52 protein-coding genes, 6 pseudogenes and 1 riboswitch (2 of these 59 running past the window's edge) are annotated in these 57671 nt (G+C 44.5%); of the genes and pseudogenes, 29 read left to right on the top strand and 29 right to left on the bottom strand.

What is annotated here, in order from left to right; all coding sequences use genetic code 11:
- From bioA to BUQ89_RS02240, 7 genes are all read right to left on the bottom strand, one after another.
- Positions 1–786, bottom strand: the 5' portion of a protein-coding gene (gene bioA, locus BUQ89_RS02275) for an adenosylmethionine--8-amino-7-oxononanoate transaminase (RefSeq protein ID WP_028462022.1). 507 nt of this gene lie to the left of the window's left edge; only the first 786 of its 1293 coding nucleotides appear in the window; it begins with the start codon at positions 784–786; the stop codon falls past the left edge of the window.
- A gap of 216 nt (positions 787–1002) precedes the next feature.
- Positions 1003–1887 carry a DMT family transporter gene (locus tag BUQ89_RS02270; RefSeq protein WP_245812873.1) on the bottom strand — a complete coding sequence of 295 codons (885 nt, stop codon included), beginning with the start codon at positions 1885–1887 and terminating at the stop codon, positions 1003–1005.
- A 223-nt stretch (positions 1888–2110) separates the two neighbouring features.
- Complete coding sequence (gene uca / locus BUQ89_RS02260) at positions 2111–5737, bottom strand: urea carboxylase (RefSeq protein ID WP_028462019.1); 3627 nt, start codon at positions 5735–5737, stop codon at positions 2111–2113.
- Positions 5738–5794: 57 nt separating this feature from the next.
- Positions 5795–6454 carry an urea amidolyase associated protein UAAP2 gene (locus tag BUQ89_RS02255; protein ID WP_028462018.1) on the bottom strand — a complete coding sequence of 220 codons (660 nt, stop codon included), beginning with the start codon at positions 6452–6454 and terminating at the stop codon, positions 5795–5797.
- Positions 6451–7182: an urea amidolyase associated protein UAAP1 gene (locus BUQ89_RS02250; protein ID WP_028462017.1), complete on the bottom strand. Its 732-nt coding sequence runs from the start codon at positions 7180–7182 to the stop codon at positions 6451–6453. The genes BUQ89_RS02255 and BUQ89_RS02250 overlap by 4 nt, the downstream gene beginning before the upstream one ends.
- A 12-nt stretch (positions 7183–7194) precedes the next feature.
- Positions 7195–8646 carry an APC family permease gene (locus BUQ89_RS02245; protein WP_028462016.1) on the bottom strand — a complete coding sequence of 484 codons (1452 nt, stop codon included), beginning with the start codon at positions 8644–8646 and terminating at the stop codon, positions 7195–7197.
- A 61-nt stretch (positions 8647–8707) separates the two neighbouring features.
- Positions 8708–8813: riboswitch (guanidine-I (ykkC/yxkD leader) on the bottom strand.
- A gap of 292 nt (positions 8814–9105) precedes the next feature.
- Complete coding sequence (locus BUQ89_RS02240; RefSeq protein WP_028462015.1) at positions 9106–9990, bottom strand: ParA family protein; 885 nt, start codon at positions 9988–9990, stop codon at positions 9106–9108.
- Between the two features lie 364 nt (positions 9991–10354).
- Here BUQ89_RS02240 and BUQ89_RS02235 point away from each other — a divergent pair, with 364 nt between their 5' ends.
- Complete coding sequence (locus tag BUQ89_RS02235) at positions 10355–10642, top strand: hypothetical protein (RefSeq protein WP_143071289.1); 288 nt, start codon at positions 10355–10357, stop codon at positions 10640–10642.
- Between the two features lie 164 nt (positions 10643–10806).
- Here BUQ89_RS02235 and BUQ89_RS02230 read toward each other — a convergent pair whose 3' ends face one another.
- From BUQ89_RS02230 to BUQ89_RS13410, 4 genes are all read right to left on the bottom strand, one after another.
- Positions 10807–11775, bottom strand: a complete 969-nt coding sequence (locus tag BUQ89_RS02230) for an ImmA/IrrE family metallo-endopeptidase (RefSeq protein ID WP_028462014.1) — start codon at positions 11773–11775, stop codon at positions 10807–10809.
- On the bottom strand, positions 11775–12083 hold the full coding sequence (locus BUQ89_RS02225) for a hypothetical protein (protein ID WP_028462013.1): 309 nt from the start codon (positions 12081–12083) through the stop codon (positions 11775–11777). Before BUQ89_RS02225 ends, BUQ89_RS02230 begins: the two co-directional genes overlap by 1 nt.
- Positions 12084–12092: 9 nt before the next feature.
- Positions 12093–12332, bottom strand: a complete 240-nt coding sequence (locus BUQ89_RS14515) for a colicin E3/pyocin S6 family cytotoxin (protein WP_074202478.1) — start codon at positions 12330–12332, stop codon at positions 12093–12095.
- 481 nt (positions 12333–12813) lie between these two features.
- The gene (locus tag BUQ89_RS13410) at positions 12814–13062 is read right to left on the bottom strand and encodes a hypothetical protein (protein ID WP_143071290.1); all 249 of its coding nucleotides are present in this window, start codon (positions 13060–13062) and stop codon (positions 12814–12816) included.
- A 54-nt stretch (positions 13063–13116) separates the two neighbouring features.
- Between BUQ89_RS13410 and BUQ89_RS02215 the strand changes: the two genes are divergently transcribed.
- The 5 genes from BUQ89_RS02215 to BUQ89_RS14510 all read left to right on the top strand — a co-directional run bounded on the left by BUQ89_RS02215 (position 13117) and on the right by BUQ89_RS14510 (position 17091).
- Positions 13117–13836, top strand: a complete 720-nt coding sequence (locus tag BUQ89_RS02215) for a class I SAM-dependent methyltransferase (protein WP_028462012.1) — start codon at positions 13117–13119, stop codon at positions 13834–13836.
- 18 nt (positions 13837–13854) lie between these two features.
- Complete coding sequence (locus BUQ89_RS02210) at positions 13855–14790, top strand: bile acid:sodium symporter family protein (RefSeq protein WP_028462011.1); 936 nt, start codon at positions 13855–13857, stop codon at positions 14788–14790.
- 328 nt (positions 14791–15118) lie between these two features.
- Entirely contained in the window at positions 15119–15958 is an 840-nt protein-coding gene (locus BUQ89_RS02205; protein ID WP_028462010.1) for an REP-associated tyrosine transposase, read from the top strand.
- Between the two features lie 101 nt (positions 15959–16059).
- Positions 16060–16890, top strand: a complete 831-nt coding sequence (locus tag BUQ89_RS02200; protein WP_028462009.1) for a hypothetical protein — start codon at positions 16060–16062, stop codon at positions 16888–16890.
- 36 nt (positions 16891–16926) lie between these two features.
- Entirely contained in the window at positions 16927–17091 is a 165-nt protein-coding gene (locus BUQ89_RS14510) for a helix-turn-helix domain-containing protein (RefSeq protein ID WP_083399583.1), read from the top strand.
- Positions 17092–17271: 180 nt separating this feature from the next.
- Here BUQ89_RS14510 and BUQ89_RS02190 read toward each other — a convergent pair whose 3' ends face one another.
- Positions 17272–17721, bottom strand: coding sequence for a hypothetical protein (locus tag BUQ89_RS02190; protein WP_143071300.1), 450 nt, complete (start codon positions 17719–17721; stop codon positions 17272–17274).
- Between the two features lie 593 nt (positions 17722–18314).
- Between BUQ89_RS02190 and BUQ89_RS02185 the strand changes: the two genes are divergently transcribed.
- The 6 genes from BUQ89_RS02185 to BUQ89_RS02160 all read left to right on the top strand — a co-directional run bounded on the left by BUQ89_RS02185 (position 18315) and on the right by BUQ89_RS02160 (position 25474).
- On the top strand, positions 18315–18971 hold the full coding sequence (locus BUQ89_RS02185; RefSeq protein ID WP_245812872.1) for a class I SAM-dependent methyltransferase: 657 nt from the start codon (positions 18315–18317) through the stop codon (positions 18969–18971).
- Positions 18972–18989: 18 nt separating this feature from the next.
- Positions 18990–19925, top strand: a complete 936-nt coding sequence (locus BUQ89_RS02180; RefSeq protein ID WP_028462006.1) for a bile acid:sodium symporter family protein — start codon at positions 18990–18992, stop codon at positions 19923–19925.
- Between the two features lie 510 nt (positions 19926–20435).
- Positions 20436–21719 carry a glycerophosphodiester phosphodiesterase family protein gene (locus BUQ89_RS02175; RefSeq protein WP_036573503.1) on the top strand — a complete coding sequence of 428 codons (1284 nt, stop codon included), beginning with the start codon at positions 20436–20438 and terminating at the stop codon, positions 21717–21719.
- A gap of 256 nt (positions 21720–21975) precedes the next feature.
- The gene (locus tag BUQ89_RS02170; RefSeq protein WP_051537649.1) at positions 21976–22728 is read left to right on the top strand and encodes an esterase/lipase family protein; all 753 of its coding nucleotides are present in this window, start codon (positions 21976–21978) and stop codon (positions 22726–22728) included.
- Positions 22729–22776: 48 nt separating this feature from the next.
- Entirely contained in the window at positions 22777–24138 is a 1362-nt protein-coding gene (locus BUQ89_RS02165) for a helix-hairpin-helix domain-containing protein (RefSeq protein ID WP_028462004.1), read from the top strand.
- Positions 24139–24775: 637 nt separating this feature from the next.
- The gene (locus tag BUQ89_RS02160) at positions 24776–25474 is read left to right on the top strand and encodes a glutaredoxin (protein WP_028462003.1); all 699 of its coding nucleotides are present in this window, start codon (positions 24776–24778) and stop codon (positions 25472–25474) included.
- 103 nt (positions 25475–25577) lie between these two features.
- Here the strand turns inward: BUQ89_RS02160 and BUQ89_RS02155 are convergent, their stop codons facing one another.
- Positions 25578–27173, bottom strand: coding sequence for an asparaginase domain-containing protein (locus BUQ89_RS02155; RefSeq protein WP_177183633.1), 1596 nt, complete (start codon positions 27171–27173; stop codon positions 25578–25580).
- A 257-nt stretch (positions 27174–27430) separates the two neighbouring features.
- Positions 27431–27637 carry a transposase gene (locus BUQ89_RS02150; RefSeq protein WP_305728834.1) on the bottom strand — a complete coding sequence of 69 codons (207 nt, stop codon included), beginning with the start codon at positions 27635–27637 and terminating at the stop codon, positions 27431–27433.
- 345 nt (positions 27638–27982) lie between these two features.
- On the opposite strand from BUQ89_RS02150, the gene BUQ89_RS13660 reads away from it, so the two are divergent.
- The 4 genes and pseudogenes from BUQ89_RS13660 to BUQ89_RS14505 form a co-directional block, all read left to right on the top strand.
- A complete protein-coding gene (locus tag BUQ89_RS13660; protein ID WP_177183632.1) occupies positions 27983–28132 on the top strand; it encodes a hypothetical protein in 150 nt (49 codons plus the stop codon).
- A 462-nt stretch (positions 28133–28594) separates the two neighbouring features.
- Complete coding sequence (locus tag BUQ89_RS13655) at positions 28595–28735, top strand: hypothetical protein (protein ID WP_177183631.1); 141 nt, start codon at positions 28595–28597, stop codon at positions 28733–28735.
- A gap of 81 nt (positions 28736–28816) precedes the next feature.
- Positions 28817–29407, top strand: a pseudogene (locus BUQ89_RS02140) (IS3 family transposase); the annotation flags it as partial.
- Positions 29408–29419: 12 nt separating this feature from the next.
- Positions 29420–29584, top strand: a pseudogene (locus BUQ89_RS14505) (integrase core domain-containing protein); the annotation flags it as partial.
- A 302-nt stretch (positions 29585–29886) separates the two neighbouring features.
- Here the strand turns inward: BUQ89_RS14505 and BUQ89_RS02135 are convergent.
- Entirely contained in the window at positions 29887–30831 is a 945-nt protein-coding gene (locus BUQ89_RS02135) for an EDSAP-1 family PEP-CTERM protein (protein ID WP_281250617.1), read from the bottom strand.
- Here BUQ89_RS02135 and BUQ89_RS13405 point away from each other — a divergent pair.
- Positions 30776–30955, top strand: coding sequence for a hypothetical protein (locus BUQ89_RS13405; RefSeq protein WP_143071306.1), 180 nt, complete (start codon positions 30776–30778; stop codon positions 30953–30955). The genes BUQ89_RS02135 and BUQ89_RS13405 overlap by 56 nt on opposite strands.
- Positions 30956–31470: 515 nt before the next feature.
- Here BUQ89_RS13405 and BUQ89_RS02130 read toward each other — a convergent pair.
- The 5 genes from BUQ89_RS02130 to BUQ89_RS02110 form a co-directional block, all read right to left on the bottom strand.
- Positions 31471–32298, bottom strand: a complete 828-nt coding sequence (locus BUQ89_RS02130) for an IS3 family transposase (RefSeq protein WP_074202476.1) — start codon at positions 32296–32298, stop codon at positions 31471–31473.
- Between the two features lie 20 nt (positions 32299–32318).
- Entirely contained in the window at positions 32319–32600 is a 282-nt protein-coding gene (locus tag BUQ89_RS02125; RefSeq protein WP_074202475.1) for an IS3 family transposase, read from the bottom strand.
- Positions 32601–33409: 809 nt separating this feature from the next.
- A complete protein-coding gene (locus BUQ89_RS02120) occupies positions 33410–34222 on the bottom strand; it encodes a hypothetical protein (protein ID WP_051537772.1) in 813 nt (270 codons plus the stop codon).
- 566 nt (positions 34223–34788) lie between these two features.
- Positions 34789–35850 carry an SMP-30/gluconolactonase/LRE family protein gene (locus BUQ89_RS02115; protein ID WP_028462517.1) on the bottom strand — a complete coding sequence of 354 codons (1062 nt, stop codon included), beginning with the start codon at positions 35848–35850 and terminating at the stop codon, positions 34789–34791.
- An 803-nt stretch (positions 35851–36653) separates the two neighbouring features.
- Positions 36654–37886, bottom strand: a complete 1233-nt coding sequence (locus tag BUQ89_RS02110; RefSeq protein ID WP_074202474.1) for an RNA-guided endonuclease InsQ/TnpB family protein — start codon at positions 37884–37886, stop codon at positions 36654–36656.
- 30 nt (positions 37887–37916) lie between these two features.
- Here BUQ89_RS02110 and tnpA (BUQ89_RS02105) point away from each other — a divergent pair, with 30 nt between their 5' ends.
- Positions 37917–38333: an IS200/IS605 family transposase gene (gene tnpA / locus BUQ89_RS02105; RefSeq protein ID WP_074202473.1), complete on the top strand. Its 417-nt coding sequence runs from the start codon at positions 37917–37919 to the stop codon at positions 38331–38333.
- 85 nt (positions 38334–38418) lie between these two features.
- Here the strand turns inward: tnpA (BUQ89_RS02105) and BUQ89_RS02100 are convergent, their stop codons facing one another.
- A complete protein-coding gene (locus tag BUQ89_RS02100) occupies positions 38419–39282 on the bottom strand; it encodes a universal stress protein (RefSeq protein ID WP_028462529.1) in 864 nt (287 codons plus the stop codon).
- A gap of 12 nt (positions 39283–39294) precedes the next feature.
- Positions 39295–40770, bottom strand: a complete 1476-nt coding sequence (locus tag BUQ89_RS02095; protein ID WP_028462528.1) for a SulP family inorganic anion transporter — start codon at positions 40768–40770, stop codon at positions 39295–39297.
- 351 nt (positions 40771–41121) lie between these two features.
- Between BUQ89_RS02095 and BUQ89_RS02090 the strand changes: the two genes are divergently transcribed.
- Positions 41122–42195 carry an IS5 family transposase gene (locus BUQ89_RS02090; protein ID WP_083605143.1) on the top strand — a complete coding sequence of 358 codons (1074 nt, stop codon included), beginning with the start codon at positions 41122–41124 and terminating at the stop codon, positions 42193–42195.
- Positions 42196–43262: 1067 nt separating this feature from the next.
- Here BUQ89_RS02090 and BUQ89_RS02085 read toward each other — a convergent pair.
- From BUQ89_RS02085 to BUQ89_RS13400, 3 genes and pseudogenes are all read right to left on the bottom strand, one after another.
- Positions 43263–43775: an ankyrin repeat domain-containing protein gene (locus BUQ89_RS02085; protein WP_218612751.1), complete on the bottom strand. Its 513-nt coding sequence runs from the start codon at positions 43773–43775 to the stop codon at positions 43263–43265.
- Between the two features lie 95 nt (positions 43776–43870).
- The gene (locus BUQ89_RS02080) at positions 43871–45001 is read right to left on the bottom strand and encodes an HNH endonuclease (protein ID WP_051537759.1); all 1131 of its coding nucleotides are present in this window, start codon (positions 44999–45001) and stop codon (positions 43871–43873) included.
- 409 nt (positions 45002–45410) lie between these two features.
- A pseudogene (locus BUQ89_RS13400) lies at positions 45411–45596 on the bottom strand (IS256 family transposase); the annotation flags it as partial.
- A 150-nt stretch (positions 45597–45746) separates the two neighbouring features.
- Here BUQ89_RS13400 and BUQ89_RS02070 point away from each other — a divergent pair.
- From BUQ89_RS02070 to BUQ89_RS02050, 5 genes are all read left to right on the top strand, one after another.
- Complete coding sequence (locus tag BUQ89_RS02070) at positions 45747–47240, top strand: amidohydrolase family protein (protein WP_036574057.1); 1494 nt, start codon at positions 45747–45749, stop codon at positions 47238–47240.
- A 760-nt stretch (positions 47241–48000) separates the two neighbouring features.
- Positions 48001–48654 (top strand): DUF938 domain-containing protein, encoded by a 654-nt coding sequence (locus tag BUQ89_RS02065; protein ID WP_028462461.1) that lies wholly within the window; start codon positions 48001–48003, stop codon positions 48652–48654.
- Between the two features lie 2 nt (positions 48655–48656).
- Complete coding sequence (locus BUQ89_RS02060; protein WP_028462460.1) at positions 48657–49391, top strand: SDR family NAD(P)-dependent oxidoreductase; 735 nt, start codon at positions 48657–48659, stop codon at positions 49389–49391.
- 19 nt (positions 49392–49410) lie between these two features.
- Positions 49411–50019: a DUF1326 domain-containing protein gene (locus BUQ89_RS02055; protein WP_028462459.1), complete on the top strand. Its 609-nt coding sequence runs from the start codon at positions 49411–49413 to the stop codon at positions 50017–50019.
- A 90-nt stretch (positions 50020–50109) separates the two neighbouring features.
- Complete coding sequence (locus tag BUQ89_RS02050) at positions 50110–50871, top strand: DUF2182 domain-containing protein (RefSeq protein ID WP_051537757.1); 762 nt, start codon at positions 50110–50112, stop codon at positions 50869–50871.
- 309 nt (positions 50872–51180) lie between these two features.
- Here BUQ89_RS02050 and BUQ89_RS02045 read toward each other — a convergent pair whose 3' ends face one another.
- Positions 51181–52413, bottom strand: a complete 1233-nt coding sequence (locus tag BUQ89_RS02045; RefSeq protein ID WP_074202472.1) for an RNA-guided endonuclease InsQ/TnpB family protein — start codon at positions 52411–52413, stop codon at positions 51181–51183.
- 30 nt (positions 52414–52443) lie between these two features.
- Between BUQ89_RS02045 and tnpA (BUQ89_RS02040) the strand changes: the two are divergent.
- Positions 52444–52734, top strand: a pseudogene (tnpA, locus tag BUQ89_RS02040) (IS200/IS605 family transposase); the annotation flags it as partial.
- Positions 52735–52914: 180 nt separating this feature from the next.
- On the opposite strand, the gene BUQ89_RS02035 reads toward tnpA (BUQ89_RS02040), so the two are convergent.
- On the bottom strand, positions 52915–54291 hold the full coding sequence (locus BUQ89_RS02035) for a hypothetical protein (protein WP_028462475.1): 1377 nt from the start codon (positions 54289–54291) through the stop codon (positions 52915–52917).
- A 260-nt stretch (positions 54292–54551) separates the two neighbouring features.
- On the opposite strand from BUQ89_RS02035, the pseudogene BUQ89_RS14500 reads away from it, so the two are divergent.
- Positions 54552–54716 (top strand): annotated as a pseudogene (locus tag BUQ89_RS14500) (hypothetical protein); the annotation flags it as partial.
- Positions 54717–55394: 678 nt separating this feature from the next.
- On the opposite strand, the gene BUQ89_RS02030 reads toward BUQ89_RS14500, so the two are convergent.
- Complete coding sequence (locus tag BUQ89_RS02030) at positions 55395–55607, bottom strand: cold-shock protein (protein ID WP_028462474.1); 213 nt, start codon at positions 55605–55607, stop codon at positions 55395–55397.
- 1099 nt (positions 55608–56706) lie between these two features.
- On the opposite strand from BUQ89_RS02030, the pseudogene BUQ89_RS14085 reads away from it, so the two are divergent.
- Positions 56707–56784, top strand: a pseudogene (locus BUQ89_RS14085) (IS66 family insertion sequence element accessory protein TnpB); the annotation flags it as partial.
- Between the two features lie 28 nt (positions 56785–56812).
- On the opposite strand, the gene BUQ89_RS14080 reads toward BUQ89_RS14085, so the two are convergent.
- Entirely contained in the window at positions 56813–56974 is a 162-nt protein-coding gene (locus tag BUQ89_RS14080; protein ID WP_245813059.1) for a hypothetical protein, read from the bottom strand.
- A gap of 35 nt (positions 56975–57009) precedes the next feature.
- Here BUQ89_RS14080 and BUQ89_RS14075 point away from each other — a divergent pair, with 35 nt between their 5' ends.
- Together BUQ89_RS14075 and BUQ89_RS02015 are read left to right on the top strand one after the other, a co-directional pair.
- The gene (locus tag BUQ89_RS14075; RefSeq protein WP_028462473.1) at positions 57010–57432 is read left to right on the top strand and encodes an IS66 family transposase; all 423 of its coding nucleotides are present in this window, start codon (positions 57010–57012) and stop codon (positions 57430–57432) included.
- A 52-nt stretch (positions 57433–57484) separates the two neighbouring features.
- Positions 57485–57671, top strand: the 5' portion of a protein-coding gene (locus tag BUQ89_RS02015) for an AAA family ATPase (RefSeq protein WP_245812871.1). Its footprint extends 1157 nt past the window's final position; 187 of the gene's 1344 nt are visible here — the first part of the coding sequence; the start codon lies at positions 57485–57487; its stop codon lies off the right edge, out of view.

Genomic DNA, 57671 nt, shown 5'->3' with positions numbered 1-57671 from the left:
GATCCCGGCATGTTCACAAGCGAATAGCTGCCCGGTGCGGCCAAACCCGGTCGCAATTTCATCTAAAATCAATAAAACGCCATATTCATCGCATAGCTGACGGACACCCTTTAGAAATTCCGGGTGATAAATCCGCATTCCACCAGCGCCTTGCACAATGGGCTCGAGAATAACCGCCGCAATTTGCCGGTGATTATCTAGAAGCTTTTGTTTAAAATCTGTCAGATCGGCTTCGTCCCAAGTCTGCCAAAAACCAATTTGCGGCGAGTTGGCAAAAATATGCTGGGGTAAGAAGCCTTTATACAAGCTGTGCATCGAGTTATCTGGATCGGTTACTGACATCGCCCCAAACGTATCGCCATGGTAACCCTGTTTTAAGGCGAGAAACCTGGATCGCGGCTCCCCTTTGGCTTGCCAATATTGCAAGGCCATTTTCAAACTGACCTCAACCGCAACAGAGCCGGAATCGGCCAGGAAAACATGCTCCAGATTATCAGGCACCAGTGCGAGTAATTTTTTACTTAGTTCGATAGCCGGGCTGTGTGTGAGCCCCCCAAACATCACATGAGACATCTGGTCAATTTGTTGCTTAGCCGCTTGATTGAGCACATGATGATTATAGCCGTGAATGGCCGACCACCATGATGACATGCCATCAATCAATTGTTGCCCGTCATTTAATTCAATCAATACGCCCTGCGCTTTCTTAACCGGATAGCATGTCAGCGGGGAAAGCGTGGAAGTATAAGGATGCCAGATATGTTGGCGATCAAAAGCTAAATCCATCTGTTAATCCTGAATAGTTCTAGTCATAGTAGTTGTCATCTCTGGAAAAAATTTCACCGGGAATGATGAGGAATGTTCAAATTGGTTAAGATCCAGGTATCGCTCAGATCACAGTCACGAAAAAATACCGGGGTAACCCTTCTTTTCTATACTCTCCGCAATAGCCCGCATCGAATTTTTTATTTCTGTTCTAATCCGAACGATCTCTAATCGTTATCACGCACGATTTATTCTGGTAGAAAACAGGCCTGCTGAAACAATCATTGCACCTCCAACCCACTCCATCGGTGACAAAACCTCATTCACCAGGAAATAGGCTGCCAGCGCCGCTACAATCAATTCAAACAATAAAATCACAATCGCCTGATTTGCGGGCATACGTGTTAGCCCGTATTGCAATACAATACTCAGTACAAATAACACTAATCCAATACCCGCTAAAAACAACCACGGATTAAAAGAATCATAAGGCAGTGTCAACGGCGATCCAATAGCTAAGCTGCAAACTAACCCTATTACGGTCACACCCAGCCATATTGCCATTGATTTCAGTTGAACGTTATGAAATTGATTCTTTCTCGTCAGGACATTCATTAACGCAAACATAAAACCACCCACCATTCCCAGCCATTCGCCATAGGATATGGGCATTAGCAAATCGCTGCCAGGCTGCCAAAGCATCGTGACAACACCGGCAAACGAAAGCATGATTACAAAATAGCCATGTATGCTGAGCTGTTCGCTTAAAAGTATCCGTGAAAATAAAATAGTCCATATCGGTGCCAAATAAAACAGCAAAAGGACACGCATGACTTCCCCGTTAAGCATACCCAGAATATAAGCGAGATTCGACCAACCCGCACAAAAACCTATCCAGAATAGCAGATGCGCTTTACCATTAAAAATAGAAGAAAACTGTATCTCCTTTCGGAAGAAAATGATTCCCAGCAGCAAGGCAATACAAAACGTGATCGTGGTTGCTATTTCCCCACTCATACCATAGCCTTCTAACAGGCGATAGGGATACCACAGAACCCCCCAGATCGCAGCACCTAAAAGTAACGCAGCAATGGGAAGTGTTTTTTGATTACTTTCATTCATTATCATCACTACGCTTTGAAATATCAGCTATAACAATTGCAATCCCGGTCTTTTGATTAAAGCCGGATCACTGTCCGCCTCAGGATTGTCAATCGCAAATAGCCTGTCATCATAAAATATTGGATAAGCGCCCGCTAAAAAACAGAGCGTCTGCACCATGCTCTGACAGGCCTTGCCTACCGGTGGATAAACGCACTCAAATAACCGCCATCCGCGTGTTTTTTTAATCATCCGCCTGTATGATCAGCAGCATTTGTCCAGTGGACACATAGCCACCTTCTTTGCAAGCAATCTGTTGAACCGTGCCGTTCACGGTGGCGTCAACTGAAAATTCCATTTTCATGGATTCGATCACGACCAATGAATCACCGGCTGTTACAGACTGTCCTTCTTTGACCAGCAGCTTCCAAACCGTACCCGTAATATGCGAGCCAATCGCACAAGCGCCTGCGGGCATATCCAGTTCACTCTGGGTATCAGACTCTTCCAGACTGTCTTCACTGACATAGTCTTCTGCCTGGCCACTCAGCTTCCAACGTTCCCGTTCGGCCTCAAATGCGGCTTGTTGTCTGGTTTTAAATGCTTTAATCGAGGCACTGTTCTGTTGTAAAAATCGATGATGCTCTTTTAAACTAAACGTGGTTTCCTCTACACGCAATTTAAACTGTCCCGTAATGAAATCCTTACGCAGCGCAAGTAACTCACTTTCACTCACGGGATAAAAACGGATTTGATCAAAAAAACGGAGTAACCAGGGCTTCCCATCTTTGAAGTCGGACGTTTGGCGATACCGGTTCCACATTTGTACTGTGCGACCAACAAATTGATAACCGCCCGGACCTTCCATTCCATACACGCATAAATAGGCACCGCCGATACCCACCGCATTTTCCGGCGTCCAGGTTCTCGCGGGATTATATTTAGTTGTCACCAGGCGATGACGGGGATCGACTGGTGTGGCAACCGGAGCGCCCAGATAGACATCACCCAGACCCATGACCAGATAACTCGCTTCGAACAAAATCCGCTTCACTTCTTCAACACTATCCAATCCGTTAATACGGCGAATAAATTCAATATTACTCGGGCACCAGGGCGCATCCTTGCGGACAGATTGTGTGTATTTCTCAATGGCCAGCCGTGTTGCCACATCGTCCCAGGATAATGGCAGATGTACGATTCGGGTTGACACTGTCATCTCTTCAATCGACGGCAACTGCGACTCGACAGCAATCAGAAAATCCAATAATTGCCGCCGTGCTAACACTTGTGAATCAAAGTGAATTTGTAATGAACGAATGCCGGGTGTTAGATCCAAGATACCGTTCAAATCACCCGAATCAAGCGCCTTCTGTATCCAATTCATCAATGCATGGGCACGAAATCGTAAATTCAAGTCGAGTATCAGTGGCCCATATTCAACCAGCAGATAATTGTCGCCAGACTGACGATAAATCACTTGCACCGACTGCGCGCTTTCCGGAATTGTATACAGAACAGGACTACCCAGTGGCAAGTTATCTGTTCCAGATTGCGCTGGCGTCGCCTTTGCGGGACGCAAATACAAAATGGACTCGTTTTGACGTTTTTCCAGTGCCATGGCCTGTTCCATGGACAACGGGCGAAAACGCACAGCATCGCCCGGTTTTAATTGCCCCAGTTTCCATAATTCAGCCTGTACAATCGTTGCCGGACAAACAAAACCACCCAGACTGGGGCCATCCGGTCCTAAAATAACCGGCATATCACCGGTAAAATCCACGGTACCGACGGCATAGGCATTATCGTGAATATTCGATGGATGTAACCCCGCTTCACCGCCATCACTACGCGCCCACTGCGGCTTGGGTCCCAGCAGCCTGACACCGGTACGGCTAGAGTTATGATGTACATTCCAGGCGGTAGTAAAGAAATGATGAATATCTTCGTCCGTAAAAAAATCCGGCGCACCATGCGGGCCGTATAGAACACCAATCTCCCAGCTATCGGTATAATCCGGGATCAATTCCTGCTGCAGCAAGCTATGCGTATGACCTTGCTTTGCCTGCATATGCAATACATCACCGCTGCGCAAAACGCGCCCGGCATGCCCACCAAACTGGCCCAACGTAAAAGTGGATTTACTTCCCAGGTAATCAGCCACTTGAAAACCACCCTGAATCGCAAGATAAGCCCGGCAACCATGATGGCTGATCTTTCCAAACTGAAGTAATGAGCCCGCTTTAATATCATGCGATTGCCATAGCGACAATGATTCGCCATCCAGACGCACATCGATCGGCGCGCCCGTAATTGCGATAATGCTGTCATTATTAAATTTTAGCGTCGGACCAACAAAAGTAATTTCAAGTCCCGCTTTATCCTCGGCGTTGTCGACCAAGCGGTTAGCCAAACGAAAGGCATATGAATCCATTGGCCCGGACGGCGGCACACCGATATGCCAGTACCCCAGCCGTCCGGGATAATCCTGTATCGTGGTCTGTACACCTGGACTCAGGACATCAATCGTTTGTGCCGCATAATGAAAACCATTTAAGAAATTTGTGTTGTATTGACTCTCACGAAAAGCCGTACAACATAAAACCTGTTTAAGATAGTCCAGATTGGTTTCTATCCCATATAGCATCGTCGTATCGAGTGCATTGAGCAGACTGGTAATGGCCTGCGCGCGTTTGGGTTCATGCACAATAATTTTTGCCAACATCGGATCATAGAATGGAGAAACTGCCACCCCGCGTTCTACCCAAGTTTCGATACGGGCTGCAGAAGAAAACGTGGCAGCAGTCAGTGTGCCGCTGGAAGGCTGGAAATCTTTGGCCGGATTTTCAGCATATATACGTACTTGAATAGAAGAACCAGAGGCCTCTATTTTAAATGAATTCAGCGGTGGCAAATCTCCGGCGGCTTGTTGCACCATCCATTCCACCAGATCGATACCCGTCACTTCTTCAGTGACGCCATGCTCCACTTGTAACCGCGTATTGACCTCCAGAAAATAAAATTCGCCGCTGGAAGCGTCAAAAATATATTCCACAGTACCCGCTGATTGATAATTAACTGACTTGCCAAGACGCACGGCCGCATCTAGCAACGCCTGCCGCAAACCTGGAGTCAGACCGGGCGCAGGCGTTTCCTCTATCACTTTCTGATTGCGACGCTGCATCGAACAATCACGTTCACCTAACGCGATCACTTCGCCTTGGCCATCACCAAAAATCTGCACCTCTATATGACGCCCATTCTCAACAAATTTTTCCAGGAACAGGCCCGCATCCTTGAAGTTATTTTGTGCTAAATATTTGACCGTGTCGTAGGCATCAATCAACTCATCTTTGTTCCAGCACAGACGGATACCAATGCCGCCGCCGCCAGCAGTGCTTTTCAGCATTATCGGATAGCCAACATGCGCTGCCGCGTGCAGGGCTTCATCCAGACTGTCCAGAAGATCTGTGCCAGGCAGCAGCGGCACCTGATTTTGCTTCGCCAGTGCACGCGCGGTGTGTTTTAAACCAAAAGTACGCATTTGCTGCGGACTGGGGCCAATAAAACAAATATTATTTGCCGCGCATTGCTCAGCAAAATCTGCATTTTCACTCAGAAATCCATAGCCGGGATGAATCGCCTGCACACCCGCCTGCTGAGCGATTTCCAGTATCTTATCGACACGCAGATAACTATCCGCTGCCACACCACTGCCGATACAAAAAGCTTCATCCGCCTCCACTACATGACGCGACAATGCATCAGCATCGGTATAAACAGCCACACTTTTCACACCGATACGACGCAATGTACGCATAATACGGCAGGCAATCGCGCCACGATTGGCAATCAGCACTTTCTCAAACATCTCCAGCTCCCCTTTTTATGGATACCAGTGAATTAGCTATCAGCACCTGCAATTCGATTAATCCCAAATCAGCAAGCGAATCGGCGTAGGGTTATAGGCATTACAAGGGTTGTTCAGCTGCGGACAGTTTGAAATCAACACCAGCACATCCATTTCAGCTTGCATCTCAACATATTTTCCTGGCGCCGAAATACCATCAACAAACTCAAGTTCACCATTTTCAGTAACCGGTACATTCATGAAAAAATTAATATTACTGGGCAAATCCCGTTTGCTCATACCCAATTGCTCACAGTGTGGATCATGTGCCAGCGCATGCAAAAAATTGTCGCGACAACTGTGCATGGGGTATTTCTCCAGCGCATAACGTACCGTGTTGCTTTCTGCAGCACAGGCACCGCCTAATGTATCGTGACGCCCGCAGCTATCGGCGATAATAGTCAGCATCACATTGCCAAAGTTCGAATAAAGTTTGCTGCCTGTGGTCAGATAGAGAGCGTTCTGCCGACATACCGTATCGGTTGCACTATAACGTTCCAATGCATCATCGGCATTAAAAAACAAGGTATCGACCGCCTGATTACCTTCCAGATCAACAATGCGAAAAGTTTGCCCTTTATTCACCCGTTTCACCCATGATTCACCAGCTGCACAAATCTCATCCATCATTGCAAGCTTAGGATCAAGCCTGCTTTCAACTAAATGCGGGCTATTCATGCTTCACCTCCCTGAGACATATAAAACCGTTGCGTATTTTTAAAACCACGCATGTTTTCAGCAATACGGGTACATTCCGTGATTGCGTCGGGTGGGGTAGCAAATAACGCCAGATTAACATCGCCCGGCTGATAGGATTCAGCCGTATCCAGCGGATGAGGCGCTGCTGACAGCACCATTAACGTATCCATTTGAAAACTTAAATCGACATAGTCACCGGCTTGAGTGTTATTCGCATGAAAGGTTAATTTACCATTCGCATCAGCGGTAACCTTGCTGAAAAAATTGATACCGGGCACGATATCGCGCCTGCCCATCCCCCATTTACCCAGCTCTAACAACAGGCCATCCAAACCGCTGCGATGCATCTGATTGCGATGTTCCTGATACCGTGCAACACCATATTTTTCACGAATGAGTGCTGCATCGCTCAGGCCACATACGGTATCGTTCCAACCTGCGGTATCTGCCGTAATACAACAAAATATGCGCCCCATATCGGAGTGGCAAGCATGGCCCTTCGTCAAATAGAAGGTATGTTGTGATTTGAGTGTGTCCGCCATATTGTAGCGTTCCAGCTTTTCTTCCCGATTGTAAAAGAACACAGCGGCATTCGCACCGCCATTGATATCCGTCAAACGCAACGTCATGCCACGGCGCACAATACCAGACCAGTGACATCCACCTGGAATGTTTTCTTGCCAAAGAATCGGTTTCTGTTGATTCATCACTACCTCCTTTTAAACCGGAATTTTTGAATTGTCTCGAAATTTATTCACCAGAATAAACACAGTGGTCATACTCAGAATGCTGCCTAATACCAGGGGTATCGCCCACAATTGCCACCAGGGCGCATCAGTTGCAACCGCATAAGAACGCGGCCAGGCAATATTGATTAACTCAAATAATGACCAGAGAAAGGCTACGAAATTGATGATTACCCCCCAGACACCCAGCTTAAGTTCGCCAAGCGCCGGATTCCAGCGACCCGCAAGCCGGGCAAATAAACCTACGCCAGTCGTCATGGCGAACATGGCATATAGACCACCCGTACCAAAGGCAATGATTGTCGCTACCGCACCATCATTTAGCCCCAACAATAAGCCAAGTGCTGCCAACATTACGGTGAAAAGAATTGCATTACGGGGTGTTTTGTCGGCGGTAACGTTACTCAATACAGCAGGCATATTGCCTTCACGCGCCATAGAATAGACAATCCGGGAAGTATATTTAACGACTGATGCCCCGCAGGCTAAAAAAGCAACCATAACAACCCCGGAAAAGGGTTTCTCTATCCAGGCACCCAAACTACTGGTTATCAAAGGTGTAACTGGATCGGCTGTTTTACTGGTGTTGATCAGCGTGTCATGATCGAAGGTTAATATCAGAGCCGCGGAATTGAACAACACAATGGTTCCTACACCCATCAAGGAAAAGAAAATTGCACGCGGCACCATTCGTTTGGGCTGATGGGTTTCTTCTGCAGTTGTCGAGCAAGCATCAAAACCGATGAATGCCCAGCCCGCAATAGCGAGTGCGGTCATAAAAGCAGCCGTCTCGGTGGGCGCGGTTCCGGTACCCAGATGCTGAAATAATTCGGAAAAACCATACTGACGGAAAAAGAAAAATAACAGCAAAGCAATACCGAACGATCCAACAATCTCCGCGTAAACACCCAGCGCAACTATTGACTTAAAAATATTGACAGGGGCAAGGTTGAGCAACATGCAGAGTAATAAAAATACGGCACCCCAAAACACCATCATGGGACCGCCTCCATCGCTCGACCCCCAAAAGGTTGCCAGCCAGATGCCGCCAGTATAAGCCGTGGTGGTTAGCATAGCGATCGTGGAGCTGACGTAAATGACACCCGCATACTGACCCGCAACGACTCCACCGAGCTGACGTGACCATTTGTAAGCACCGCCGGCAATTGGAAATTGAGACGACAATTCCGCATAGACGGTGGCTACCAGCAATTGCATGACCAGGCAAATGACCAATGCCGCAAACCAGCCACCACCCGTTACCGTTGTTTGTACACCAATAATGGCGTAAAGCCCTACGACTGGAGAAACAACGGCAAAACCAAGGGTAAAACTGTTCCAGACTCCCATACTGCGGTGCAGTTTGTCTGGCTCTATTGCATCACTATTAAGGGCGGAATTACTTTGTTGAGGTGTTGTGGACATAACGAAGTCTCCTTTGTTCAGCGGATAAACACCGAGAATAAATGTATAAATTCACATTTTGATCTCCCGGGTTTTTATCCCTCCGTGGAGCCTCGTTATGACGAGACCGGAAACTCTCGGACCAGACACCTTTAATTAAAAAGGCCGGAACCCTAGTTTCCCTTGCTTTGCGATTATTTTTGACTCTGGGATTAACTAAAACATTCAACCAATGCTATCAATTCATCAATTAAATATCACAAAACTATAAAATTATTTTACACACTTCATTCTAAAAATCAAAATCCATTTTTCTATAAAAACAAAGTGTGCTGCTAAATCCTATTCGAGCAGATATGATAAAACGTACTGATCAATGGCCTTGGAGTAGTTTTTTTACCACGACTGGAAACAGCAATTGCTCCAAATGGCTGCAAACAAACGGGATGCTGAGTCGGTTTCACGTAAGTTTTTTATTTTTTAATTTCTGATATATCCCAGATCTCTTGTTATCTCTATTACAAGATTTCTAACATTGTCGTAATAGTTGTCATATCTTTCTGATAATGTTATAAATCCAATAGAATCGTCAGCGGCATCCGATAATCTCGGGGTTGGTGGAAGAGTATTTTTATAAATTTTGCAGTTTTTAATTTTTGCAAAATGAATCAATTCATCTTTATGAAGTTTATATTGCACAGTTCTTTTATCTGCTTTGTTAAGAACAAATCCTAATAGATTATAGTCGTTACCATACCCCCTCCATTCTCTAATATTATCAAGCATTTTTAAGGTACCGGATAGGGCGTTAATATTTAACCTGTTCAGTTCAGTGGGAACAACAAAATAGTCCACCATAAATGCGCCAACTAAAGAAAACCTATTAATTTTTGATATGCTTCCAGGCAAATCGACAAATATAAAATCATATTCTGTAGCCAATTCAGAAGCAATCCAGCGAGCCAGTTTCAGAGAATCATTTAGGGAGGCTTTTTCATCAAAATTAAGTGCTAATTTTGGTTCCGACACCATAACATCTAGATTTCCCAATCGAGTCTTTTTTGTTTTGGCATCATTATCTCGCTCTCTTGTAAAAATAAACCTTGACAAATCTATTCCTTTTTTTTGATCAAGCCTTGAGTTCAGAATAAATGGTAATGTTAATGAATCGTTTGTTATTTCTGATACTTTTTCTATTCCTAAGATAGCATTTGCGCATGAAGCCTGAGGATCAAAATCCATAACTAATACCTTGGATTTCTTTTTGTTTATCGTAATTGACGAAAGAAAGTCAGACAAAAAAAGAGATAATGTTGTTTTACCTACCCCTCCTTTGTTATTGTATATCCCTATTGACCTAGCCATTATTATCTGCTCCAGAATACTTAAATTATGTACGCGTAAAATATACGTCTGCTCATTTATTAATGAAGGAACTTCCGTATCCAGTATCACTACCTACAGATTAAGAAAACCGTTTCTCAATAGAACATAACGGATGAAACCTTATTTACTTGATAATAAAAATGGCTATGTTGCAATTAACTGTTGAAATTGATTCATAAATCAACAAAGTCCAAATTAACCAAAAGGGTGGTTATGGACAAAATCCATGAGACCTTTACAAAATTCCAATAGTTTAAAAATTAACTATTTATAATCAGCAGTCTAAAACTTCTGGCGAGGGATTTTGCAAAAATCCGTTGTGTTAAATCCTATTCGAGCGGATATGGCAAAACGCACTGATCAATGGCCTTGGCGTAGTTTTTCTACCACGATTGGAAACAACAATTACCCCAAATGGCAGCAAACGAACTGGGTGCTGAGTCAGTTTGGTAAAAAGCGGAAACAGGCCATAACTGACTATGTGAATTTTGTTCAGGCGGGTGTGGGATTGCCGAGTGTCTGGGATTCTTTACGTAAGCAGATCTTTCTTGGCAGTGAGATTTTTGTCTATAAAATGCAGCGGCATATGAAATCAGACCAAAATATCAGTGAAATCCTGCGAGCGCAGTGAAGATCAATATCCAAGCCACTTTCTCATTATTCATCTTTTAGTGGCTAAAATGAAGGGATTGTAACTGCATATCAAACGGGTGATTACACCATGAAACAGATTGCAGACAAATTTGGATTGCATTACGTGACAGTTAATCGGGTTATCAAAAAAACAGAAGGGAATTAGCGTGACTCTGTAAGGCCAGCCCCCTTTCTTTTATATTTTGCAATTAATTCTTTTATTCTTTTTACTATATACTGCGGAAATAATGGATGTACCACAATTTTATCGAATTTTCCTTTCCCATCGTAGGCCCGCATTGCTAGCGAGCATAACTCTTTTTCAGACAAATGATCTTTATTTGAATTGTATTTCGACGCAAGAACTGCGTTTATGCTCTGTAAAAGATGCCTGCTTTCTGTTTCATCTAAGATCTGATTTAAAATATCCCGCCATTCTCTACGATCAACTTCTTCAATACCTTTATCATCAAAAGTCCATGACTTATAGTATCGATCGCCTAAAATGAAATCCTCCTCCAAGTAAGCCATAGAAAATATCTTATCTTCAAGCAGATTCCTGCCATTTAGCAGTACCGGAGATGGAGCAATTTTCGTACAATAATCTCTTATTAGGTATCCATTAGAATCAACCTGCGCGCATACAATAGGAATATTTATCGTCTTGAAAGCCTGGATTAACACTGCATCTCTTGAAGCGCCAGTATCAACTAAAACAGCTTTAATAAACAATTCTACAGAGGAGAAAGATTGTTGAAGTTCTTGCAACCAACCGCTGGGAATTAATAGCTCTGCTGCAAATAAATTCGCCTCTATTTCCATTTCTTTATATTCAACATTAGCGTCAGCATTAAAAGAATGCGAGACAATAGTTCCTGTATGCCATGGGATTATGATATGACCTAGCTCGTGAGCTAATGTAAACTTTCTTCTAGTTTCAGGTGGCGAGGTATTAATAAGAACTTGAGGCTTACTTTCGCCACCGATACCAATAGTTATTCCGTCTGCTTCAAATGGAAAATGAAAGTACTCAACACTGGCATAAATTTCAACAAGAGTCTCCAAGTCATATGGAGGCTTTAAATTGTGCCTATCCAGCAATCTTTTTGCCATTTTTTCAACAGGAGTCACTATGCCCTACCAATTAGCTTTAACCATTTCTCTATTCGGCGGGCCTCTTCAACTGTTTCTGCCCTGGCCGCTAGAGCTAACCTCTTTTGATTAAGTTCTACATCAAATCTAGTGTTGTTCTTTCTTGCAGATAAAATAAATGGAAGAATAGACGGCTGAGTAGCCCAAACTGAGTATTCCTCCCAGCTCATACCCAAATACTCATGCAACTCCAAAGTTGTCTCTTCATCTTCATGCCAATTATCAACGAAATCATCAATTTCATCTTCTAGAACTTCACCGCTAAGACACAAGTCCACAAAGCGCATTTTATTCTCCTAGTTTTGCTTATTAATCCTACGACCTTTGACGGACCGCTTTATTAAGAACCCTGTGTGGGGGCAAACAACACCCAGATGACGTCCATTTTTATTAAAGGCTTCTAACTCGCCATGGAGTGAATCCCATGTATAGAAGATATTTTCCGAGTCATCCTTATATACTTTACGCCCACCCTCAATTCCGACAACTCTAAAATTGTCTAATATTGAAGGCTTGGGAACTGGTAATCCACCCAATTTAGTACCCCTAAGACCGCTGCATAACTGTGTTTTTGAGCTTTTTTGATTACTTGCAGCATTGATAAATCAAACACTTAAAAATCTTATCCAGCCCGAGATAACCAGTTATGCAGCGGTCTTCCCCTTACTCTGGAAATCTAACAATTGGCTATATAGTTTCCGTATATCTTCCATACTTCTGCCATTAATAGCAATAAAGTAGTTGTGAGATAGGCCTCACTTGATTAGACAATTTTTCCCCTATCTTAAGGGACTGTCTCGTAATAGCATTTCCCAAAATTTCGGTTGTTAATAATCAATAAGTTGTATAGTAAGAAACGGATAAATTCTACATTACGAGACAGTCCCCTTAAGTAGAAATCTTGCGTTAATGTCTATGCTGAGTATAGAAAAAATAAACCACTTTTTCCATGCAGACTGAATCTACTGAAAGCTGGCTCGGCTGTCAAACACGGTGATAATCCATCGGTAAATGACTCTATTCCAATTCAGTTAGCACAAAAAAGTCAAAAATTTTGCCGCGTTCTGGTGCTTCAGACGAAAGACGCCCAAGACTAAAGGTCAGCCCAATGATGAAGGAAATTGAAAGGAGCGAGTACGGGATCAGGTTGGCGCGAAAGATCGTGGATTTGTGCAGGTGCTCCAGACGGTTCCCGGGCAGGCAGACCGAGATGATCAGGTGTACTAGCTCAGACCTGATCAGCTTTTCCTTAACTCGCCATCTCATGTAAAATGCTGCCAGAATTTAGTTCGTTGTATTTAAATCCTGTTTTGGTCGCCTATGACATCTGCTGAATCAACCAGCATCTTCACACACTCCTGGTCGCTGTATGATCTGATCACGGAATACAATTACATGTTTCATCAGGAGATCTATACGGGGGTGGGTCAACTCCTGAAATTGCGCGATGATCTCGGGCGTTACCGTTTGCTGGATCTGGGGTGCGGCAACGCGCGCTATCTGTCTCCCTGTTTGAAACAATCCCCACCGATTCTGTATGAAGGGGTCGATTTATCCGAGGCGGCGCTGGCTGAGGCGCGTGGCTATTTGGCTGGCTTGCCCGATCCGGTGGTTACGCTGACGCGGGGTGATCTGCTGGAGGCTGTCGAAGCAACCGATAAGACATGGGATGTGATCTTCACCGGATTTGCGGTTCATCACTTGATGTCCGCTGATAAAGCACGCTTCTTTCAGGCTGCCGGACGCTGCCTTGCAGAAAAAGGCTGGTTGATCCTAGTGGATGTTGTGCGTGAGGAAAACCAGAGTCGAGAGAATTATCTGATGGATTATCTGAACTACATGCGCGACAACTGGAACAAGATACCGCCGGATCAATTGGAAGAAGCCTGCACGCATGTGCATGATCACGATTATCCCGAGTATTTTTCAACGCTAAAGGAAATGGCGGCAGCAGGCGGTTTGAAAGCCAGCCGTATAGTCAGTCGTTACGGACAGCACTATACCCTTCTGTTTGCGCGCTCCTCCCTGCCACAAATCTGATCTGAGACAGCCTTCTTTATGCTGCAAAAACTGACACTACTGTTCCCGCTCTGGATGACGCTTACGGGAGCCATAGCACTATCCTGGCCGGAGTGGTTGCTCCCTCTCAATCAGGGGTCGATTGTGGTGTTAATTTTAGCCTTTATCATGCTATGTATGGGGCTGACCTTGACCTTTGATGATTTTCGCAGAATCACCCGTACGCCCAAAGTAGTGGCAATTGGTTTTGCGGCGCAATATACCATCATGCCCTTGCTGGCCTGGGGAATTGCGACGGCGCTTAATTTGCCAACGTATTTTGCGGTCGGCCTGATTCTGGTGGGTTGTTGTCCTGGCGGTACTGCCTCGAATCTGGTGGCTTATATCGCGAAAGCAGATGTGGCGCTCTCAGTGGTGATGACCGTTAGCTCCACATTGGCAGCTGTCATCCTTACCCCCTTACTGACACAGCTATTTGCTGGCACATTAGTCCCAGTGGATACCTGGATGCTGTTTAAACAAACCCTGCAAGTCGTAATTGTGCCCGTCGTTCTAGGCGTTTTGCTTAACCACTCGATGCCCCGACTCGTCCAGCGCGTGATGTCAGTCGCGCCACTGCTATCCGTGCTGGGAGTATGTGTGATCTGTGCCATTGTATTTGCAGCTCATGCCGAGATCATCCTCAGGCATGGCGCCGAACTGATCCTTGCTGTTGCGATATTACATGGGGGTGGCTTTTTGATGGGTTATCACTTTGCGCGGATATTTGGTTTCCATTCCCAGAGTGCTCGCACAGTTTCGGTGGAAGTCGGTATGCAAAATTCGGGTTTGGCCATTGTACTCTCCAAGCAAGCTTTTCCAATGCTACCCCTGGCACCCGTTGTCGGTGCGGTTTCGGTATTGGTGCATACCTTGTTAGGCAGCCTGCTGGCCGTATTGTGGCGGGCCCGGCCACCTCAGCGCCAGATTCGATAGTGCTTTCTTCTATCCTGCTCCGCGGGGGTATTGGATATAGGCAAAACACCCCCCCCCTTTTTCCATGAGCCCTGAATCTACCGAAAGCTGGCTCGGTTATCAAAGACCGTGTTAATCGATCGGAAAAGGCTGTATTCCGGCTTACTTAGCGCAGGACCGTTTCCATTTCGGCCAAGTAAGTCATCCTCCCCTCCTCAACAAGCACACCATGGTGAGTCAATATTTTCATAATGCTTGATGATCTAATTAAGCAAAAAATAAGGGTCAAGTCTTGTTATGATACATACAATCGGCTATCCTATGATTTAATTAAATTGAGGATCCGAAAATGGCAAGACCACTCAGAATAGAATTGCCTGGAGGTTTGTACCATATAACGTCCCGAGGCGATCATCGAGACGAAATTTATCTTGATGATTCTGATCGTGTTTTCTGGCTGAAGCTGTTAGAACAAGTTTGCGAGCGATTTAATTGGATTTGTCATGCCTATTGCTTGATGGATAATCATTATCATATCGTGGTGGAAACGGTTAAGGGAAATTTATCTAAGGGCATGCGGCAGCTGAACGGTGTCTATACGCAATATTTTAATCGCACCCACAATCGTACTGGGCATGTTTATCAGGGGCGCTATAAAGCAATTTTGGTAGAAAAGAATCGTCACCTCCTTGAACTTTCGCGTTATGTTGTGTTAAATCCTGTTCGAACAGGTATAGTAAAACGCGTTGATCAATGGCCTTGGAGTAGTCTTTCTGCCATGACTGGAAACAACAATTGCCCTGAATGGCTGCAAACGAACTGGGTGCTGAGTCAGTTTAGTAAAAAGCGGAAACAGGCTATAACTGACTATGTGAATTTTGTTCAGGCGGGCGTAGGATTGCCGAGCGTCTGGGACTCTTTACGTGGGCAGATCTTTCTTGGCAGCAAGACTTTTGTCGATAAAATGCAGCTGCATATGAGATTAGATCAAAATATCAATGAAATCCCACGAGCGCAGCGAAGACCAATGCCCAAGCCACTTTCGCATTATTCATCTTTTAGTCACAGAAATAAAGGGATTATAACTGCATATCAAACAGGTGATTACACCATGAAACAGATTGCAGACGAATTTGGATTGCATTACGCGACAGTTAGTCGGATTATCAAAAAAGCAGAAGGAAATTAGCATCCTTCTACAAGACCCGACCCTCTCTATTGCCGTGCTGGGATGGCTTACTCTTCGCTTCGCTACATTTCAGCCGCCCATGTGCTATGCGTTATATCTAAATGATGATTACCCAAATTACCAAAGAAGAAATTCGAGATCTTACTGTTAAAGAATTAGCTGAGAGGATGGATGCTATCCTCGAACAAAATGAGCTCGAAAGGTATGGTCCAGAGCGCTTGAAATCCAAAAAAGACTTCCCAGGAGAACCATCCGTTTTAAAAATTTTAAACTCTAATCATGTTCAAAAAATGGACGAGGAAAAGCAAAGAAAAATATGCCATCTATCGTTCAGCACGATGCTTCAAATGGAATTCTCAAATGTCGCCTCAGCTGCTAGCAATCACTTTGTTTATGTACCTGGATTTACAGATGATAATTGGAAGTCGGTTAAAACACAGGTTAATTCTGCAGCTCTAGATCAGTTTCAAATTATCAGCAGTAGAATTTCTATGGAATACTTCATGGAACTTTTATACTTTCTTGGGGAAGGCGAAAGAATTAAAACAAAGGATTCTACCTTCAAAAAAGTCAAAAAGTGGCTTAATAACCCAGACAACCGATTTTCTTACTTTGCTGTGCATATTTTAAGAGCTTTTGAATTTGATAGAAGTTTTAGGACACCTGAAGTCCATGCATCTTCGAAACTTCACGGACACGTTTTACGCCTACAAATACCGAAAACGTCTGAAGATTGCAATAGCCACCTTCAGTTAACAAATGTAATGAATGGTGTATGGCAGCCACTATTGAATATATTAAATGATGAGAAAGCTTGTTCTATGCAAGGAAGTAAAGAAGATTTTAAATGGTTGGAATCTTATCTACATGATAGCAATGAAGATAAGACAAGCTTTCTGCAATCAATCTTTGATCAAATGGGATCAGGCTAAGATATCAGTAAAATCCCACGAGCGCAGCGAAGGCCAATGCCCAAACCACTTTCTCATTATTCGAGATCTTTTAGCCACAGAAATGAAAGGATTGTAACTGCATATCAAACGGGTGATTACACCATGAAACAGATTGCAGATGAATTTGGGTTGCATTACACGACAGTTAGTCGGATTATCAAAAAAGCAGAAGGAAATTAGCGCACTTCTACAAGACCTGACCCTTCTGTTCAAGCTGTCTCCGCGAAAGACCGCACGCACTCCGATCACGTGCAGCGTCGGGTCTACCACTTATCATTTGATCGAAGCGTTTTTTTGTATCAACATTTTGCGGCCGCAGCCCAGCGTAACGAGGTCGAATTGACATTCTTATTAAAGGGGTTAGCAGTCGATTTCGCCATAACTTTCACTGTACATATTTACCGAGCATTTTCTTTCTACAACCTTGAAATCACTACCTTGGCACTCAAGCCCACCGTTCTGTGGATCAGGAAAATATGCCTCACATTTATTTTCTATGATTCGAAGAGATGAACCTTGGCATTCCACATCTCCGTATGAATCAGAATATTTATAGACTTCGCACTTCTTCTCTATATCTCTCAGAGAAAAGCCATAGTCGCCAATGTTTTCATCAGAAGCCGAAATTGATTGGTCAACGAGGATAACCAGCATTTTCTCATGTTGACTTAGATCTTCAAATTTTTTTTGACCAGTAATAATTTTCTGGTAAAGCATCGGTGCTCTTTGATAATTAGTTTGCGCATATGGCTGCGAAACGCTACCGATGAACAGCATACAAATTATTATTGAAATAGGCTTCTTGAACATATTGTCCTCTCTAACACTGTTATAAATTGCCGAAAGAAGCATAGCGTATTGAGGTCAATTTCATGGCACCGTTAAGAGCTACTTTATAACGCATTTTCCATAGTATTGTGAGGCATAGGAAAAATAAACCACTTTTTTATGCGTTTTGAATGCACTGAAAGCTGGCTCGGTTGTCAAACACGGTGATAATCGATCGGCAAATGCCTCTATTCCGACTCGGTTAAGTTATTAGCACAAAAAAGTCAAAAATTTTGCCGCGTTCTGGTGCTTCAGACGAAAGACGCCCAAGGGTAAAGGTCAGCCCAGTGATGAAGAAAATTGAAAGGAGCGAGCACGGGATCAGGTTGGCTTTAAAAGATCGTGGATTCGTGCAGGTGCTCCAGGCGGTTCCCGGGCAGGCAGACCGAGATGATCAAGTGTACTAGCTCAGACCTGATCAGCTTTTCCTTAACTCGCCATCTCATGTAAAATGCTGCTGGAATTTAGCTCGTTGTATTTAAATCCTGTTTTGATCGCCTATGACATCTGCTGAATCAACCAACATCTTCACACACTCCTGGTCGCTGTATGATCTGATCACGGAATACAATTACATGTTTCATCAGGAGATCTATACGGGGGTGGGTCAACTCCTGAAATTGCGCGATGATGTCGGACGTTACCGTTTGCTGGATCTGGGGTGCGGCAACGCCCGCTATCTGTCTCCCTGTTTGAAACAATCCCCACCGATTCTGTATGAAGGGATCGATTTATCCGAGGCGGCGCTGGCTGAGGCGCGTGGCTATTTGGCTGGCCTGCCAGATCCGGTGGTTACGCTGACACGGGGTGATCTACTGGAGGCTGTCGAAGCAACCGATAAAACATGGGATGTGATCTTCACCGGATTTGCGGTTCATCACTTGATGTCCGCCGATAAAGCACGCTTCTTTCAGGCTGCCGGACGCTGCCTTGCAGAAAAAGGCTGGTTGATCCTAGTGGATGTTGTGCGTGAGGAAAACCAGAGTCGAGAGAATTATCTGATGGATTATCTGATGGATTATCTGAACTACATGCGCGACAACTGGAACAAGATACCGCCGGATCAATTGGAAGAAGCCTGCACGCATGTGCATGATCACGATTATCCCGAGTATTTTTCAACGCTAAAGGAAATGGCGGCAGCAGGCGGTTTGAAAGCCAGCCGTATAGTCAGTCGTTACGGACAGCACTATACCCTGCTGTTTGCGCGTTCTTCCCTGCCACAAATCTGATCTGAGACAGCCTTCTTTATGCTGCAAAAACTGACACTGCTGTTCCCGCTCTGGATGACACTTACGGGAGCCATAGCACTATCCTGGCCGGAGTGGCTGCTCCCTCTGAATCAGGGGTCGATTGTGGTGTTAATTTTAGCCTTTATCATGCTATGCATGGGGCTGACCTTAACCTTTGATGATTTTCGCAGAATCACCCGTACGCCCAAAGTAGTAGCAATTGGCTTTGCGGCACAATATACCATCATGCCCTTGCTGGCATGGGGAATTGCGACGGCGCTTGATTTGCCAACGTATTTTGCAGTCGGCCTGATTCTGGTGGGTTGTTGTCCTGGCGGTACTGCCTCGAATCTGGTGGCTTATATCGCGAAAGCAGATGTGGCGCTCTCAGTGGTAATGACCGTTTGCTCCACATTGGCAGCCGTCATCCTTACTCCCTTACTGACACAACTGTTTGCTGGCACATTAGTCCCAGTGGATACCTGGATGCTGTTTAAACAAACCCTGCAAGTCGTAATTGTGCCCGTCGTTCTAGGCGTTTTGCTTAACCACTCGATGCCCCGACTCGTCCAGCGCGTGATGTCAGTCGCACCACTGCTATCCGTGCTGGGAGTGTGTGTGATCTGTGCCATTGTATTTGCGGCTCATGCCGAGATCATCCTCAGGCATGGCGCCGAACTGATCCTTGCTGTTGCGATATTACATGGGGGTGGCTTTTTGATGGGTTATCACTTTGCGCGGATATTTGGTTTCCATTCCCAGAGTGCTCGCACAGTTTCGGTGGAAGTCGGTATGCAAAATTCGGGTTTGGCCATCGTACTCTCCAAGCAAGCTTTTCCGATGCTACCCCTGGCACCCGTTGTCGGTGCGGTTTCAGTATTGGTGCATACCTTGTTAGGCAGCCTGCTGGCCGTATTGTGGCGGACCCGGCCACCTCAGCGCCAGATTCGATAGTGCTTTCTTCTATTCTGCTCCGCGGGGGCATGGATATAGGAAGAATAAACCACCTGAGATTTTTGCAAGAGTTTCAAGGAATGAAAGGTAGAAGAACGTTCGATAGAGATAGCATTTATCGTTTCCATCATTTTATTAATAGCATATGCCATTATTATTAACTTTCTTCCTTTTTTATAGACGTATAACGACAACATCTTTTTAGCCAGTACACATCGCATCTTATAGCCGCACCGGCGGCATTCCTGTTTATGTCGGCGCACAGTTATTATTTCCAGCCACCCGTTTTGATTTTCACCATATAAGCGCAAACTGAAAATAACACTACACTCCAAATGGATTTTTTCTGGCCGCCTGTACCTGGCTTTCAATATAACGTTGCCGCCTATTTTCCTTTATCATGCTGATATGCGTGGCATTTAATCAGTTATCAAATCGTCACTAAAGCTGTTATTTTGAGTGTTCAAAACATTGTTTGATATTTTTAACTCATAAATGAAGAGTCAAATAATGCATCGTATTCAGATAGCCGTTGGCACAGTGCTCATTATCACACTGCTATTTCCAATATCTTTCGTTTCCGCAACTAAAAATGATAACAAGGATCAGTTTGAACATCCTGCAAGCATGAAACATAGCGCCCGCCGTTATATCAATAAGCCAAGCATACAACTCGGCCCTCGTCCCCTTCTTTTGGTCGATGATATGGACGATAGCGCGCTTAAAAAAAAGCTACAACAATGTGCCAATGAAACGTTTTATAAAACCGACTTTTCTATTGGTCACCGCGGCGCGGCATTACAATTTCCCGAGCACTCAAAAGAATCTTATGAAGCCGCAGCACAGACCGGCGCGGGAATTATTGAATGCGATGTCACTTTTACAAAAGATAAAGTATTGGTATGTCGTCATTCACAATGTGATTTGCACACCACAACAAACATACTGACAACGACGCTGGCCAATAAATGTTCATCTCCGCCCGATTTCAGCAGCGACAGGCCTTTTGCCAACGTACAATGCTGTACGAGCGATATTACTTTAGCCGAATTTAAAACACTTAAAGCCAAAATGAATACCGGCAATCCAAATGCCAATACGGTAAAAGAATATTTAAATGCGATGCCACACCCACGCACTGATTTGTATTCTGCTAACGCCACAGTTTTAAGTCATGCTGAAAGTATTGAGCTCTTTAAGCGGCTAAACGTCAAAATGACACCGGAATTGAAGGCGCCTAGCGTTGAAATGCCTTTTCATGGCTTTACCCAACAGGCCTATGCTCAAAAAATGATCGACGAATATAAAGCCGCTGGTGTCAAACCCAAAAATGTCTATCCACAATCATTTAATTTGGATGATGTGCTTTATTGGATTACGAATGAACCAGAATTTGGCAAACAAGCCATTTTTCTTGAAAACATGGACAGCGTCGCTGATCTGCCAGAAGCCATTGCAAGATTATCCACCCTGCCTGACAAAGGCATTAAAATTGTAGCGCCGCCACTTTGGGGGTTAGTGACGCTAAATGAATCCAATCAAATTATACCTTCCAAGTACGCAGAGACGGCCAAAGCATTGGGGCTGGATATTATCACTTGGACACTTGAACGGTCCAGACTGCTGAAAAATGGTGGTGGCTGGTACTATCAGACAATCACGGAGGCGATCAACAATGATGGTGACACAATGACATTACTGGATGTATTGGCAAAGGAAGTCGGCGTACTGGGCGTCTTTTCGGATTGGCCGGCCACGGTTACATATTACGCCAACTGCATGAAAATACGATAGATTCTCTCGAATGGGCGTATTTACTGTTTTATACGGACCACGTTCATCCCCATCCATTTCGGAATAGAAATCACCGGGCATGCCGCTTATATTCGCTCTCATTCAAAAAATATAGCGGTTTAAACAATAGGTGGATAATCGAATTTGGTAAATTTGCATCTGGGTATTGCAACTATTCATACAGGTGATTTATTGCGGCTTAGAATAAGTATGAAATGATTCATTCCTTATTTTTTATACACCACATAGAGATACCATGAGTCTAGTAAACAACAATAAAACAGCTATTGTTTTCGTCCATGGGCTGCTGGGATTTTCGTCGATATCCATTCTGGGTAAAATTATCCATTATTTCCGCGCGTTACCGCCCTATTTGTCTAACCATACGCAATCTATCTATTTTCCACCATTACCTGGCACCGGCACTGTAGAAGAACGAGCACGTGTACTCGCGGATTTCCTCGAGAGGATAAACGTGGATCAGATTAATTTGATCGCCCACAGCATGGGTGGACTCGACAGCCGCTATGCGATCCATCATTTCGATTCACAGCAACGCATTCGCTCCCTAACGACCATTGCCACGCCACATCGCGGCACGCCGCTGGCGCAGCGAATCATCAATAGCAAAAAACCGCTCTATTCCCTGCTACGCCGCATCACCCATCCGGCTCTATATGATCTAACACCGGAAGCCTGTGCCCGCTTTAATCTGGAAATTAGCGACCTGCCTCATGTGCAATACCGCTCGTATGCCGCCACGCGTCCGGCAAATGAAATGCCGCCGATTTTTCGCCCCTGGACGCGGGCTCTCGCAACCGACAGTGGCGAGAATGATAGTCAAGTATCCGTCTCCTCAGCCCGGTGGGGTGAATTCAAAGGGATACTGCGCGCGGACCATATGGAGCTGGCTGGCTGGAGTATGGGCTGGCCAAGTATTAGCAATGAACGCCCGTTTGATCACTTACGTTTCTATACTAATCTGGTACGAGAACTGAATACGAGTTAATATTATCCCGTGGGATTACCTTCAACACAGTTAACAAGGATGAGTGTCATGACTCCAGAATCTGAACTGAAGGAAAATCATATTTCCCCTTTCTATTTGAGCTTAATAATTGTGCTTAGCGCGATTTTTGTTGGAGTAGTGGGACTTTTATCCTATGCCAGCCTTGGGATCGCTAATGCCACTTTATCCCTCCACGGTCAGATTGCACAATGGTTCGATCCGGTTTTCTTTCTATACAATTTGGCCTTGCTCGTCTTTGCAGTAGGGATCGTTCCGATGGTCACATTGTGTTATGTCCATTCCATGCGCGAGGAAAAAAAGCAACGCCTTAAACACGAACTGCCACATAATGTCCTCAACGATAATGAAAATAAGATATATATCGATAATTATCTGAAAAAGGCATTCACCTTACGCAATTACATTGGCAGCATGTCAACGTTAATGCTAGTCATCCTATTTGGATGCATGATCATTTTATTGCTCAAACCCATGCCACTCAACGAATTTGGCGGATCCGGTGTGGATTATAGCAAGGGCGCCAATTTTCTCATGCTGGGCACCTATATGGAATCCTATGTGCTGGGCAAGTCCTCCAGTGATCACATTAAAATTCTCATTTATACATTAACTGCATTTCAATTCGGTTTTCTAGGGGCCTATGTTTATTTTATTGGGCTATTGGCACGCAGTTATTTCACGCTGGATATGACCCCGAATCTTTTTATCAGCTGTAGTATCCGCATGATGACCGGCGCCCTGTTGGCTCTGGTATTATGTTTTATTTTTGTAGAACCCAAATTTAGTGGGTTAGATGATATTTTAATCAAAGGCTTGCCTGTCTGGAGCTTTATGATCGGTTTTTTCCCCAGTCGCGGCCTGGCTTTGCTTGAAAATATCACCACCAAAATACTGGGCAAATTTCTGGGTTGGATACGTATCACGGAATTCGCTTCGCCACTATCCGATCTACCTGGAATCAATTACGATCATGAGATCCGCTTGAAACGTGAAGGTTATGACAATATCGAAAACCTTTCCAATGCTAACGCACTTGACCTCGCACTGCATACTGGTTTTGGTTACAAACAGTTGTCACAGTGGATCAGCCAGGCGCATTTGCATGGCCATCTGCGCAATGATTATCAGACTTTCGTAAAGTGCACGGGAATCTCTTCACTGCATGATTTTTTTAAATATTGGCAGGCCGCCAGAACACAGAATCCAACTGGCGATCCAGCAGAAACACTCATCGCTGCCACCGGTAGTCAGAAAAACAGTCTTGGCAATAAAATCAATATTCTCTGTACGCTAGCCGAAGTTTACCATCCCGTTGACGTTAATAGTGACACACCTGAATCACCGGCAACAACGCAAACGATGGGTGTTAACAACAAAAACCAGGAGTAAAGCCCAATGAATCCATCCTTCATTCTCCGGCTGTTAACAGCACTCCTATTTTCCTCCAGTGTTCTCGCCGCTACAGTACATTGTCGTTCGGACATGTATCAAGCACGTTAGTTACAAATAACTCATGAAGGCTGGGAATTGCAACTTAATCACGGCATCATCAAAGGTATAGGCAAAATAAACCGCCTTTTTCATGCGCTTTGAATGCACTGAAAGCCGGTTTGATTGTCCAATATGATGATAATCGATTGAAAATAAAAATGACTCTATTTCGGTTCAGTTAGCACAAAAAGCCAAATGTTTTGTCGCATTTTAGCGCTTCAGGCGAAAAATGCTCAGGAGTAAAGGTCAGCCAGCCCAGTGATGAAAAGGATTAAAAGAAGCGAATACAGGATCAAGATGGCTTTAAAAGATCCCGGGTTTGCGCAGCTGTTCTAGGCGGCACCCGGACAGCTAGACCGAGATAATCAAGAATTTGAGTGATTACGCTGGATTCCAAGATAGCGGCGATGATTTTCAGGGTTTCGCCACAGTACTGACGATACTCTAAATGCAAGGTAATTCCTTGTTAAGGTTGGCGACTTTTGGATCTGAATTAAACCAACGCAACGAATTGATCTAAAAACGGGAGGCAGGAATGGACAAAAAAATATCCAACGAAGTGTTCCGCAAGGAGACTTGCCCATGGGGCAAAAAGGCGATCAAATTACTGGGTGATAAAGGCGTAGATTTTCATGACCACATCTTTAAATCGACGGAGGATGAGGAAGACTTCAAAACAAAGTGGCGTGTTGATACTACGCCACAAATTTTTTTGAATGGTGAGCGGATTGGCGGATATACGAAGTTGGCAAGCTACTATGATGTACAAGCTGATAACGATCTTGCAGAGACATCATACATCCCTATCATCGCAGTTTTTAGTGTTACTCTGCTGATGGCCATATTCTCTCAAAACATCATGTATAGCTTCATGGGATATTCCTTGTGTTTATTGGCGTGTCTTAAGTTGATGGATTTGGATAGTTTTGTAAAAGGCTTTACGAGATATGATTTGATTACCAAAATCTTCCCGTTTTATGGAAAAATCTATCCCTTTGCTGAATTAATTGTCGGACTTGGCTTTCTAGCGCCACAATATTTGTTTATTACAGGATGGTTGGCGCTGTTCGTCGGTACCGCAGGTGGTATCTCAATTTTTAAAGCTGTTTATATCGATAAAGCCGATTTAAGCTGCGCCTGCATTGGCGGTAATTCGACCGTGCCACTCGGAATAGTCAGTTTCTCTGAAAATGCGATGATGACATTTATGGGTGCTTGGGTGTTATTTGCTTAAGAGACGGTCGGCAAACTAATTCGATCTACCACGTGACCAGAGCGCCTGGGGTATAGGTAAAACACCCACCCTCTCCATGCGCTTTGAATCTACTGAGAGCTGGTTAGGGTGTTTGGTAAAGGCGCGCTGCGCAAGTATTTGTCGCGTAGTTAAATACCTGCATTAATAATTTGCTCTGGCATGGAGAATTCACATCGTAGTGGCCACTGAGCACCAATTTCGATGAAGCTCCAACAGAAGTACCGCTATTGCTTGCCCAAATTGCTTTGTTGTAGCGGCTATAGAAAACCAAATTTCCGTCATCTTGCATAACCAAGCGTCCGGGTAAATCAGCAGCCACAGGCACGACTGGAAGACTCCAAAGTAGCGTGTCGTTGCTTACTGCAATCAGCACGGGACCGGCTGCTTGATCGTTTGTCAGCCTGGCGCTGCCATCGAGTGTGCATATCGACTGGCTTGGCATAAGCACGGCATTTGTTCGGCTATCCAAACTGTTGACGCTGCACATTTCTCCGGCAAGGTTGGTTTGAAACATCGCCCTCAACTGATCGCGACTCCAACCTTGAATACTGCCAAAGCTCGTTAGAATCATCAACTTCGCCAACGCACTCATCGGCGTCATATCAGCCGAGCTTAGCGCTCCAACCTGAGGCAGCCAAGCTCCGGAAGCGTAGGCACTGTTGTTCACACTGCCACCAATAACCCGGGTGCAATCAACAAGATTTACCCCTTTATTTGTTGCATTATTTAAGGCCTGATAAATAGCGCCATCTGAAGGAGAATCCGGATTTCCTGAGGGAAAATTACCCTCTCCGTAAGATTCCAATATAAGGCCGGAGGCACCCGTACTTACTATAGCGGAAATCATATCAGCCATATACGCGGAGACAGTATTTCTGGAATAACGGGCCGGAAAAGCATTAAGCTGGGCTACAGGATAGTGATCAATATTCTCAGCAATGCTATCCACCATTGCTTGCTGCCTGGCGAGCACGTCAGGGTTATCCAGACTCACGCTGTCATGAACGGGGCCAGGCAGCCAGTGTTCATTAAACAGTTTGAGCTCGATGCCATATTCCGCTAATGCAGGATACTTCGGCGATGAAAACGCGCTGAACCTGCTTGTGCTGGTCTTTAATATTCTGTTGCCACGATAGAGTTTGTTTTGGAAATAGGCGCAAACTTCTGGCACACCTGTACGTGCTGAAGCAACAGCTCCGCAAACGTTTTGAAAGGCATCTGTATTAAAGTTAATTGTTAGCTCAGCATTGCCACTTTTCTTGTTGTACAGCGGCACTTGGGAACCGGTAATAATGACAGGCTTGCTTAATACTGCGCTACCGTTGCCATTTTCATCAAAAGCATTGAGTAAAAAAGGGAGCGCTGCGCCGGTGAAATCCATACTATCGGTGCCATGTAACACCAAAAAACCATCGTAATCTGCGTAGTTTGTCAAAACACCCTTAGCCATAATACACCAGTCAGTTGGCTGCAGATTGGTGCTATCCAGAGTTGCACCTGAGGATTCAGGAAATGCTATATTAATTAGATAGCCAATTTCTAAATCAGGAAACTGGTGCGTCAAAATAGGGTTTAGCATTCGCACACTGGCGTCAGCAAAATCTGCTGCTGACATCGGCGCCAAGGGCTCACCAATACAACTGATAGTGCCACCCGTATTGATTATTGCAATCCTCATCGCTTGCAGTAACTCCATAAGATAAAAGGGGATGTATTTAATTCTGCTTTGTATTAATCGACGGCTTAGTTGTCAAACAGGGTGATAATCGATCGAAAAGTGGCTCCATTCTGGTTCAGTCAGCACGAAAAATCAAAGATTTTGCCGTATTTTGGCGCTTCAGGCGAAAGACGCCCAAGAATAAAGGTCAGCCCCCAGTGATGAAAAGGATTGAAAGGAATGCGCACACCATAAAAGCGGATAGGTTTAGCCTTGGCCTAGGAACCAATGCAGCCAGGCATTGCAGGAATTCCAACGGTGACATAATGAGATGTGCTGTGCCATCCCGATAAGATACCTTTAACCTGCCCAGCACCATTGAATGTTAACCGTTTATTAGCAATCCCCGGTCGCGTGATATAGCGGCACAAATATTCCAATTCCTTACGCTGATTCATGGCGCAACGCATGCCGGCATGCAGGATAAAACCTTTCCTGTGTTATTAAGCCATTGCTTATTGAAAACCAAGGACATACGAAGCAAAAATGTACCGGGAGTAACGGATATACGAAAGTGACGTAAAATACCCAGGGGTTGGAAGACCATCTAAACAAATCCATCTGGCGCTTGACAAAACATTTGAGAATCATTTGAATATAGGCTTCCCATTGGGACGCACTGATGTTATCACGCAGACACAACAATGCAATGGCCTGGACGAGATTTGAGGAAAAAGTAACTGGCCACAAAGCCAGCGGATAATTAAGCATTGTGTTCCAAAAACGCTTAAAACCTATAAACGCAGGAAAATCGCTAAAAGGGGTTACTTATGAAAGTTGAAGTCACGGTTGAATTAGACATAAATCTATCTAAAGCCAGTATTGAAGACATAAAAATATTATTGGAAGAAATGATGAATCCCAGGAAATTTGATGCCCTGGAAGCGGTAAGCATAAAAGATATAAAGTTAGGAAAATAATTTTCAACTAACTAAGGCCAACGGCTCGGGACCGCACACAAGCAGAGGGTCAAGTCTTACTATGCCACATACAGTCAGCTATTTCAAGAAAGGGTCAAGTCTTGTTGTGCTAGAAAAAGGCTACCAGTTTCTCATGGACGCAATTGACTGAAGTGGTACCGCAAAATTGGACAAGTTGTTAAGCTCTGATATGAGATAAATAGAGAGACATAATCATGAGCAAGAAACGCATACAGAAGACCGCTGCATAACTGTGTTTTTGAGCTTTTCTGATTACTTGCAGCATTGATAAATCAAACACTTAAAAATCTTTCCCAGCCCAAGATAACCAGTTATGCAGCGGTCTTTACAGTATTCAAAGCCAAAATAGCCTTGGCAGCAATACGTGGGGAAGAAACGATACCACAACTAGCCACTCGTTATCATACCCATCCTACGCAGATTAATAGCTGAAAACGTCATTTGATTGAAAAAGCCAGTGATTTGTTTGGCAAGAATAGTGACGCCAATAATAAGAATGGTCATAGTGCCGACGATTTACATCGCGTGATTGGGCAATTGACGGTGGAACGCGATTTTTTAGCCAGAAAGCGCGATCATTAAGTGTTGCTGAGCGCAAAACAATGATCGAGCACCACGAGAAACTAAGTCAATCGCGTCAATGCCATTTGACTTCGTGTTGCACGCTCGTCGTATTATTATCAGCCACAACCCACAGATGGGAGTGAGTTAATCTTGTTGCGTCAAATGGATGAGCAGTATTTGAAAACACCACAGTATGGTTCACGCAGTTATGCCACGTGGTTCAGGCGCCAGAGGATGATGATAGGCCGCAAGAAAGCAACTTCAATGATGAAGATGCTGGGCATTATTAGCACAGTACCAAAGCCCAAAACCAGTATTCCGGCCAAGCAGCACAAGAAGTATCCTTATCTGCTCAAAGGTAAGACCATTAGTCGTCCCAACCAAGTTTGGGCGACCGATATCACTTACGTGCCGATGGAAAAAGGTTTTGGCTATCTTGTTGCTATTATGGGCTGGCATTCGCGTAAAGTATTGAGCTGGCGCTTATCCAACACACTGGACGCTGATTTCTGTGTCCAGGCTTTGGAAGCTGCCATCCAGGATCATGGCTGTCCGAAAATCATGAATAGTGATCAGGGTGTGCAGTTTACCAGTGAGGCATTTACATCAATACTAAAAGCCAATGGCATACAGATCAACATGGATGGCAAGGGTTGCTACTATGACAATATTTTTGTTGAACGACTATGACGTACAGTCAAATACGAACATTTATATGCTCGAGAATTCAACAATCTAAAGGAGATAAGGAAAAGTTTAAATGTTTGGTTCAACCGGCACAATCAGGAACGTTTTCATCAAAGTCTTGATGATCTAACACCAGATGAAGTTTACTATCAGAAGTACGCAACTCCTCAAGCTGCCTGAGCTTGATTAACCAGCCATGTTAGAGCTTAATTTATCTTCAGGTTGTCTAGTTAATGAGGGCCACTTCAGTATTATCGGCTAATAAGTATTTGTACGTAATCCAGGATGAAATAAGTGATGTCTATATTTCTTGCACTCTGCCTTGATCGAATGTTGTCGCATGACATCTTTCTGTTCCCCCAGATTTGAGCTGCGCCGAGCTGCGGAAAAACTAGCAGAAATTTAGCTCTAACAAGAATGGAAAAAGGGAGCCATGTAAGCTCCCTTTTTCCATTTCTTTGTGGCCCTTTCCGTTGCGGATTTTAGGTGCGACGGCGGCTCAGACTCAGCCCCAGAACACCCAATCCCATCAAAGCCAAGGTGGCGGGTTCAGGTATAGTCGTCACAGCCGCGTTGGCATCGGCGAGGGTCCCCGATCTGATTGTCAATTGATAGCGATTGTCTTCCAGCAGTGCCACTGTCCTGCCGCTCCAAGTTCCAGAAAACGCAGTACCCTCTGAAGCGCCTCGGAAAGATGTTCCATTAAGTGGCGCGTTTCTCGCAACTGCGTCGTTCAACCTGAAAGGATCGATCTCGTTGGTAATGCCAAATGATGTGCCTGTGTTATCAAGACTAATACCATCCGGCTGCCAGTTTACGACATTGGCACCCGTCGTCAGATCATCGATGGTGAAGAACAGACTATACTGCGCGGAAGCAGAGGTGGGGAATAGCTCGGTGGGGTCAGTATAGGCCTCCAGATATGCACGGGCGTTAAAGCTAAAATCAAGCTCACCGCCTTCGCCTAAGGTAAATATAAAGCTGGAAGTAAGACCGTTGTTAGCGGTGGAACTGCCGTCCCCCGCAGCATCCAGGGAAACATAGGCCGCTTGAGACGCCGTTGCGGGTGTCGGAATAGGCACTCCTCCGACCTCCAAGCCAGCTATAGGCGAACCAAACTGCGACTGATCTGCAACAGCGAACGTGGACGCAGGAGGGTTGCTTATGACAGCGTAGCTGTTTTCAACGTAGCCCCCTGTGCCGCCCACGTTTACGAAACCCAAGTCGATATCCTGGCCAGAACCAAGACCCGAATCCGTGCTGGTCACACCATTCAGGTTAGCAGAAACGTCCGCTGTATTCGTAATGGTCAGAAGATCAAAAGCGGTACGATTAAGTAGCGCGCCGCCCTTAGAGATGGTGAAGTTTGTCATGTCCAGTACCGAGGTAGCGAGTGCGCCGGCGTGGGCGGTTCCAGCGGTGGACATTGCCGATAGAGCAATACTGGTGGCAAGCGCTAATGTTTTTAGTTTCATTATTTTTCTCCGATATAAGAATAAGGATATTCCGTATTTATCGTGTCGAACTTCTCATTCGACACTAAGAGGCTAAGCACACACTATGCCGATGCCAGATATGTCTCTGATCTAATTGCTTTTATTCTCTATAAAACATAAAAAACAATTTTCGATCAGCCACGTAAGAGAGTCACTTAAAGGCATCTCTAAAAATCAATTCTCGTTGCGCAACCCCTTCGCCCCAACCCGATCAAACTTCCTATAAGCTTTATTGGGGAAAACAAATGGCAGAAACAAAACAAGCGTCAAAAGCTTTATATATTATGTTTTTAAGGTAATACAATCATATGCTTCCAGCAGAAAAATGATATAAGGAAAATACCTATTTTAGTCTAAGTGACACCCCTACTAAAAATTCAAGCAAGCCTTCTTGACCTTAAAAATCTATACGATTAGCTAAACAAGCTAAAAGATCTCCTTGTGGAACCAATCATGTAATCGACCGGAGTCTATTCGCAGATCTTCTCGCCGAAACAACCAGTGAAGTGGCCCCCATTAACTAGACAACCTGAAGATAAATTAAGCTCTAACATGGCTGGTTAATCAAGCTCAGGCAGCTTGAGAAATTGCATACTTCTGATAGTAAACTTCATCTGGTGTTAGATCATCAAGACTTTGATGAAAACATTCCTGATTGTACCAGTTGAACCAAACATTTAAGCTTTTTCTTACCTCCTTTAGATTGTTGAATTCCCGGGTATATAAATGTTCGTATTTGACTGTACGCCATAGTCGTTCAACAAAAATATTGTCATAGTAGCAACCCTTGCCATCCATGCTGATCTGTATGCCATTGATTTTTAGTATTGATGTAAATGTCTCACTGGTAAACTGCACACCCTGATCACTATTCATGATTTTCGGACAGCCATGATCCTGAATGGCAGCTTCCAAAGCCTGGACACAGAAATCAGCGTCCAGTGTGTTGGATATGCGCCAGCTCAATACTTTACGCGAATGCCAGTCCATAATAGCAACAAGATAGCCAAAACCTTTTTCCATCGGCACGTAAGTGATATCGGTCGCCCAAACTTGGTTGGGACGACTAATGGTCCTACCTTTGAGCAGATAAGGATATTTCTTGTGCTGCTTGGCCGGAATACTGGTTTTGGGCTTTGGTGCTGTGCTAATAATGCCCAGTATCTTCATCATTGAAGTGGCTTTCTTGCGGCCTATCATCCTCCTCTGGCGCCTGAACCACGTGGCATAACTGCGTGAACCATACTGTGGTGTTTTCAAATACTGCTCATCCATTTGACGCAACAAGATTAACTCACTCCCATCTGTGGGTTGTGGCTGATAATAATACGACGAGCGTGCAACACCCAGTAAATGGCATTGACGCGATTGACTTAGTTTCTCGTGGTGCTCGATCATTGTTTTGCGCTCAGCAACACTTAATGATCGAGCTTTCTGGCTAAAAAATCGCGTTCCACCGTCAATTGCCCAATCACGCGATGTAAATCGTCGGCACTATGACCACTCTTATTATTGGCGTCACCATTCTTACCAAACAAATCACTGGCTTTTTCAATCAAATGACGTTTCCAGCTATTAATCTGCGTGGGATGGATATGATAACGAGCGGCTAGTTGTGGTACCGTTTCTTCTCCACGTATTGCTGCCAAGGCTATTTTGGCTTTGAATTCTGTTGAATATTGCATGCGTTTCTTGCTCATGATTATGTCTCTCTATTTATCTCATATCAGAGCTTAACAACTTGTCCAGTTTTGCGGTACCACTTCACAGGAAGCCAAAAAAACCTGGCCGGGCGCAAACTCTTTGATCGAGTGATGTTATTCAAGATGCAGGTATTACAAGGGATTGTCCTTTAATAGAATTTCCCAAAATTTCAATTGTTAATAACCAATGAGTTGTATAGTAAAAAACAGACAAATCCGATATTACGAGACAGCCCCTGCAAAGACTATGTGGATCAAGGAACCAATCTGATAACTGCGCGGGAGATTACTTCAGCGAAAGTGCACCACAGTCAGGTTTTGGAAGAAGTGCTGCAATTCCCTGAAGTGGGAGAAACAAATATCTACGCAAGCTCGACGTATCGCAGCAATGGGCGGGAAGAAAGTCTGATCACCTCTGGACACGCGAATCACATTCACGAAAAAAACTCACAATCTTCCGCTCACCGAAGCACAAAGATCCGGCAACAAAGAAAAATCACGAGAGACTTTTGCAAAAGCCCTCGCTAGAAGTTTTAAACTATTGGGGTTTTGCAAAGGGCTCAATCTAGTTTATAACATCAAACGTGCGACGGCCCTGATTCGTAGGAAACACTTCAGCTTCGATAGAGTCATTGCGCCTGAAATAACCTAAAAATGGCGAAACCGAGAAAATAATAGTCAAATATTATCTTGATTTGAAGAAAACTCTTTCTAAATAATTGATAGAAAAATTGACTGAAATCGCTTCTCGGGTCGGATTGATTCACTCTTTTTAGATGTTTTTAGAGGTACCCTAAAGTTTCTATTTAAGCAAGACTGCAATCGGTGGATGGGCCACGCCCAATTACGCACTTGTTGATAGCATCAAGATCGTGAGCAACAAACATTTTATTAAGCCATAAATCATTAGAAAATACTCTGTTTTTTCTTATATCCCGCCATATGTCAATTTTTACTAACGGATTTGATTCGTTGAATTCTTGGATAGCAAGCAATTCACCAGCAAACGCGTGATTAAAAACGAAATCAATGTCATCAAAATACATAAATACTCTACGTAGCATTTTTTTATTTGGTAGGCTAAAGATCTTTAACACATCTTTGGTACCGGAATAGAGATCAACATCGCAAGAGACAAAGCCAATCGGGGGATGGTTCTCCAAGACAAATTTTGGCAGGGTATCAGCAATGTTTCCTAGGCGAAGCTCGGTTCGCGATGAAAGTCTCTGCTGTAATTTCGGCACATCCATTTTATAGTCGCCCACTCTCCACTGATCCGGGTGATCTCGATAGTCGTAATATGGTTCGGGAAGCCCTTCACCAGTATCAAATCCGAATACTCGGATCTTAATTCCAGTTTCCTTTTCTATAAGCTCCGCATATGTTTGGAGTGCAATTAATCCGTTTCCGCCAGCAACACCGAACTCTGACACTGAAATCTCCGGAATTCCCTCACGCAGTGCCTGATCAGCTGCCGCTAGCACTCCTGCGAAGTAATGGGGTCGATCGACAGCTCCCCAACGATCAATCGTTCTAGCGGCTTTTGAAAAGCGCTTAACAAAGAAGTATGTCGCTAAACGGAATGGTGGTTCTTCGGAAATTCGACTGAATTTAGACATTTACATACCCCTTAATTAGAATGCGTTACAGAATCTTAATTTATTCATATCTGGTCTTTTTGACATCCCCTTCCACCTAAAGACAGGGGATTCCTCCTGCCTCGACCCCGGAATGGAGTAGATGACTTCGGTGAGCTCCTCTTGCCGACGACATTATTGTATCGTTCACTTGGCAGGCGAGCTGGGCACGTTCTGCCCTTAGAATATTGATGGCCACGTTGAGGTCTGCATTTTCTGCGTATTCACAAGAAGCTATGGGGCGGCGTATTATGATCGTTATCTTATTTCACGGCCTCTTGTGATGGTGCACCAACTGCTATCATTCGCCAGCATATCGAACAACAACGAACCCCATATTGATCGACAATAAAGACGCCTACGGCGTCCGCGCTATCCACCCTCCCCCTGAACAGAGAGGATTTCTACTCAGTCCGTTAAATTATTTTTTGCTATATTCCAGAGCATAGGAAAAATAAACTGCCTTTTTCCATGAAGACTGAATCTACTGAAAGCTGGCTCGATTGTCAAACACGGTGTTAATCGATCGAAAAAGGCTGCATTTCGATTCAGTTAGTGCGAAAAATTAGAGTGTTATCGGATTTTTGGTGCTTCAGGCGAAAGATGTCCAGGGGTAAGAACCAGCATTGAATGCCGTGGCAATTTGTCGTTTGTGGCCGAAAAACACTGAGTGCATTGCCGAACGGCGTCAACGTATCAAACTGCTGACCACGTTCGGTAACAAACAGATGCCCTTCAGGAAACTGACCTCCGCGTCCGACCTGCACTGAAGAAGTACCCTGAAATGTCAGGATATCGGTTTCCTGCAAGACCTCGCCCTGTGGGCTTAGCAAAAAGACCGTGCCTAGATAGTAATCGGTCACCAGCAGATGATCGCCCACTATAGTCAGGTCATCGAAAAAAGTGCTGCGAGTATGCAGAGTATCGAGTTGTCCGGGAGTACCGTCAGGTTGGATCGACAGGCGGAATATCGAACGATTTCCGTCATCGCTGATAAACAATGTATCGATACCATTCAGTCGCTTATAGTCGATACCGTTAGGTCCGAATAGCCCTTCGGCAAGCCACACCTCCTGCGACAGAATCCTTGTCGGGTTAGCAGGATCAATTGTCAGGCGCACGATCTGGGGAGTTACTGAGATCGGCCCATCGGTGATGTAAAGATGACCGTCCGGCGTGGCGGTCATGCCGTTGGGCAGGATCATGCCCTCGAGCGTAAACGCCGGTTGCAAATCAATAAAGCCATCCAGAGATGAAACGAATATCTGTCCCGCATGAATCACATACAGATAGTTTTGATATTCGGCCAAACCATTGAAGAAATTACTGCCGTCGCCACCCACTACATCCAACCGATATTCAGCCTCAGCATCTCGTGTCAATTCGTAAAGAAAATCGCCGCTGATGAACATTCTGTTATTCATTGTCAGCAGGCTGTTCTCAGCCTCGGGTACACGAAACAACTCAACCCGCTCACCGCAGCTATTACTCACACATAAGGATTGGGCGCTGACTTCTTGATTGCCTAATGCTGTTGTATTAGCACCATCAGAATCATCACAGGCCGACAGCATTACCTCCAGTACAATCATGCACCAAGCAAACTTCATTCTCTGCCTCATAGTATTTTCAGCATTCATGGCGCCCGGATAATTGGCAACTCTACGCTGCCGGACACGGTATAGCCATTTGCTAGATGTTAGTCTTACCGGCGTTGTCGAATTCGTCGTAGACACCATAGAATAGCAGACCCATAACATCCCCGGAGGAAAGCGGTGCGTTCACTCCAGCCAGCAACAAACTGCTGGCACCAAGCGAACTGCGTATGGGGGTGACCGCATCGTTTATCAAGGTATAGGAAAGACCACCCTTTTCATGAGTTCGGAATGTACTGAAAGCTGGCTCAGTTGTCAAAGACTGTGTTAATCGATCTGAAAAGGCTGTATTCCGGCTCAGTTAGCGTAAAAAAATCAAAGGGTTTGCTGTACTTTGGTGCTCCAGGTGGCGCCCGGGCAGGTATGCCGAAATGATCAAAAATTTTAGTGATTGCGCTGGATTCCAAGCCTGACGGCGATGATTTTCATATCTCCGTCACAGTCCGGACACTGCGCGATGTCGATATCAAACATCCGCTTTAACCCAGATTTTCCAATAGGCGAATTCTTTAATGAATCCATTAGAGAAACTTATTAAAGAGTTGCATTATGACTCCCCCACTGCGCACATTCCAATCATGAGAAGAGACTTTTGTAAAAGCCCTCACCGGAAGTTTTTGACTATTGATTATAAAGGATTAATTTTTCAACAACTATGGGGGCTTTGCAAAGGCCTCGAAAAATATCATCGACGAACAACTAACACAGGATGATTGACATCCTCCCCTTCCTAAACGAAGGGGATTCCTAGCGACTTATTAAGCCGTTAAGAGTAGGTTTGTATTGCTACTGCCTACTGGTTCCCGCTTCTTAGACGAAACTAACGTTTCAACTCCACAGGCTAACAAGCGATGTCCTCGCTCAAGTACATTCAAGGCACCTACCAAGTCGGCATTGGCTTTAAATCCACATTCTGTACATTCAAAAGCACTTTGGCTTTTGCGATTGTCACGACTAACATGTTGACATCCAGGGCAGGTTTGAGAGGTGTATTGAGGGTTTACCTTCAATACATCCCCGCCTGAACAAGCCTGTTTATACTCCAAGAACGAAACGAACATTCCCCATCCTTGGTCAAGAATGGATTTGTTTAGACCCGATTTCGCTTTGACGTTTTTACCATGCTTTTCAACACTGCCCTTGGCACTCTTAGACATGTTTCCTATCTTTAAATTCTCAACTACGACCATTGCGTGATTTTTGCTGATTTCGGTTGAGGTTTTGTGTAAGAAGTCTAAACGAGCATTGGCAATACGCTCATGCAGTCGGGTAATGATTTGTTTCTGCTTTTTCCAGTTAGCAGAGAAACGGACTTTTTTAGACAGCTTACGCTGTTCAAAAGCCAGTTTCTTTGATAACTTTCTGAAACTGTTTAAAGGTTCTACGTATGAGCCGTCTGACAAGGTTGCAAAGCGGGTAACGCCCATATCAACACCAATCATACTGGTTGAGCTATGACGCTTTAGCTCGGTCTCGTACTCAGTCTGAATCGACACGTACCAATAACCGCCTTTACGGGAAATCGTCATATTTTTAACGTCACCAATGACTTGGCGTGAATTACGATATTTCACCCAACCGATTTTAGGCAAGAACACTTTGTTAGACTCTTGCTTCAGCTTAAATCCTTGTGGATAACGAAAGCTGTCACTCAAACCTTTTTTCTTGAATTTTGGAATCCGTTTTAAAGGCTGTTTTTTATCAAAACCGTCTTTGAACGCTTTTTCTAAGTTTTTTAAGGCTTGTTGCAACGGTTGAGAATGAACGGTTTTTAGAAATCCATAATCTTCTGAGGATTTCCATAGCTTTAGCCAAAATGACAACTCGTTGTACCAAAGCAATGGCTGTTTCTGCTCTAATCTGAACAGATTCATTGCTAAGGCTTTATTCCAAACAAACCGATTAGCACCTGCAAACTCAACCATCTTCTGTACTTGGTCAGAATTTGGATTGAGTCGAGATTTAAAGGCTTTGCGTATAATCTGCTTCATGGTTATAATTATACAAAAAGGAATTGGTCTATGCAAGTTAATAACGATGTAAGAACAGGAAGACATTGTGTTTTTAATCTTCATGTTCATTTGGTTTTTGTAACAAAATACCGTAGAGATGTTTTCTCCGGAAGGGTATTAATTGATTTGGAAGAAATATTTAAAAACGTGTGTTTGGATTTTGAAGCAGAATTGGTGGAATTTAACGGTGAGCATGATCATATTCACCTTTTAGTTAACTATCCACCAAAAATTGCTATTTCTAACTTGGTAAATAGTTTGAAAGGCGTTTCAAGCCGACTTATTCGCAAAAAGAATTATCCCGAAATTAAAAATAAGCTTTGGGGTAATATGCTTTGGAGTCCAAGCTATTTTGCGGGTAGTTGTGGTGGAGCACCACTCTCGATTATTAAGCAATATATTGAACAACAGCAAAGACCGCATTAAACAGGCTTCGCCTGTGCGCTTATATCTCCGCCCTGAAGGACGAAGTTTTACGCGCTATTTGATAAAATTGAAAACGGACGGCAATCTAACGCAGCAGCATCGTTGGTATTGTAGCTGAACGTAACAAATCAGTGGTCTTGCTACCGAACAACAGACTGCGTAACGGCGAGTGGGCATAAGCGCCCATAATGAGCATATCGATATTCTGTTCCCGAACAGTCTTTGCGATGATACTCTCCGCATCGCCGGGTGTCAGCGAAGCGGGCGCCTCAAAACCAGCCGATTCCAATACCGTTTTGGCCCATTTAAGTTGTCTGGATGCTTCTTTGCTATTTTTGCCAGACATGAGTAAATGGATGGGCAAGCCACGAAATAATTGGCTTGCTGCAACCATCTTTACACCACGTCGGGTAACGATACCGCCATCGAAAGCAATCATAATCCGACGCGGCTCTTTGAATCCTTCAGTAACCGTCAGCAGGGGTTTATGCAAGGCACGCACGACCCGCTCAATATTACGCCCCAGGTCGCGCTGCGTAATTTCTGCCGATTCACCGCGCCGACCAAGCACAAACAGGCGCACGCCCTTTTCCTGCTCGACCAGTGTTTCTTCCAGCGTTCCATGACGTTGTCGTATATCGGGAGATTCGACCCCCGCTTCCCTGGCACGTTCGCGCAACCGATTAAGGAAGATACGGCCTTGCTCGCGGGCCACTTTACTGCGCGACTCATCTTCATTAGAAAGTTCAGCCAATAGTATTTCCTGAGCATCAACACCAATAGCGCCACTGTGGTCGCTGCCAGTTGAAATTTCGGGAGTACGATTGATAATGTGCAAGAATTCCAGCGGAGATTGCATACGCTGCGCGGCCCAGGCCGCATAGTCCGCCACGTAGTCGGCGTAATGCGATTGATCGACGCAGGCCATTACTTTGTTTACTGTTCTCATGTATTTTTTTCCTCAGTGGCCCATCAATTTCTCGACGGCAGCCGGCTTGTCATGCACGGCGAAGTTATCCACCATGGTTGTGCTGGCTTCATCGAGGCCGACCACCTCGACCTCGGTGCCTTCACGCCGGAACTTTACGACCACTTTATCCAGTGCACTTACTGCCGTGATATCCCAAAATTGCGCGCGGCTTACGTCGATTTGCACTTTCTCAATCACTTCTTTGAAATCAAAGGAGCCGATAAAGCGGTCTGCGGAAGCAAAAAATACTTGACCAACGACACGGTAAGAGCGGACACGTCCTTCGTCCGCAGATTTCGAGCCAACATGTAACACCATCCCGACTTTATGGGCGAAAAAGAAACCGGAAAGCAACACACCGACCAATACGCCTTGAGCCAGATCATGGGTTGCTACGACTACAACGACAGTGGCGATCATCACGACATTGGAGCTTTTTGGGTGCTCGCGTAAATTACGGATCGAGGCCCAATTAAAAGTACCAATGGACACCATAATCATCACAGCAACCAAGGCGGCCATCGGGATAAGGGCCACCCAGTCACCGATAAATACCACCATCAGCAATAGAAAAACACCTGCTGCAAGTGTGGATAGCCGTCCACGGCCACCTGATTTCACGTTGATCACCGACTGACCGATCATGGCACAGCCTGCCATACCACCCAGAAATCCTGAAGCGATATTGGCAATGCCCTGCCCCACGCTCTCCCGGTTCTTGTTACTAGAAGAGTCGGTAAGCTCGTCGATGATAGAAGCGGTCATCATTGATTCCAATAGCCCTACCATCGCCAGAGTAGCTGAAACCGGCAAGATAATTTGCAGTGTTTCCCAGTTTAGCGGTACATCCGGCAGTAGAAATAAAGGCAAGCTGTCAGGCAGATTACCCATATCGCCCACGGTACGAATGTCAAGGTTGAGGCCGATTGTCACAGCAGTCAATACGATAATAGCAACCAGTGGCGACGGAATCGCTTTGGTGATGTATGGAAAAAGATAAATGATCGCCAAGCCAGCAATGACCATCGCATATACCTCCCAGGTGACGTTGATCAGCTCCGGCAGTTGCGCCATAAAGATCAGGATGGCCAGTGCATTAACGAAACCCGTGATAACCGAGCGTGACACGAAGCGCATCAAACTTCCGAGACGAAGCCAGCCTGCGACAATCTGAAGCACACCGGTCAACACAGTGGCAGCCAGCAAATATTGCAGGCCGTGCTCTTTAACCAGCAACACCATGACCAGTGCCATCGCACCCGTAGCTGCAGAAATCATGCCTGGACGGCCGCCGGTAAATGCAATGACGGTAGCAATACAAAATGAAGCATACAAACCCACTTTAGGATCGACGCCAGCAATGATCGAGAAGGCGATCGCCTCGGGGATCAAGGCCAGTGCAACCACAAGACCCGCAAGCAGGTCATTTCGAACATTTGAAAGCCAGTCCTGGTGAAACGATTTCATGTTTTTTTATTCCGTTATTGATACCAGCCATGACGGCGGCAGTTGGGTAAAAGCGCAAACACAGACGCGTCTTCCCAACCAGCGGAACAGAAAGGAAACCCGGCAATCCGGGGAAAGGATGACGCAATTGATTGGGGTTAAGCCCGCGCACAAATGGCTAATTCTTTAAGCGTAGCTGAACACTACGAGGTGGTGAGTCTTACAAGGGTGGTACTCCGCAGTTTACTTCTTACTGATGACTGATTCTTGAGGGCGCATATTGTACCATATCCAAAAGACTACTGCACAACTCCCCCGTCAGCGCGATAACCGACTAAAATAGTGACAAGTAAAAGACATTTGGAACAAGAGATGCAGATAAGTTTTGGAACACTGGAATTGGCACAGCGATTGAGACGAGACAGTGTGCTAATGAAGATTGATGTCCTGATTGACTGGGAGGAGTTACGTTCGAAGCTTACAGGTTTATACAAGCGCGAGTTATCGCATGGTGGAGGACAGGAACCATTTGATAGGTTGATGATGTTCAAGGCGATCCTGCTGGGACAGTGGCATAGTTTGTCGGATGCTGCGTTGGAGCAAGCACTGTATGCTCGGATTGATTTTCTACAATTTTGTGGTTTGTCCTTGTCGGATGCGATACCGGACGAAACCACCTTGTGTCGGTTTCGCAACCGATTGGTGTCCGGCGATCGGTTAGATGATCTGCTAGCCTCGATCAATGAACAGCTTCAATCACACGGATTGATGATCAAGGGCGCAACGGGAGCGGTAATTGATGCCACGCTGATTGAGTCAGCGGCACGCCCCAAAAAGGCTATCCTGCTTGAAGTGGATACCGAAGGTAAGGCTGTTCAATTTGAGGATGGCAGCCAACCAGGAATCACCTGTATTGAAGAACAAAGCGCGGATCCAGATGCGGCCTGGCTAAAAAAAGGCAAGAAGTCGCAATTTGGCTATCGCAGTTACCTGGTAGTGGACTCGCAAGACGGCTATGTGCGTGGAGTTCACACTGCCCCTGCCAACCAGAGCGAAATGATACATTTCGAAGCAGCTATCGAGGGTGCGCACCTTGAGGCAAATCGGGTATATGCCGACAAAGGATCAGCCAGCAACGCCAATCGGCAGTTTCTAAGAAATCACAAAATCAAGAGCGCAATCATGCATCGTGCGTACAAGAACAAGCCACTCTCGGCACGCCAGAAGCTGGCGAATAAATTGATCAGCAAAAAACGCTATATTGTTGAACAGTGTTTCGGCACGGCCAAACGCCTATTCGGGATGGGACGCGCCAGCTACTTCGGCACGGCAAAAGTCAACGCCCAAGTTATGCTGAAAAGTATCTGCATGAATCTAAAAAAAGCGGCCAACAAAATTTTCGTGGACAAGCCACCAAGCGGAGTAGTCCGTCCAAATGCTACATAAAGGGGGAAATTCCCTTTAAAAAGAGAAAAAACCTCATTTTTTTCCAAGATAACACGCATAAAAAATGTCATTTGGGCATTTTTTCCATTGTCACAGTAAATTTACGCAGTTGTGCAGAGGTCTTTCCAATTGCTGCTATGTAACCAGCCCGAAGCACTGCCTGTCGGGTGTTATGGAAAACACCGAAATCCTGACTCAGGCCGCAGCGCGAAAAACGCTTGAGGAATCAAACGCCAAGGATGTTTAATAGGTCCGTAAAGCCCTTACTTATTTAACGTGGGATCGGCATGAATTGCAATACGTTATATTTAGCTTTGGAATGAATGAAGTGGATCTATACCTATAAATAGAATGCAGAAAAGCTGATACTGACTCTGTGTCATATTTGGGTTAAATCCCATGATAACAACTAGCAGATAATACTCGTTGGGACTAATTGTCTCCTATGTTAGCACTACAGGGCCACACTACAGGGTCAGGTCTTGTTTTTGTCTCGTATCGGGCCAGCTCCAGTAGATACGCTCCTTTCTCAACCAGAATTACCTTGTGGCAACTCTGAAAAAGACGATCTGTCCGTTTATGACTATGGTTGAGGGCAAGCCGTTATCGTCATTGCGCTCGAAACTGGCTCACGCCGATTCCCCAGTGAGATCACATGGTACAGAATACTAGCGAACTCCAACTGTAACGGCCTGGCCAATCGCTGCTCCCAATCGCTGCTCCAATCGCAAGATGGTTAACGAAGTTGGCTTTATTTTTTAGCCTGCTAAATGTAAGCCGGGAGGATGACGCATAAAGCAAGACCTGCCCTCGTTACTTCTTCCTAGATTCTTTCATGAATCTCTTCAGTTGAAAAATGTGGCCTAACGCTCAAGCTCACCGGTTCTAATCGAGCGTAGAGGCATTGTCGCCTGGTTCAGCGCCTTGCCAGGCTACGGGTCTATAACATCGACTCGCTATCCATTCCGCAAGGAGGGTCATAAGAGCCATGCCAACCAATTAAAGACTTTTGCAAAAGCCCTCGCTAGAGATTTTTTACTATTGATTATAAAAGGTTAATTTTTCAACTATTGGGGTTTTGCAAAGGTCTCAATTAGTACACGCTCAAACGAATCTACGAAATATCGTTTACCTGTTAAAATCCTGACTACTCCCCCGCCGTAAGCCACAAGCATTCCTTCCGTTGCTCGCCGTTCGTTAGCCTCATCCCAACGGTTACTGCTGGGTCGCAAATCTGGGTCAGCGGGAGTAACCCAAAGTGAACCTTCCTTTTCGAAAGCCCGTTTCAGGAGATTAGCTAAATCTATATATCCCCTCTCTTCGGCAACATCTATAGCTGTTTTGCCTTCACGAGACCGTCTATTTACCGAGGCACCTAACCGGATCAACTCCCTGCAAGCTGTCTCGTGCCCAAAGTAAGCAGCTTGATGAAAAAACGTCCAACCAGAAGATTCTTTTTGATAGCGGCTACATCGTTTCTCAATAAGGGGGATATCCTTCCAATCGGACAATACTTGATCCCACTGCCCATTTTTTGCCTGCTTGTAAACTTCCTCTATCATGTTTTCCAACTTACTCATAATTTTTCCATTATAAAAGGCTAGAGCAGGTACCATTTTATGCTGCCAACGGCCACCATAATCGGTGCGGGCCTTTGGCAAGAATAATGACTGGTTTATTCGCCTTTTTTGAATATATGTTCTCGATGGTAAGCAAGATATTTAGCATGCTCAGACTCGATGGCAGATAATTTCATTTCATCGATTATACCCAAGGCTTTCATGTCTGTTTCATTCATGATATTAGATATCATAATGTTGCCTGAGTCAGTGAAACTGATAAATCCTGAATCAAAGCAAGCATCCAAAGTAGGTGATAATAATAGACCATTATAAAGACTTAACTTCTCAACCACATTGGATTTTGACCAGGGCTTTATATGTGATGCTATTAATAACTTATGCTCTTTACAACCTGTAACTGCACACCTTGACCAATATCTAATAAGGCCCTCCCTAAATTGTCCTTGCCCAACGCGTGACATTATTATTGCCTCGCGTTCAGTATCGCTAAGACTTAAATATTTTTTTACATCGGGCAGCTTGTCTTGGCTGGCCATTTGCGCAGAAAGCATCCACAAGAAAGAATGCGCATCCAGCATTGAAACCTCTGACGATAACGCATCAGACAGCATTCGCTTTAGCTCGCCAATTAAATATAGATAAATTGAATAATTTTCCCATGAGCACCGTTTGCTTGTTTTGAAATCGGAACCAAGAAGCTCGAATGAGCTATCAAAATATGAAGGAGCGATCGGTAAATATTTTGAATTATCTTTTATAAATAATAGATAAGCTATCAACGCATACTTCTTTCCAAATATATCAAGCAACCCTTCAAATGATGCTTCAACCTCTGTCTTGTGGTAAAGATTGAACAAACATCGCTCTATTATTTTTGATTCTTCAGGCGATTGCTTTGCCTTGATTAATGGATAGTGTGGCCTTCTTTCATCTCCGTAGAGATTTTGCCACTGGACTAAATTATTAATCTTTATTTCTATTGACTCAATTGTTGAAGCTATAATGCTACCACTGCCGATGTCGGATTCTTTCCATTTTTGAAAAGCCAGTTTTTCTCTGGCAGCTTTGTATATATCGCATTTATATCCTTCTTGTTCATTTATGTATGGATTAGAGGGGAATGATACAAAAAGAACACTGGATTGCTCCTCAACAAACTTTTTGAATGCTTCAAAATGCTTTTCAAATAGATATGGGTCGATTGTTGGTTTCGTAGTTTTCATATTAATCCCTATAAAAGTTAACGTTTGTTTGAAAGGCTTGCACGTAGTTATCTTCCGTCGCTGTGATTTTTTTAACGGTTCTCTTGAGCACACCCATCATTGCGGCACTGGGAATGAGTAAGGCAGCCCAACAACGAGCAAAGCCCATCCCCATTGAAGTTGGACTGATTGTATTGTTATATCGGCCAAACCACGAAATGGGTTACCCGCAAGATCTAATTCCATATCAGCTCTTGCTTGAGGCATTTTTTATTGGGAATTGATGAAAGTGGAAAACATGACGTCACTTGATGAACTATAGTCATATATGGCGCATGAGGGATCAAGCGGCCACCTATTTTTGATCTCCATTTTGTTTAATGCCGTTAACGAATTTAACGCCGAAAACGACATCTGCTAACAATTCCTAGCCTCTTAATCGAAACCATTTTTTCTGCGCCGCTTCCATAAGTTTGAATGCCATAGTCAGCATTGTTGTTCGACTTCCACTGCTTTTTGTTTTAGCTGTTCTCAGTCTAACGGTTGCAAAAGCCGACTCAATCGGATGGGTGGTTCTGATGTGTTGCCAGTTTTCTGCGGGATAATCGTAGAGACTTTTGCAAAAGTCCTCGACAGTTCGATTTATTCAACGGTGCCCATTCACCACCACTACAGTAAACCAGGGAATATAATGTTACGCATCGGAAACAATTCGGTACATTAGTGACCAAGCACTTACCTTGGGCAACAACATAAAGAACTCAGAATGAGAATAAGAAAACTCCAACAAATCGCGCTAATATCTGTGCTCGCTTTCATGGGAAGCTGTGCAAGCATTGGCCACCACACCGATGCCACAGAAGGAAATAATTTCCAGCAAACAAATCAGTTATATGACGACATGCTCAACAAAGCGGGCAAGGCAAACATAGCGCAGCTAAATCTATTTTTCACCAACATGCCCAAGGGCGGGGACATTCATCACCACTACACCGGTAGCATTTATGCTGAAACCTACCTTGACTGGGTGAAGCAAGAAAATTGGTTCATTGACAAATGTACATTTAAAATCGTAATGCCCAGCGAAACCAGTAAGTGTGAACTGCTTACCGTTGATGCGCTCATAAAAGACAATGAAAGCTATCGAAAGCTACTTACCCTCTGGTCAGATAAAGACTACGGCAATCACTTCCATGATCAACCACCGCCTGACAGCGCGTTCTTCAATACCTTTGACTACTTCGGTCCAATCTCAAATGAGAACATGGATATTGGTATCAACATTATTAAACAACGCGCTATTAAAGAAAACGTTAGCTACATCGAAACAATGCTAACTCGAGTGGGTGTTAAGAGTAAATCCTATTTCGACCCTGAGAAAATTAACAACCTCAACATCACCCTAAGAAATGCATCGACGCAGGCCGAGGTCAATACGATCCTAAATAAGGTCACAGGCCAGCTCAGTGAAAATAGTGAATTTGGTGCAGCCATTAGTAACTACGTCAGTATGATCGATACACTTCACCAAGGCATCGACAACGATCTATTTATGATGCGTTACCAAACCTACGCAGCACGTGTGGTTGACCCATTATCCGTGTTTATGGATTTATATGCGGGTTACCTCGCAGCAGAGCGCTCCCCCTTCGTTGTAGGCGTAAACATTGTCGCACCAGAAAACAACCACATTGCCCTGAGTGATTACACCTTGCACATGCAGATGTTTAATTACCTCCACAGCCTATACCCCAACGTTAACCGGGCCCTTCATGCAGGTGAGCTAACCACGGGAATGGTTCGGCCAAAAGATCTTCTATTCCATATCAAGCAAGCACGCGATATTGCCAAAGCACAGCGCATTGGTCATGGTATTGGTTTACCCTACGAACAAGACTCACTCGAATTATTAGAAGACCTAAAACAAAACGCGGCTATTGAAATTAACCTTACTAGCAACCAGTTTATCCTTGGTGTTAAGGGTAATGAACACCCCTACCTTATCTACTCCAGTTACGGCGTGCCTCTTGTTATCTCAACCGATGATTCTGGCGTCTCTCGCAACAACCTGACACAGGAGTACGTGCTATTAGCATCCAGGTATAAGCCATCATATGGAAAAATTAAAGAATACGTCTACAACAGCATCAGGTACTCTTTTTTGTCATCAGCAGATAAAATAACCGCTATAACGCTTCTGGATAAAAAGTTTGTCAAGTTTGAAAGTGAGATGGCAACACTCTATGGGAAATTAAACTAACCTAGATAGTGTAATCATGAGATATTTATCCAGAGAACAGTACATCTCATGACTATACTATCTAATAGTCAGTAGGCATCATTCTCTAATTTTTTGCCAAGCAGACATATCGACAGGTAAATGAGTAAATAGCCTTTGCCTGTTTTGCAGGTAGTCGCTTCATGCAACGCGAAACGTTTTAGAAGAGTAGCCTTGTAGCATCTGGATCACTCAGCAGTACCTAGGCTGCGTGGCGTTGCCATAGCTCGTCGGTTGAAGCGCCTATTTCTGTTTCCGTGGGAAGGTGTATAGATATAATCATACTAATTGTCCATGTTGCCTGTATGGAATTGTTCGTCAGAATGCTTACACACCCTCAAATGAATAAATACACTTCCATAGACGATTCAATTATCCGGTTAATCTGCATCACACCACGTGCGTTTATGGTTCTATTGTCCTAAACGGCTTTATCCAGATAGCAATCAAGAACCGATGTGGTGGTGCGTTGCATATTGTCTCCGGTGTTTTTCATATCCAATGTGCTACGTTCACTGATTTGAGATAAACACGATTAGGCGATACTATATTGCATGAATTTTTCATTGGAATCGCTGATTTAATCAATGGCGTTATTTCCGCGAAAAGCCTGCCCGTAAATATGGGGAAAGGCCCAGGAAAGCAATAGCATGGATCTCCATCCAAGAATTTTGTAGGGATGATGATTGGCTTGGATTTTGTCAGTGATTCTTAAGCAATTAACTATCAAAAGGAATCAAACATGACTGAAGAAATACCCCCATTAGATCCACATCCCTTAAGTGAATATGTTGCTTGGGCGGGTGGTCGTAATCGTGACCCGCTGCTGGGCGTATTGAAGGACAAATTGCCAAAAGATCCAGAGCGTATTTTGGAGATGGCCAGTGGTAGTGGCATGCATATAAACTATTTTGCGCCGCATTTTAGCCATTTGCATTTTCATCCATCGGAAAAAGATATTGAAGTTTTTGATAACATCAAGAAGCTGATCCGTGAGCAAGGTAATAATAATATTGCGGATCCAATACATCTGGATTTGACGCAACCTGACACTTGGTTTAAGCCGGAATCAGAGAATTCATTTGCGGTTATTTTTTGCATCAATATTTTTCAGGTTGCGCCTATTTCTATTGCTGATGGCATGATGAAATGTGCATCTCATTTGTTGAAAGATGATGGGTTTTTGTTGATTTATGGACCATTCCAGGAGGAAGGCACGTTTTCTACCGATTCCAATAAAGTGTTCCATGAAACGCTCAGTTCTGTGGGCGTTTCTGAATGGGGATTGAAAGATATTGCTGACTTGAAAAAAGCAGCAACGGATCATGGGTTGGAACTAAAAGAGAAAATCGATATGCCGAGCAATAATTTCTCCTTGATTTTCGGTAAAATCTAATTATGCATCGGCCAGCTTCTGCGATTGTGATTGGTGTTGGCCCTGAACGTGGGCTAGGTGCAACACTAGCACGCTGTTTTGCGCGGCACGGGTTGCATGTTTTTATTGCCGGTCGTAGTGAAGACAGACTTCAAGCCGTGGCGACACAAATTCAACAGGCAGGTGGAACAGCCACGCCGGTCGTTGCAGATGCAACGGTTGAACAAGACGTGAGCCAGTTGTTTGAGGTGGTTCGTGCGCGAGGCGATGTTATCGAAGTAGCGGCTTATAATGTAGATAGCAATATCCCCGTGCCCTTTTTGGAAACGGGTGTCGATACATTTACCGCGTTATGGCAACAGAATTGTCTCGGTGCTTTTTTGTTCGCGCAGCAAGTGATTAGTATCATGCAAGCGCAGCAGCAAGGCACGTTATTCTTTACTGGCGCCACAGGTTCATTACGAGCCAAGCCGCCATTTACAGCGTTTGCTTCAGCTAAAGCCGGCTTAAGAGCGCTGGCACAGGGCTTGGCCAGAGAGTTTTCGCCGCAAGGTGTGCATGTGGTGCATACCATTATTGATGGGGTGATTGATGGGGAGCGTGCGCGAAGTCAGTTTCCCGAATATGTGAAGGCCAAGGGTAAAGATGGTTTGCTGCAATTAGAAGCCATCGCGCAAACGTATTGGGCTATCCATCAGCAGCATCCGAGTGCATGGACGCATGAATTAGATTTGCGACCCCATAAAGAACCCTTCTGAAAAAATTTAGGAAAATACCATGAGTGAAAAAACCGATTGGAAATTGCAGGGTGGATATTTCGAGACCTGTAATTGTGAAACGTCTTGTCCTTGTATTTGGCTGCAACCGCCGTCTGAAGGTAATTGCAAGCTATTGGTCGCATGGCATATTGACAGCGGCCATTTAAATGGCGAGTCGCTAAATGGACTGAATGTGGCGCTGGCCTGTTATTCGCCGGGTCATATGAAAGAGGGTAACTGGCAGGCAGCTTTGTATGTCGATGAACGCGCTAGTGATGCGCAATTTGACGCGATTACACAAATTTTCGCAGGTAAACAAGGCGGTCATCCTGCAATTCTGATGAGCTTTGTTACTGAAGTGCTGGGTGTGAAGAAAGTTAAAATTGATTATCAGGAAAACGGCAATAAGCGCGAATTGACTATTCCTGATATTGCACAAGCTGAAATTGAAAGCATTCAAGGCATTGGCGGCGGTGACTCAACCGTCAATAATCCACCCTTATGTGTGGTTCCTAGCCATCCGGCCGTTGTTGCAAAATCTAATCGTTATCAATACCAGGACTATGATAAGAATTGGCAATTTACCGAGCGCAATGGTTTTTATTCACCGTTTATTTATCAGCCGTAGTTGATTTATTTTAGCATTGCACCTTAAACGCGCTTCTTTTGTTTTATAAATCCCTGCCGATTGATGGCGGGGATTTTCAATTTATCCCCCATGTCTAGATCCCGATTGATTGTTTTACTGTCCTTGTTAACAGTTATTTTCGTTTCCTGGTTCTATTTGTTTTATCAACACTGGCAAATGACCTCGTTACCGATGTCTGAAATGTGGACGCCACCATCGGAAACAGCCGCATGGCAACTCATGGACTTTGGTCTGGTTTATGTGATGTGGGCGGTGATGATGGCGGCGATGATGTTGCCTTCAGCAATTCCGATGATTTTGGTATTCAATAAGATCTGCAAGCAGCGTCAGTTGGCGCCACACTTGCGGGTGTTTTTATTTGTGGTGGCTTATCTGTTGATATGGTTTATTTTTAGTGCAGTGCTGACAGTGCTGCAATGGCAAATGCACGGATTGCATTTTCTGTCACCCATGATGGATAACCAAAGTAAATACATGGCTGCCACCATTTTTCTATTGGCTGGCGCTTATCAATTTATGCCATTAAAAGAAATATTCTTACAAAATTGTCGCTCACCAATGGGTTTTTTATTAACAGAATGGCGTGAGGGCTTCAGTGGCGCATATTACATGGGGTTGAAACATGGCAGCATGTGTGTGGGATGTTGCTGGCTACAAATGTTAATTATGTTTGCCGTGGGTATCATGAATCTGTTGGCTATGGTATTGATAACCCTATTGGTTCTGATTGAAAAAACCCTGCCCGCTTATAATCAATGGATTTGTCGGCTGGTGGGTGTTTTGTTCATCGGTTGGGGAGTTTGGATATTCCCAGTGGAAGTTGATTTGTAATTTACATGTCATAAAGGACATGGGGAAAAATAAGCTACCTTTTCCATGGGTTCGGAATGTACTGAAAAAAGCTGGCGCGGTTGTTAAACATCCGCTTTAACAGGGTGCGCTCAACTGATATGCACGGAAACCGGGGGATATTGTCATCGTCATCCGCATCGGCTACTTTTTCCTTTCTTCTCGCCAGGCATAATCTTTGGGCGCAACTTGGTATTGAACATGAGCACGTCGGTATGCGATATGCATTGACGCAGTGAGATTTTTTTGACATCCTCCCCCTCCTAAACGAAGGGGATTCCTAGCGACTTATTAAGCCGTTAAGAGTAGGTTTGTATTGCTACTGCCTACTGGTTCCTGCTTCTTAGACGAAACTAACGTTTCAACTCCACAGGCTAACAAGCGATGTCCTCGCTCAAGTACATTCAAGGCACCTACCAAGTCGGCATTGGCTTTAAATCCACATTCTGTACATTCAAAAGCACTTTGGCTTTTGCGATTGTCACGACTAACATGTTGACATCCAGGGCAGGTTTGAGAGGTGTATTGAGGGTTTACCTTCAATACATCCCCGCCTGAACAAGCCTGTTTATACTCCAAGAACGAAACGAACATTCCCCATCCTTGGTCAAGAATGGATTTGTTTAGACTCGATTTCGCTTTGACGTTTTTACCATGCTTTTCAACACTGCCCTTGGCACTCTTAGACATGTTTCCTATCTTTAAATTCTCAACTACGACCATTGCGTGATTTTTGCTGATTTCGGTTGAGGTTTTGTGTAAGAAGTCTAAACGAGCATTGGCAATACGCTCATGCAGTCGGGTAATGATTTGTTTCTGCTTTTTCCAGTTAGCAGAGAAACGGATTTTTTTAGACAGCTTACGCTGTTCAAAAGCCAGTTTCTTTGATAACTTTCTGAAACTGTTTAAAGGTTCTACGTATGAGCCGTCTGACAAGGTTGCAAAGCGGGTAACGCCCATATCAACACCAATCATACTGGTTGAGCTATGACGCTTTAGCTCGGTCTCGTACTCAGTCTGAATCGACACGTACCAATAACCGCCTTTACGGGAAATCGTCATATTTTTAACGTCACCAATGACTTGGCGTGAATTACGATATTTCACCCAACCGATTTTAGGCAAGAACACTTTGCTAGACTCTTGCTCCAGCTTAAATCCTTGTGGATAACGAAAGCTGTCACTCAAACCTTTTTTCTTGAATTTTGGAATCCGTTTTAAAGGCTGTTTTTTATCAAAACCGTCTTTGAACGCTTTTTCTAAGTTTTTTAAGGCTTGTTGCAACGGTTGAGAATGAACGGTTTTTAGAAATCCATAATCTTCTGAGGATTTCCATAGCTTTAGCCAAAATGACAACTCGTTGTACCAAAGCAATGGCTGTTTCTGCTCTAATCTGAACAGATTCATTGCTAAGGCTTTATTCCAAACAAACCGATTAGCACCCGCAAACTCAACCATCTTCTGTACTTGGTCAGAATTTGGATTGAGTCGAAATTTAAAGGCTTTGCGTATAATCTGCTTCATGGTTATAATTATACAAAAAGGAATTGGTCTATGCAAGCTAATAACGATGTAAGAACAGGAAGAAATTGCGTTTTTAATCTTCATGTTCATTTGGTCTTTGTAACAAAATACCGTAGAGATGTTTTCTCCGGAAGGGTATTAATTGATTTGGAAGAAATATTTAAAAACGTGTGTTTGGATTTTGAAGCAGAATTGGTGGAATTTAACGGTGAGCATGATCATATTCACCTTTTAGTTAACTATCCACCAAAAATTGCTATTTCTAACTTGGTAAATAGTTTGAAAGGCGTTTCAAGCCGACTTATTCGCAAAAAGAATTATCCCGAAAATAAAAACCCTCGTCATAAGTTTTATGAATATTGAGAGACCTTTGCAGTTCCTTCATTCCTATTATTAATACAAGACTTGGCCCTCTGTTTTAAGACTTGACCCGCTGTTTTATTACCATCATCTTACCGATTAACCAAGAGCACTCGGCAAGGTGTGACATAAAAGTGAAAATTATGCAGAGGGATCTGAAGCCGAAGATTCTGTTTGCATAATTTCTTCTATTTCTACAATTTTGGATCGGCTCATCACCACCTTCCAGCGCTGAATGATCGGTGGTTTCTGGCCCTGAACTTCACAAGTCACCAAGTTGAGCAGATAGCGTTTTTCTACCGGATGACGAGCAACTTGTCCGTCTTTCAACTGATAGACGTGATGGGAGCCTTTTTCCATGAGTTTGGACAGCAAGCTTAAATCCAGCTGTAGTGTCTCTCGTGTTTGTTCGTAACCACTTAAGAAGCGGGTCGGCAGCATACGAGAGTGACTGCCATAGTGCATGACCAATTCTTCTTTCTGTGTGACGTTGGCGCGACGAGCGACCAAAATATCTTCCTTGAGTTTAGCTGGACGACGATAATCGAACCACTCAAGCTGACGCCCCACCAGTTGATTGCTATGCACATCAAAATATTGCCGCCGCCATTTGGGCCGACCCTTACGTAACCAGCGCCATAATGTGTTACGCAAGTCGTCTTTAAATATTTCGCGCAGCGCATACAGCAACGCCAGCGATAAAATAACCAGTAGCGAAATCCTACCCAGGGTTTCGCGTACTTCAAATACGGCCAGTGACATAGCCGTCATCACTACGGCGGTCACGCCGGCTTTAAGCAGTTTTTCTTCGCCACCTCCCAATTCTTGGGTTTTTTCTTTCAGTATGACCGGATATTCAATCAGACGACGTAACAGACGCATTTTATTAGAAATACGCGACAAGGCTTCGGTGGTATAACGGGAGTTGTATTGTTGTTCTATGCGATGCTGGTGTTCTAGGTCGCTGACCTCTAACAGTAGTGCCTTGGCGTTTTTATACTCTTTATTGCGCGGCAAATGAGCCACCAGCGACAGCAGCCGTTGCTCGGTAAACCAGGAAAGATAATTATCGATATTAGTGTAATATTTAAGCAGTGCCTTCTCACTAGGAACATTACGGCGCAAGCGGCGCAAAATATCCTGTACCAGGGCGATGAGTTCTTCAACCGTTTCCTGAGTCACTCCCTCTTTCTCATTGAGCAACTCATGGCAAGATTGCTCTAGGCCAATGGCATACTGATAAGCATACAGGCTGAGGCTGAGTCGATATTGCTCGGACGAAAGCTCGCCACGACGCGTCAGGCCACTGCGTATCAAGGAAAGATAAGGCCTATTACTAAAATAGGTTCGCTGTACATGAATCGCGCTGTGATAGAACTCTTCTTCTGGTACTACCTTGGTATTGAGCCCCAGCTCCCCCGGTACAAAGAAATAAATATCCAATCGGTGTTCGGTGGCCTCCCGCAGAATTCGAGATATCTTGAGAGAGAAACCATCTTTACGCTCAACGCTGATCACAGACTCGGCCTACTCCGCAAATATGAATAATGACAATACGTTAACGTATTTTAGTATGCCACACATTTATAACTTGTTCGGGATCCAACCCCATATGAACTCACTTTTCTCAGCGGCATCCGGCGAAGGTAGGTTCTTTTGCAGTCAAAGGAGCCACAGGAAAAGCTTGAGTTGATATATAGCAATTGCGGCAACAATGGCGTTTTATGTAGGAACAGCAGAATGACTTTTCGTATTCGTTATCCGTATCGAAAGCAAAAGAAATCAATTATGCCAATGACAAAAATCACAGTGTTTATGGCGCAGTTGCGATAACAGAAGAAGGTGGACTTGGTCGAGCCTCATCGCATGAAAAGCCAGCTGCTAATATGAGTCGTAACGATCACAAGGCGAGATATAAGAAAAACAAGCCAGCTTCTCCATGAAGGCTGAATCTACTGAAAGCTGACTCGGTCGTCAAACACCGTGATAATCAATCTAAAGATGGCTTTATTCCGGCTTGATTAGCACGAAAAATCAAAGATTTTCCCGAATTTTAGTGTTCCAGGCGAAAGACACTCAGGAGTAAAGATCAGCCCAGTGACGAAGAGGATTGAAAGCAGCGAGCACGGGATCAGGTTGGCTTTAAAAGATCGTGAGTTTGTGCAGATACTCTAGGCGTTACCTGGACAGGTAGGTCGAGATAATCAAGAATTTGAGTGATTACGCTGGATTCCAGGCCTGGCAGCGATAATTTTCATATCCCCGCCACAGCGTAAACGCTGCTCGATGTCCATATCAACCACCCACTTTAATAGGCTCGCTCAACTGATACACACGAAAACTGGGGAATATTGTGTATCGTCATTCGTATCCGATGAGCTGCTTTTACTTTTCTTCTCCCCTGAAATAGCCTTGGAGCGCAGCTTAGCATTGGGCGCGAGTATGCCATGAAAGCGGATAATTCAATCTTGACCGAGGAATCAATGCGGCCAAGCGTTGCATAAATTCCAACGACGGCATGACAATATGCATCGTGCCAACTCGATAAGGTGTCTTTAGCGTCAGCACCGCCTACCCATCGCCATTGAGTGCTAGCCGTTTATTAGCAATCGCAACGCTTATTAAGCAAGTGAAATATTGACAGCTTTATCGCCTTTACCGCGACGATCCTCTTCTGTATCGAAAGTCACTTTATCATTTTCGCTCAAAAAACTAACGCCTGAGTCTTGAAGCGCTGAAATATGAACAAAGATGTCTTTACCGCCATTGTCTGGCGTAATAAAGCCAAAGCCCTTGTCCGCGTTGAAAAACTTAACTGTGCCTGATTGCGACATGAAAATATTCCTTTTCTCCGTCGGTTAATATATGACCCTTAGGTCGGTTTTTGTCGATTCTTACCAAAGGAGAAGAAACAGTCTGCAATTCCACTTCAGAATAAAATTCCATTATTCCATTAGTAAACACATTTAATAGATTAAACATGCCCGTGCTATTCCAATTTCCAGACTAGCAATTGCCAGAACACGCCCTATCTTCACCATTTGTCCAAGAAGTACCCGTAAAAGGGTATAGAAAAAATAAACCACCCTTTTCATGAGTTCGAAATGTACTGAAAGCTGGCTCAGTTGTCAAAGACTGTGTTAACCGACCGGAAAAGGCTCTATTCCACCGGTTCAATTAGCACAAAAAAATCAAAGATTTTGCTGCATTTTGGCACTTCAGGCGAAAAACACCCAAGAGTAAAGGTCAGCCCAGTGATGAAGAGGATTGAAAAGAGCGAACACGTCGGTATTTCTTGCCCTGCCCGGTAACCGAGTGCAATCCGATAGATACAGGCCGCACCGATTGCAGTGGCACCAACCTATTGAAGGGGTCAAGTCTTGCTTAACTACATACAGTCAGCTATCCTATGGTTTAATTAAATTGAGGATTCAAAAATGGCAAGATCACCAAGAATAAAATTACCTGGAAGTTTGTACCATCTAACGTCCCGAGGAGATCATCGACATGAAATTTATTTTGATGATTCTGATCGTGCTTTCTGACTGAAACTGCCAGGGCAAGTTTGTGAGCGGTTTAATTGGATTTGTCATGCATATTGTCTGATGGATAATCATTATCATATCGTGGTGGAAACGGTTAAAGGAAATTTATCTAAAGGTATACGGTAGCTGAACGGTGCCTAAACGTAATATCTTAATCGCACCCATAATCCTGTTGGGCATATTTATCAGGAGCGTTATCTCCTTGAACTTTCGCGTTATGTTGTATTACTAGCTTGACAATCACCGGTGTTGAAATTGTGCTGTCACGGTACGCATGTGCTGGCATTACCGATAAGCGTTTCAGCGCGATATGTCTAGGAGGATTATTGTCATGCCTGGGTTGATTGCACACGCAGGTTAGGTCTGGCTGGCGGTCGATCCACTGGATATGTGTCGTGGCATGGATGGCCTATCGATGATTGTACGGCAGGTGTCGCGTCACTCTCCCCGCGCGGGTTCGGCTTTCGTATTCTACAATCGCGCGAAGAATCACATTAGAAGGTGGCTTGTCTGGCCGAAGCGAGGAAAAACATGCGTGAACTTGACATCATCACAGCCGGAATCGTTGACTGCCGGAGCAGACTGGCGATGTTTACAGGCTCTGCCGCAGCGGTATCTTCAGGTATAATAAATATCAAATGTTTATGTATTAACATGTAGTTAATTACTAAGCCACGATATAATCCATGCCATGAACTCACTGACTCAACTGGATCAACTGAACCTCGATACGGACACCAGACAACGGGTGGCCGATCTGGTTCAGGTATTGCTCGACCAGGCACAGCAGACAATTCATTTTCAGAGAACCAAAATCCAGGCGCTCACCCTGGAACTGGCACATCTGGACCGCGTTCGCTTTGGCAAGAAAAACGAAGCATTATCGGCACTATCACCGAAGCAACTCAATCCGCTTGAAGAATCAACGCTGCTCGATATCGCAGCCATCAAGGTGGAAATCGAGCGGATCGATGACATGCTTAAAGCTGATGGCGTCAGGTCGCAGCGGTCACGTGCCGGCCGCCAACCGTTGCCGGATCAGCTGCCGCGCATCGAACATTGGCATGAACCCGCACTCCGCCAATGCGGATGGAGGTCGAATAGTCATGATTAAACAGTTACGAATACAGAACTTCAAAGGATGGAAAGATACGGGCACTATTCGCATGGCTCCCATTTCTTTGATTTTTGGTGCAAACAGTTCCGGAAAATCCAGTATCGGCCAGTTTCTGATGATGCTGAAGCAAACTGCTGAATCGCAGGATCGTAAGGCTATTTTTTATCCGGGAGGAAAAAATAGCGCCGTTCAATTGGGATCGTATCGCGAGATGATCTATCAAAGGAATCTCGACA

It is taken from the genome of Nitrosomonas cryotolerans ATCC 49181 (assembly GCF_900143275.1).
Taxonomy (GTDB): Bacteria; Pseudomonadota; Gammaproteobacteria; order Burkholderiales; family Nitrosomonadaceae; genus Nitrosomonas; species Nitrosomonas cryotolerans.
The sequence above is the reverse complement of the archived record's forward strand: the minus strand, read 5'-3'. Positions and strand labels throughout refer to the sequence as shown.

What these genes read in the sequence shown, in the direction of transcription:
- BUQ89_RS02270 (WP_245812873.1), bottom strand. Translation starts at nt 1,887, where the DNA reads ATGAATGAAAGTAATCAAAAAACACTTCCCATTGCTGCGTTACTTTTA.
- uca (WP_028462019.1), bottom strand. Translation starts at nt 5,737, where the DNA reads ATGTTTGAGAAAGTGCTGATTGCCAATCGTGGCGCGATTGCCTGCCGT.
- BUQ89_RS02255 (WP_028462018.1), bottom strand. Translation starts at nt 6,454, where the DNA reads ATGAATAGCCCGCATTTAGTTGAAAGCAGGCTTGATCCTAAGCTTGCA.
- BUQ89_RS02250 (WP_028462017.1), bottom strand. Translation starts at nt 7,182, where the DNA reads ATGAATCAACAGAAACCGATTCTTTGGCAAGAAAACATTCCAGGTGGA.
- BUQ89_RS02245 (WP_028462016.1), bottom strand. Translation starts at nt 8,646, where the DNA reads ATGTCCACAACACCTCAACAAAGTAATTCCGCCCTTAATAGTGATGCA.
- BUQ89_RS02240 (WP_028462015.1), bottom strand. Translation starts at nt 9,990, where the DNA reads ATGGCTAGGTCAATAGGGATATACAATAACAAAGGAGGGGTAGGTAAA.
- BUQ89_RS02235 (WP_143071289.1), top strand. Translation starts at nt 10,355, where the DNA reads ATGGCAAAACGCACTGATCAATGGCCTTGGCGTAGTTTTTCTACCACG.
- BUQ89_RS02225 (WP_028462013.1), bottom strand. Translation starts at nt 12,083, where the DNA reads ATGCGCTTTGTGGACTTGTGTCTTAGCGGTGAAGTTCTAGAAGATGAA.
- BUQ89_RS13410 (WP_143071290.1), bottom strand. Translation starts at nt 13,062, where the DNA reads ATGAGATGGCGAGTTAAGGAAAAGCTGATCAGGTCTGAGCTAGTACAC.
- BUQ89_RS02215 (WP_028462012.1), top strand. Translation starts at nt 13,117, where the DNA reads ATGACATCTGCTGAATCAACCAGCATCTTCACACACTCCTGGTCGCTG.
- BUQ89_RS02210 (WP_028462011.1), top strand. Translation starts at nt 13,855, where the DNA reads ATGCTGCAAAAACTGACACTACTGTTCCCGCTCTGGATGACGCTTACG.
- BUQ89_RS02205 (WP_028462010.1), top strand. Translation starts at nt 15,119, where the DNA reads ATGGCAAGACCACTCAGAATAGAATTGCCTGGAGGTTTGTACCATATA.
- BUQ89_RS02200 (WP_028462009.1), top strand. Translation starts at nt 16,060, where the DNA reads ATGATGATTACCCAAATTACCAAAGAAGAAATTCGAGATCTTACTGTT.
- BUQ89_RS14510 (WP_083399583.1), top strand. Translation starts at nt 16,927, where the DNA reads ATGCCCAAACCACTTTCTCATTATTCGAGATCTTTTAGCCACAGAAAT.
- BUQ89_RS02190 (WP_143071300.1), bottom strand. Translation starts at nt 17,721, where the DNA reads ATGTTCAAGAAGCCTATTTCAATAATAATTTGTATGCTGTTCATCGGT.
- BUQ89_RS02185 (WP_245812872.1), top strand. Translation starts at nt 18,315, where the DNA reads ATGTTTCATCAGGAGATCTATACGGGGGTGGGTCAACTCCTGAAATTG.
- BUQ89_RS02180 (WP_028462006.1), top strand. Translation starts at nt 18,990, where the DNA reads ATGCTGCAAAAACTGACACTGCTGTTCCCGCTCTGGATGACACTTACG.
- BUQ89_RS02175 (WP_036573503.1), top strand. Translation starts at nt 20,436, where the DNA reads ATGCATCGTATTCAGATAGCCGTTGGCACAGTGCTCATTATCACACTG.
- BUQ89_RS02170 (WP_051537649.1), top strand. Translation starts at nt 21,976, where the DNA reads ATGAGTCTAGTAAACAACAATAAAACAGCTATTGTTTTCGTCCATGGG.
- BUQ89_RS02165 (WP_028462004.1), top strand. Translation starts at nt 22,777, where the DNA reads ATGACTCCAGAATCTGAACTGAAGGAAAATCATATTTCCCCTTTCTAT.
- BUQ89_RS02160 (WP_028462003.1), top strand. Translation starts at nt 24,776, where the DNA reads ATGGACAAAAAAATATCCAACGAAGTGTTCCGCAAGGAGACTTGCCCA.
- BUQ89_RS02155 (WP_177183633.1), bottom strand. Translation starts at nt 27,173, where the DNA reads ATGAGGATTGCAATAATCAATACGGGTGGCACTATCAGTTGTATTGGT.
- BUQ89_RS13660 (WP_177183632.1), top strand. Translation starts at nt 27,983, where the DNA reads ATGAAAGTTGAAGTCACGGTTGAATTAGACATAAATCTATCTAAAGCC.
- BUQ89_RS13405 (WP_143071306.1), top strand. Translation starts at nt 30,776, where the DNA reads ATGTCCAGTACCGAGGTAGCGAGTGCGCCGGCGTGGGCGGTTCCAGCG.
- BUQ89_RS02135 (WP_281250617.1), bottom strand. Translation starts at nt 30,831, where the DNA reads ATGTCCACCGCTGGAACCGCCCACGCCGGCGCACTCGCTACCTCGGTA.
- BUQ89_RS02130 (WP_074202476.1), bottom strand. Translation starts at nt 32,298, where the DNA reads ATGATCGAGCACCACGAGAAACTAAGTCAATCGCGTCAATGCCATTTA.
- BUQ89_RS02125 (WP_074202475.1), bottom strand. Translation starts at nt 32,600, where the DNA reads ATGAGCAAGAAACGCATGCAATATTCAACAGAATTCAAAGCCAAAATA.
- BUQ89_RS02120 (WP_051537772.1), bottom strand. Translation starts at nt 34,222, where the DNA reads ATGTCTAAATTCAGTCGAATTTCCGAAGAACCACCATTCCGTTTAGCG.
- BUQ89_RS02115 (WP_028462517.1), bottom strand. Translation starts at nt 35,850, where the DNA reads ATGAAGTTTGCTTGGTGCATGATTGTACTGGAGGTAATGCTGTCGGCC.
- BUQ89_RS02110 (WP_074202474.1), bottom strand. Translation starts at nt 37,886, where the DNA reads ATGAAGCAGATTATACGCAAAGCCTTTAAATCTCGACTCAATCCAAAT.
- tnpA (WP_074202473.1), top strand. Translation starts at nt 37,917, where the DNA reads ATGCAAGTTAATAACGATGTAAGAACAGGAAGACATTGTGTTTTTAAT.
- BUQ89_RS02100 (WP_028462529.1), bottom strand. Translation starts at nt 39,282, where the DNA reads ATGAGAACAGTAAACAAAGTAATGGCCTGCGTCGATCAATCGCATTAC.
- BUQ89_RS02095 (WP_028462528.1), bottom strand. Translation starts at nt 40,770, where the DNA reads ATGAAATCGTTTCACCAGGACTGGCTTTCAAATGTTCGAAATGACCTG.
- BUQ89_RS02090 (WP_083605143.1), top strand. Translation starts at nt 41,122, where the DNA reads ATGCAGATAAGTTTTGGAACACTGGAATTGGCACAGCGATTGAGACGA.
- BUQ89_RS02085 (WP_218612751.1), bottom strand. Translation starts at nt 43,775, where the DNA reads ATGAGTAAGTTGGAAAACATGATAGAGGAAGTTTACAAGCAGGCAAAA.
- BUQ89_RS02080 (WP_051537759.1), bottom strand. Translation starts at nt 45,001, where the DNA reads ATGAAAACTACGAAACCAACAATCGACCCATATCTATTTGAAAAGCAT.
- BUQ89_RS02070 (WP_036574057.1), top strand. Translation starts at nt 45,747, where the DNA reads ATGAGAATAAGAAAACTCCAACAAATCGCGCTAATATCTGTGCTCGCT.
- BUQ89_RS02065 (WP_028462461.1), top strand. Translation starts at nt 48,001, where the DNA reads ATGACTGAAGAAATACCCCCATTAGATCCACATCCCTTAAGTGAATAT.
- BUQ89_RS02060 (WP_028462460.1), top strand. Translation starts at nt 48,657, where the DNA reads ATGCATCGGCCAGCTTCTGCGATTGTGATTGGTGTTGGCCCTGAACGT.
- BUQ89_RS02055 (WP_028462459.1), top strand. Translation starts at nt 49,411, where the DNA reads ATGAGTGAAAAAACCGATTGGAAATTGCAGGGTGGATATTTCGAGACC.
- BUQ89_RS02050 (WP_051537757.1), top strand. Translation starts at nt 50,110, where the DNA reads ATGTCTAGATCCCGATTGATTGTTTTACTGTCCTTGTTAACAGTTATT.
- BUQ89_RS02045 (WP_074202472.1), bottom strand. Translation starts at nt 52,413, where the DNA reads ATGAAGCAGATTATACGCAAAGCCTTTAAATTTCGACTCAATCCAAAT.
- BUQ89_RS02030 (WP_028462474.1), bottom strand. Translation starts at nt 55,607, where the DNA reads ATGTCGCAATCAGGCACAGTTAAGTTTTTCAACGCGGACAAGGGCTTT.
- BUQ89_RS14080 (WP_245813059.1), bottom strand. Translation starts at nt 56,974, where the DNA reads ATGTTAATACATAAACATTTGATATTTATTATACCTGAAGATACCGCT.
- BUQ89_RS14075 (WP_028462473.1), top strand. Translation starts at nt 57,010, where the DNA reads ATGAACTCACTGACTCAACTGGATCAACTGAACCTCGATACGGACACC.